This is a genomic window from Streptomyces sp. NPDC005574 (genome assembly GCF_040605435.1).
In the GTDB taxonomy this organism is placed as follows: domain Bacteria; phylum Actinomycetota; class Actinomycetes; order Streptomycetales; family Streptomycetaceae; genus Streptomyces.
Map to the genome: position 1 here is coordinate 113,833 of NZ_JBEXCW010000008.1, position 56,773 is coordinate 170,605.

The window sequence follows — 56,773 nt, forward strand, 5'->3', positions numbered from 1 at the left end:
CAGGGCCCGGCAGGGCCGGCTGCGGCTGGTCGCCGACAGCGACCGCTTCCTCCGGATGCTGTGCTGTACCGGCCTGGCCGACGTGTTCGACGTTCTCCCCGGCCGACCGGAGGACGCCCCCGCCGCACCGGTCGCGCAGCCCGGATCCGCCGCCGGCTGATCCGGTGCGACGGCACGCCGCACACCCGTCCCGGCAGGGCCCGCGACCGTGTTGAACGGGCCTCATCGGCCGCGGTGTCGGACCCGGACGGACCCGCCGCGGCACCTACTCGGCCCACGCCGTGCCACGGCCGCTCCCGTCACCTTCGAACGTGTCACCACGAGGACGAGAGGGAGGCGCGGACCGATGCCCGGAGGCAGGTGTACGAGGAAGCGGTTGTGGCGGTGGCGGAACAATCCGCTGCGGCGACGGGCCGACATCGTCGAGGCGTGGATCGTGCTGGCCGTGTGGACGGTCGTGGCCGTGGGCGGCGCCGCCGTCGGGCTGCTGACGTCCCGTGCCGCGGGTGAGGTCTTCGCGGACCAGCGGGCACAGCGCCGGTCCGTCCGGGCCGTGCTCCTCGACGACGTCCCCGGCGGCGCCCCCACCGCCGGCGGGACCACCGGTCACCGGATGGCATCGGTGCGCTGGACGGCGCCCGACGCCTCGATCCGCACCGGCCGGACCCTGGTGCCCGACAGCCTCGACGCCGGCTCGACGGTGACCGTCTGGCAGGACGTCGGGGGCCGGCTCACGCCCGAGCCGCCGAGCTCCACGGAGGCGGCGATCGAGTCGGACATCCTGGGAACCACGGCCGCGGCCGCACTCGCCGGCCTCGCGTTCGGCGCCGGAGGGCTCGCCCGCCTGCGCCTCGACAGGCGCCGAGTCGACGCCTGGGGCCGAGAATGGGATCAGACGGGGCCCCGATGGGGGCACAGGACCGGATAGAACCGTGCGCGGACAGGGCTCGGCTCCGGGCCCGGGACCGTCCCGTGGCCCCGGCGCACACGGGTCGGCGGTGGTGCCGGGCGTCCGGCGGCGGGAGCCGTTCGGCCCCTGACCGGGTCACGGGAACCGCGACAGTCTGGGCCGTGACGACATGCGTTTCGATCAGGGGAAGGACGGACCACGATGGACGGAGCGATCCTCGCCTGCACGGACCCGTCGGTGCCCGGCGGTTCCGCGGCCGACTGGGCCGCCAGCGAGGCGCGGCTGCACGGCCTGCCACTGCGCGTGACCGCCGGCTCACCACCGGACGCGGGCCGGGCGAAAATGATCGTGTACGACATCTCCCGGGACATGCCCACCACCGGCTCGCCACTCGGCCCCGGCCCCCTGGTGGCTGCCGAGGCGATGGGCCGCCCCCTGGTGTTCGTCCCCGACCGGCACACGTCCACGTACCGCGCCGGACAGATCGTGCTCGGCGTGGACGCTCGCGACCCCGGCGGCCCGGCCGTCGAGTTCGCCTTCGACGAAGCGCGGGTACGGAAGGCGCGCCTGCACGCCGTCCACGCCTGGACGTTGCCCCCCGAGGCCCGTGAGTGGCCCTTCGGCCCGCCGGAGCAGGACCGCGCGAGTTGGGAGGACCACGAGGTACAGCTCCTGGCCGACGCCCTGCGTCCGTGGCGCGAGAAGTTTCCGGAGGTACCCGTACTCGAGGACGTCACTCTCCTCACGCCGGCCCGGGCGCTCCTGCACCACTCCGCGACGGCCACGCTGCTCGTGGTGGGCCGGAGACCGGCGGCGGGACGGGACGGCGTCGTACGGGCGATCGTGGGCGAGGCCCTGTGCCCCGTGGCCGTGGTGACCGGTAGCGACGCCGCCGGCCGGCCCCGGTGACCCCTTGTGAACGGGTCACCGGGGCCGGCCGGGCGGCCACCCCCTCCTGTGGTCACTCCATGTGCGACAGCTCGTCGGCGACGCCCTTCGCCCACGCCTCGATCGCACCGAAGTCCCGGAAGTCGCCGCCCTTCCCGGAGCGGAGGATCATCCCGGCCACGCGTCCCCTGGCGCCCTCTTCCAGGCACCCCCCGAAGGTGACGTGCCCCTGGACATCCAGCCGCACCATGGCCCGCCGCACACCGCGCACGGGCGGAATGTCACGCTGGGAGGCCGAGGCGTCGAGCGGTCCGCTGCTGAAGAACCACACGGGACGCTCGGCGAGCGCCTCGCGGTGCCGGCGGACGAACCGCCGCGCGTCCTTGTGCCACCGCCCCGCGTAGAGTGCGCCGCCGACCACCACGGCGCCGTACGGCGTGACGCTCCGTACGGTCCGGGCCGGCAGCGACTCGACGACCAGCCCGTTCTCGCGCAGGACGTCGGCGACGGCGCCGGCGATCCGTGCGGTGGATCCGTTCGTCGTGCCGTAGGTGACCAATACGGTGCCGTTCATGAGGTCCGCCTCCTTTCACACATGGCCTCGCACCCTTCGATCGTCCCGGCGGACGCGCGGTTGCGCAGGTGCTGTCCGGGGCCGGTCCGGGGGCCGACCGGCCCTGCGCGCCGCCGATGGTCCCCTCCGCTCACGGCCGGCGCGGGACGGGCGCCCGGACGCGGCCCCGGGGACGCGTCAGTCGTCCGCCACCAGGGCCGTCAGGTCCAGGAGCCGGTTGGTGTAGCCCCACTCGTTGTCGTACCAGCCGAACACCTTGGCCAGGGTGCCGTTGGCCTGGGTCAGGGCGGGGTCGAAGATGCAGGAGGCCGGGTCGCCGATGACGTCCCGGGACACGATCGGCGCCCTGGAGACCCGCAGGATGCCGTGCAGCGCTCCCTCGGCCGCCCCCTGGAACGCGGCGTTGATCTCGTCCGCGGTCACCTCCTGGGTGAGGACGACGGCGAGGTCGGTGAGCGAGCCGTCCTCCACCGGCACCCGGACCGCGATCCCGTCCAGGGCCCCGGCCAGCTCCGGCAGCACCAGGCCCACCGCGCGGGCGGCCCCGGTGCTGGTGGGAATGATGCTGAGGGCGGCGGACCGGGCACGGCGCAGGTCCTTGTGCGGGCCGTCGAGCAGGGACTGGTCGTTGGTGTAGCCGTGGATGGTGGTCATGACACCGCGTTCGATGCCGAAGGCGTCGTGGAGCACCTTCACCATCGGGGCGACGCAGTTGGTGGTGCACGAGGCGGCGGAGACGATCCGGTCGCGGTGCCGGTCGTAGGTACGGTCGTTGACGCCCATGACGATGGTGGCGTCCGCGTTCCTGCCGGGCGCCGACAGCAGCACGGTGTGGGCTCCGCCCTTCAGATGCAGCGCCGCGGAGTCCCGGTCGCGGAAGCGGCCGGTGGACTCGATGACGATGTCGGCCCCGTGGTCCGACCAGTGCAGGGCCGCGGGGTCGCGTTCGGCGGTGACCTCGATGCGCCGCCCGTCGACCGTGATGGAGGTGTCGTCGTGCCGGACGTCCCGGCCGATGCGCCCGAACGTCGAGTCGTACTCGAGGAGGTGGGCCAGCGTGGCGGGTGAGGTGATGTCGTTGACGGCGACGACCTCCACGTCCTGGGTGCCTTCTTCGGCCCGGTCGAGAGCGGCGCGCAGGTAGGTACGGCCGATCCGGCCGAAGCCGTTGATCCCGACACGTACGGTCATGGCGGTGGGTCCTTCCGGTGCTGAGGGACGGTCAGGCGTTCCAGGTCCAGTCGGCGACCTCGGGCAGGTCGGTGCCGTGCTCGCGGATCCACGCCTGGTGGCGCGTGCGGACGTCGGCCATCTGCTGGCGTACGGCGGCGGCGCGCACCGCGAGGCCGGGGACGCGGTCGATGACGTCCATGACGAGGCGGTAGCGGTCGAGGTCGTTGCGGACGACCATGTCGAACGGTGTCGTGGTGGTGCCGGACTCCTTGTAGCCGCGCACGTGCAGGTTCTTGTGGCCGGTGCGGCGGTAGGCGAGGCGGTGGATCAGCCAGGGGTAGCCGTGGTAGGCGAAGATCACCGGCTTGTCGGTGGTGAACAGGCCGTCGTACTCGAAGTCGCTCATGCCGTGCGGGTGTTCCTCGCGCGGCATGAGGCGGGTCATGTCGACGACGTTGACGACCCGGACGGCGAGGTCGGGCAGATGGCGGCGCAACAGCTGGGCTGCGGCGAGCACTTCCTGGGTGGGCACGTCTCCGGCGCAGGCCAGGACCGCGTCCGGTTCGCCGCCGTTCTCCGTGCCGGCCCACTCCCAGATGCCGGCGCCGCGGGCGCAGTGGGCGCGGGCGGCGTCGATGGACAGCCAGTCGAAGCACGGCTGCTTGCCCGCGACGACGACGTTGACGTAGTCCCGGCTGCGCAGGACGTGGTCGGCCACCGACAGCAGGGTGTTGGCGTCCGGCGGCAGGTAGACCCGTACGACCTCGGGGGACTTGTTGAGGACGTGGTCGACGAAGCCCGGGTCCTGGTGGGAGAAGCCGTTGTGGTCCTGGCGCCACACGTGCGAGGTGAGCAGGTAGTTGAGGGAGGCGATGGGGGCGCGCCAGGCCAACTGCCGGGAGGTCTTCAGCCACTTGATGTGCTGGTTGACCATGGAGTCGACGATGTGCACGAACGCCTCGTAGCAGGAGAACAGTCCGTGCCGGCCGGTCAGCAGGTAGCCCTCCAGCCAGCCCTGGCAGGTGTGTTCGGAGAGGATCTCCATCACCCGGCCGTGGTGTTCGAGGTGTTCGTCCACCGGCAGCATCTGGGCCTGCCATGCCTTCCCGCTGACGTCGAAGACGGCCTGGAGCCGGTTGGAGGCCGTCTCGTCGGGCCCGACCAGCCGGAAGTCCCGGCGGCCCGCGGTGTCCTTCATGACCGTGGCGAGGAGGTCGCCGAGGATCCGGGTCGGCTCGTGCAGGGTGGTGCCCGGCTTCTCGACGGGCACGGCGAACGCGTCGAGGGACGGGACCGGCAGATCCCGCAGGAGCAGCCCGCCGTTGGCGTGCGGGCCGGCGCCGAGCCGCCGGGCGCCGTCGGGCACGCAGGCGAGCACGTCGGCCAGGGGGCTGCCGTCGGGGCCGAAGAGTTCCCGCGGGCGGTAGGAGCGCAGCCATGCCTCCAGCTGGCGCAGGTGCTCGGGGTTCTCGCGGACCCCGGCGAGCGGGACCTGGTGGGCGCGCCAGGTGCCCTCGACGGGCTCGCCGTCCACCTCCGCAGGTCCGGTCCAGCCCTTGGGGGTGCGCAGCACGATCACGGGCCAGTGCACGCGCTCGGTGACGCCGTCCTCGCGGGCGGACTGCTGCATGACGGCGATGCGGTCCAGGGCGTCGTCGAACGCCCGGGCCATCGCCCGGTGCACGGTGAGCGGGTCGTCACCGCTCACGTGGATCGGTTCGTGGCCGTATCCCCGCAGCAGGGCGTCGAGTTCGGCCTCCGGGAGGCGGGACAGCACCGTCGGGTTGGCGATCTTGTAGCCGTTGAGGTGCAGGATCGGCAGGACAGCGCCGTCGTGGACCGGGTCGAGGAACTTGTTGGAGTGCCAGGACGCGGCCAGCGGCCCGGTCTCCGCCTCGCCGTCGCCGATCACACACGCGACCAGCAGGTCCGGGTTGTCGAACGCGGCGCCGTAGGCGTGCGCCAGCGAGTAGCCGAGCTCGCCGCCCTCGTGGATCGAGCCGGGCGTCTCCGGGGCGACGTGGCTGGGCACACCGCCGGGGAAGGAGAACTGCCTGAAGAGCCGCTCCATGCCGGTCGCGTCGCGCGGCACGTCCGGATAGGTGCTGCTGTAGCTGCCCTCAAGCCAGGAGTTGGCGAGCACGGCCGGCCCGCCGTGCCCGGGGCCCCACACGCACAGGGCGTCGAGCCCGCGCGTCCTGATCACCCGGTTGAGGTGGGTGTACACGAGGTTGAGGCCCGGTGAGGTGCCCCAGTGGCCGAGCAGCCGGGGCTTGATGTGGTCCGGCGTCAGGGGCTCGGTCAGCAGCGGGTTGGCCAGCAGGTAGATCTGTCCGGCGGTCAGGTAGTTGGCGGCCCGCCAGTGGGCGTCCAGGGTGCGCAGTTCGTCGTCGGTCAGTACGGTGGCGTCCTGGTGTTCGACCGTGGGCATGGGTGACTCCGGATGTCATCGGTGCGGTCATCGGGCGGTGGAGGCGGCATGGCCGGCAAGAAGGCAGTGAACCTGCCGCGCAAGACGTACGAGAAGGAACTGCTGCGGCTCCAGACGGAGCTGGTGCGGCTGCAGGAGTGGGTGCGGGCGGAGGGCGCCCGGCTGGTCGTGGTCTTCGAGGGGCGGGACGCGGCGGGCAAGGGCGGCACCATCAAGCGGGTCGCGGAGCACCTCAACCCGCGCGTGGCACGCATCGCCGCACTGCCGAAGCCGACCGAGCGCGAGCGCACCCAGTGGTACTTCCAGCGGTACGTCGAGCACCTGCCGGCGGCCGGGGAGATCGTGCTGTTCGACCGGTCCTGGTACAACCGGGCCGGCGTCGAGCACGTCATGGGTTTCTGTACCCGGGAGGAGTACCAGCTCTTCCTCCGGCAGTGCCCGATCTTCGAGCGCATGCTGGTCGAGGACGGTGTCCTGCTGCGCAAGTACTGGTTCTCGGTGAGCGACACCGAGCAGCAGGAGCGGTTCCGGCGCCGGCTGGAGGACCCGCTGCGGCGCTGGAAGCTGTCGCCCATGGACCTGGAGTCCCTCAGCCGGTGGGAGGCGTACTCCCGGGCGAAGGACGCGATGCTGGTGCACACCGACATCGCGGAAGCGCCCTGGTACGTGGTCGAGAGCGACGACAAGCGCCGGGCACGGCTGAACATGATCGCCCACCTGCTGAGCACCGTGCCTTACCACGACGTGCCGCCGCCGGTGCTGAAGCTGCCGAAGCGGCCCGAGTCGACCGGCTACGAACGTCCGCCGCGCGATCTGCAGACCTACGTCCCCGACCACGCGGCGGCTCTCTGAGCGGCCGGCCACCTCCTCAGCCCCGCTCGGGTACGACCGCGACGGGGCAGGACGCGTGGTGCAGCACGGCGTGGGCGACGCGCCCCAGCTGAAGCCCGTGGTGTCCAGGGGTGCGCCGGGCGCCGACCACCAGCAGGCCGGCGTCGTGCGAGGCGGCGAGGAGCACCTTGCGGGCGGGGCCCTCCACCGCCTTGCGGCTCAGTTCGAGATCGTCGCCCACGCCCTTCAGCGCCTCCTCCAGCACGTCGGCCGCCTGCTGTTCGTGGAGCCGGGCCGGTTCGCCGGAGAGCAGGGGGTGGTCGGTGCTCTCGTGGGCGGGGCACCGCCAGGCCCGTACGGCGCCCAGGGGTGCGTGGCGCAGTCCGGCCTCCTGGACGGCGAAGCGCAGGGCGGCCGAGTCCGTGCCCCTCTCCCCGACGCCCAGCACCACGCGGCGGCCTGTCGTGGACTGCCCGTCGTCGTCGCGGTCGCGCAGTACGATCACCGGGCAGTCCGCCTGCGCGGCGACGGTGAGGCTGACCGATCCCAGCAGCATCTCGGCAAGACCGCCGCGGCCCCGGGCGCCGAGCACCAGCGCGGCGGCCCCACGCCCCTCGCGCACCAGCGCGTACTCGGGTTCCTCGGACAGCACCTCGGTGGTGATCTTGACCTCCGCCCGGCGCCGCCCGGCCCGCTCCGCGGCGCCCCCCACGACGTCCGCGGCCAGGACCTTCCGTGAAGGTTTCCCCAGGAACTGCGTCGGCGAGGAACCCTCGTACCGCTCCCAGAGGTAGGCGTACACCAGCCGCAGCGGTACCCCGCGCAGGGCGGCTTCGTCGGCGGCCCAGTCGACGGCCCGCAGGCTCGCCGCGGAGCCGTCCACGCCGGCCACGATCGGAAGGTCCATCGCTCTCACCGTCCCGCGTGCAGGTCGAAGACGATCCGGGCCCTGACCTCGCCGCGCAGCACCTCGTCGACGCACTCGTTGACGGAGGCGAGCGGGCGGGCCTCGTAGATCACCTTGGTGCGTCCGGCCGCGTGGAGCTGGAAGACCTCGGCGAGGTCCTGCCGGGTGCCGACGATCGAACCGATCACCGAGGTGCCGTTGAGCACGGTGTCGAAGATCGGCAGGCGTACCGTGCCGCGCGCCGGTAGAGCCACCATAACGAGCTTGCCGCCGCGCCGCAGTCCGGAGTTGACGGCCTCGAAGGCCGCGTCGTCCACCGCGAGCGCGATGGCCGCGTGGGCTCCGCCGTACCGCTTGAGCACCTCGCCGACGTCGTCCTTGCGGGCGTCGATGACGAGGTCGGCGCCCAGTTCGGCGGCGAGTTCCAGCTTTTCGTCGGTGACGTCGATCGCCGCGACGGTGGCGCCGGCGATCTTCGCGTACTGCACGGCGAGGTGGCCGAGGCCGCCGATGCCGGAGATCGCGACGAGCTGAGCGGGTTTGACGCCCGCCACCTTCAGGGCTTTGTAGGTCGTCACGCCCGCGCAGGTCAGTGGTGCCGCGTCCAGGGCGGTGACGCCGTCCGGCACCGGCTGGGCGAAGTCGGCCCAGGCCAGCATCTTCTCGGCGTACCCGCCGTCGCAGCCGTAGCCGGTGTTGACCTGCTGCTCGCACAGCGTCTCCCAGCCGGACAGGCAGTGCTCGCACCGCCCGCACGCCCTGCCGAGCCAGGGCACGGCGACCCGCTGTCCCAGGGCCAGATGGGTGACGCCCGCGCCGAGCGCCTCCACCAGGCCCACGCCCTCGTGGCCGGGGACGAACGGCGGGGTGGGCCGGACCGGCCAGTCGCCGTGCGCCGCGTGGATGTCCGTGTGGCACAGTCCCGACGCCTCCACCCGGACGCGGACCTGCCCGGGGCCCGGCTCGGGGTCGGGGCGCTCCTCGATGACCAGGGGCTCACCGAATGCTCGTACGACCGCTGCCTTCATGGAACTGTTCTCCTCAAGGGGTCAGGGACCGTCAGACGTGCGGGACGACGACCACGGGGGCGGTGGAGTGGTGCACCACCGCGTGCGTGACGTGGCCGATATGGGCCCCGAAGGGGCTGTGGCGCACGCGTCGGCCGACGACCACGAGGGATGCCTCGCGGGCGGCCTCCACGACGTGGACGGCGGCGCTGCCGTAGCGGGACATCTCGGTGACCTCGACGTCCGGGAACTTCTGCCGCCAGGGCCGCAGCAGGTCGCTCAGTTCCCCGGCCGCGCGCAGCGCCAGGCTCTCGTGCAGCGCGGGGTCGGCGGGGGTCCCGAACGCGTAGTACGGCGGCGGGTTCCAGCCGTGCACGACCCGCAGGGAGGTGGCGCGGCGCACGGCGGTGTCGAAGGCGAACTCGATCAGCGTCGTGTCGGGGTGTTCGGTGTCGAGCCCGAGCACCACGGGCCTGAACGGGGTCGCCGCGGACGGTACGCCCGCCGGGTCCGTCTCGTGCTCGTCGGCGGCGGCCTCCAGCGCACGGACCAGCACCACCGGGCGCTCCGTGTGGGCGAGGACGGACAGGCCGACCGAGCCGACCATGAACCCGCCGGGGCCGCCGAGCCCGCGGGAGCCCAGCACGAGCAGTTCGGCACTCTTCGCGGCCTCCGCGAGCCTGTCCGCCGGGCGGCCGGTGACCTGCTCGCTGCTCACCTCGACGCCGGGATGGCGCAGGGCGATGCCCTCGGCGGCTTCGCGGGGTATCCTCCCCCGGCCTTCGGCCGGGGGGACCCCCATCTCGCTCCGCTCGGTCCAGTGCTGCTGGGTCTCCGCCCCCAGGAGGGGAGCCTGCGCGAGGGGCTCCGGCACGGGCTCCCAGACGTGGACGATCTTCAGTGGCAGTGTGCGGAGGGCGGCTTCGCGGGCCGCCCATTCCGCGGCGGCCCGGCTCTCGGGCGAACCGTCGAGGCCGACGGTGATGGTGCGGAGCATGATCTCCACCTCCTGGGGCGAGGGATCCGATTCCAGCGTCGGGGCGGGGGCGTTCGGCGGGCAGGGGCCACTGGTCCCGGAACGGGGCCGACCGACCCCGCTAGCGGCCGGGCGCGGCGGGCCGGAGGAGCGACCCGCCGCGCGGTCGGTGGTCAGCGCAGCCAGCGGTGGTCGCGGACGAACGGCAGCCTGGCCCAGAGCCCGCCGGCGCCCAGGATGTCGCCGGCGGCGAGCGCGGCCACCACGATCAGGGCGACGGCGTAGATGACGTGGTAGTCGACGAAGGGATTGGTCGACATGCTCGCCGAGCCGTCCGAGAGGTGCTTGGCGGGCGGCCATTCGGCGATCCACATCAGCGCCATCATCGCGCTGCCGGCCACCGCGGCGAACCGCAGCGCGACCCCCGCGACCAGGGCGAGACCGATCCCGAGCAGGCCGAGCATGAACAGCCAGTCCGCCCAGGGGTCGCCGGCCCAGGAGTGGAAGGCCGACTCCATCGGCCCGGCGGCGACGGAGCCCAGGAAGCCCTTCGTCGGCGATCCGCCGTCGATCCACCCCTTGTCGGACGGGGTGGCGTATCCAAGACCGAAGGTCTTGTCGAGGAAGGCCCACAGGAACACGAACCCGGTGAGCAGACGCAGGGACGCCAGGGCGTAGGCACCCGCGGTGCGGGTGCCTACGCCTGCCGACACGCCCGGCTCGGCGGCGGACGCGGTCGTGTGCCTGCGGAACGACGGCAGGTGGAACCCGGAGCTCCGGTGCGGGTGCTCGTGCACGGCCATGGTCGTGATCCCTTCGGGGGCGTTTGGATCGCTGCTTGACGGGACTCACTCTCGCCCCCGGCCCCGGTTCGCGCCGGATGCCGAAAGTCCGTGTCCACTGGGCCGAACGGCCCTGCGTGCAAAGGCTGTTGGACTTCACGCGTACACCGTCCGTGCGGGGTCGCACCGCAGGCCCCGACGCAGACCTCGCGTCCGGTCGTCCGCCGGTGGACCATGAGGGCAGACGACGGGAGGGAGCGGATGACCACGCGTTCCACCGAACGGGTGACGGGGTGGCGGCTGCTGCTGCCCGGACTCGCCGCGCTGCTGGGCTACCGCCGCTCCTGGCTCACGGGTGACCTGCTCGCCGGTGTGACCGTGGCCGCCTACCTCGTACCGCAGGTGATGGCCTACGGCGGCGTGGCGGGGCTGCCCCCGGTCGCAGGTCTGTGGGCGATCCTGCCCGCCCTCGGCCTGTACGCGCTGTTCGGTTCCTCACGCCTGCTGTCGGTCGGCCCCGAGTCCACGACGGCTCTCATGACGGCCACGGTGGTGGCGCCGCTCGCCGCGGGGGATCCCCGGCGCTACGCCTCCCTGGCGGCGGCCCTCGCGGTCACCGTCGGACTGCTGTGCCTGGTCGCCCGCGTGGTGCGGCTGGGCTTCTTCGCGGACCTGCTGTCCCGGCCGGTCCTGATCGGCTATCTCGCCGGCGTGGCACTGATCATGATGGTGGACCAGCTGCCCAAACTCACCGGGGTACCCGTCTCCGGTGAGGAGTTCCTCGCGCAACTGTGGTCCTTCCTGAGCCACTTGGCGGACGCACACCTCGCCACCGTCGTCTTCTCGGCGGCCGCCCTCGCGTTCCTCTTCCTGATGAACCGGTTCGTCCCGGTGGTGCCCGGCCCGCTGGTCACCGTCGTCCTCGCGACCGCCTCCGTGGTCGTCTTCGACCTCGACGGCCGGTACGGGCTCAAGGTGATCGGCACGGTCCCCTCCGGGCTGCCGGACGTGGCCGTCCCGGATCTGGGCGAGCTGCCCCACCTCGTCCTGCCCGCACTCGGTGTGCTGCTGGTCGCCTACACCGACTTCATCCTCACCGCGCGGGCCTTCACCGGCGAGGACGACGACGAGGGCCCGGGGCTCGACGCCAACCAGGAGTTCCTCGCCCTGGGCGCGGCCAACCTGGGCGCCGGGGTGCTGCACGGTTTCCCGGTCAGCAGCAGCGCCAGCCGCACCGCCCTCGCCTCCTCGGCGGGCGCCCGCAGCCAGGGCTACGCGCTGGTCGCCGGCGCGATGGTGCTGGCCGTACTGCTCTTCCTCAGCCCCCTGCTGACCCGCATGCCCTCCGCCGTGCTCGGCGCGCTCGTCGTCTACGCCGCGGTCCGCATGATCGACCTCGCGGGCTTCCGCCGGCTGGCGTCCTTCCGCCGCCGGGAACTGCTGCTCGCGCTCGGCTGTCTCGCCGGGGTGCTCGCCCTGGACATCCTGTACGGGGTGATCGTGGCCGTCGGCCTGTCGGTGGCCGAGCTGCTGACCCGGGTGGCCCGCCCGCACGACGCCGTCGAGGGCCTGGTCCCCGGGGTGGCCGGCATGCACGACGTCGACGACTACCCGCTGGCCCGCACGATTCCCGGTCTGCTCGTCTACCGCTACGACTCGCCGCTGTTCTTCGCCAACGCCGAGGACTTCCGGCGCCGCGCCCTGGCCGCCGTCGACGAACAGACCGACCCGGTGCGGTGGTTCGTGCTGAACACCGAGGCGAACGTGGAGGTGGACATCACCGCACTGGACGCGGTCGACGAGGTGCGCCGCGAACTCCTCGGGCGCGGCGTGGAATTCGCCCTCGCCCGGGTCAAGCACGAGCTGCTGGTCGACCTGGAGGCGTACGGCCTGGCGGACTCGGTCGGCCGGGAGCGGATCTTCCCGACGCTCCCGACGGCCGTGACCGCCTACCGGGCGTGGCTCGACCGGTAGTGGTCCGGCACGCCCTGCTCCCGCGTTCTCCGCGGAGCGGCACCCGTGCGCTGTGCACCCGTGCGCCCGTGCTCATGCGTCAGTAGGCCGGAAGCCGTGCTCCCGGAAGTGGTCGCGGACGCTGTCGGTCAGGGCGAACTCCTTGAACCCCGCGGGCAGCAGGGGCGACCCCAGCACGGTGGGGTTGGGTTCCGGGGCGGGACCGAGGTCGCCCCCGGTACCTCAGCCGGCCGTGAGGTCGGGGCGGACCAGGGTGCCCGACCTGCCGTGCACGATCTCGTAGGCCGCGTCCAGGGCTCCGATCGCGGCCAGTCCGCCCGTGCGTTCCACGAACCGGGCGGCGGCTTCGGTCTTGGGCCCCATCGAGCCGGCCGGACAGCGTCCGCGGCGCAGCTCGGCCGGGGTGGCGTCGAGAACGGGCTGCTGGGCGGAGGTCCCGTAGTGCTCGTACACGCACGGCACGTCGGTGAGGATGAGCAGGAAGTCGGCCTTGAGGTCCTCGGCCAGCAACGCGGCGGTGAAGTCCTTGTCGACGACGGCCTCCACCCCGGTCAGCGCGCCGGTGTCCCGGTCGGCGGTGACGGGGACTCCCCCGCCGCCCGCGCAGATCACCACGGTGCCGCTGTTCAGCAACTCGTGGACGGTGTCGGTCTCCAGGACGCGTTGCGGCGCCGGGGAGGGGACGACGCGACGCCAGCCACCGGTGTCCTGCGCGATGTGCCAGCCGCGCTTGCGGGCGAGACATCGGGCCACGTCACGGGGGTAGAGCTGCCCGACGAACTTGGTGGGCCGTGCGAACGCCGGGTCGTCGGCGCGCACCAGGGTGTGCGTGACGAGGGTGGCGACGTGGTGGCCCGGCAGGACGTCGTGCAGCGTGCAGGCCAGCAGAGAGCCGATCATGCCCTGGGTCTGCGCGCCGAGCAGATGCAGCGGATACGGGGCGCTGAGAGCGGGATCGGCGGCAGTCTCCACCGCGAGCAGCCCGATCTGGGGGCCGTTGCCGTGGGTGAGGACGAGCTCGTGTTCGAGAGCGAGGGCGGCCAGCGCGGTGGCGACCCGGTCGATGTTGGCCTGCTGGACAGCGGCGTCGGGACGCTCACCCCGGTGCAGCAGGGCGTTGCCGCCGAGAGCGACGACGATACGCATGACGTGATTCCTCCGGGTGCGGCACGTGGGGCCTCGATGCGGGGTGCGGCCGGCGCGGTGCTTCCTGAGCGGGTCTCGCCGCGGACGCGTCGGTCCGCGTACGACGCTTCCACGCCCGGCCGGGCCCGGACAGCGGCCACACGGCCCGCACCGGTCCCGATGGTCCCCGGAAGCGGACTCGCCGGTACCGAACGGGCCGATCGGTGGACCGGGTGGCCCATGGGACGCGGCGAGGACCGGGCACACGCTGGCCTGGAAGCCCGCGTCCGCCAGGGAGGCATGTCATGAACGTCTCTTCCACCCCCAGCATGCTGCGCGCACTGTCCGCCGAACACCGCGGACGGCTCATGCGCTTCGCCCGGGAGGTGTCCATCGCCCAGGGGACACGCCTGTTCAACGAAGGGGGAAGGGCCGACCGCTTCTGGATCATCCGCACCGGCAGGATCGAGCTCGACATGCGGGTTCCCGGCTGCCGGCCGGCCGTCATCGAGAGCCTCGGTCACAACGAACTGGTCGGCTGGTCCTGGCTGTTCGCCCCGCACGTCTGGCACCTGGGCGCCGAGGCGACCACACCGGTGCGGGCCTACGAGTTCGATGCCGCGGCCATCCGGTCGATGTGCCGGGACGATCCGGCTCTGGGCAACGACGTCGCCCAGTGGGCCGGTCAGGTACTGGCCCATCGGCTCCGCTCGGCCCGGACGCGCCTTCTGGACCTGTACGCCCCGAACGGCGCCGGCAGCACCGTCTGATCCGCCCCGCAGCGCATCCGACCGAGGCCGGGGACACGCGACCCGACGGCGCCCGGAGCCCGGAGGCGGCATGAGCACGCACACCTGAGACCCCGTGTGACGGCACCAGTCACCTTCCGCCCGCGAACGACGGGCCTCCGGGCCGCTGTCACGGAGCGGACGGGTGTCACGGAGCGGGTGGGGCCGGTCGGCCCTAGTGACACCGGGCCCCGACGCGTCATGATCGGTCTGATGGACGGCCGCGGTCCGTCCTCCGCCGGAACGAGGGGTCACCATGCCAGAGACGCGCACCTTCACCGAGCAGGATCCCATTCGCGTGTTCCTGCTGGACGACCACGAGGTCGTCCGCCGCGGTCTGGCCGACCTGCTCGACACCGAGCCGGACATCTCGGTGGTCGGCGACGCCGGCACCGTCGACCACGCGCTCGCCCGGGGCCCCGCGCTGCGCCCGGACGTCGCCGTCCTCGACGTACGGCTGCCGGACGGCGACGGCATCTCCGTCTGCCGGGAGCTGCGCAGCCAGATGCCGGAGCTGGCCTGTCTGATGCTGACGTCCTTCGACGACGAGGAAGCCCTGCTCGACGCGATCATGGCGGGTGCCTCCGGTTACGTCCTCAAGCAGATCAAGGGGTCCGACCTCGTCTCGGCGGTGCGCACGGTCGCCTCGGGCCAGTCGATGCTGGATCCCGCGACCACCGCCCGGCTGATGCGGTCGCTGCGCGCCGACCCGGCGGACAGTCCGGCCGTACCGTCCGAGCTGGCGAGTCTGTCACCGCGCGAGCGGGACATCCTGGCCCTGATCGGTGACGGCCTCACCAACCGCGAGATCGGCAAGAAGCTGTACCTGTCGGAGAAGACCGTCAAGAACCACATCTCCCGCCTGCTGGCCAAGCTGGGCGTGCAACGGCGCGTACAGGCAGCCGTGCTGGCCTCGCACCTGGAGCAGGCGGACTCGGGCGACCGTCCGGCCAGGTGACGCCGGCCGGGTCCCGCCGGCGGCCGTCACTCCGACCCAGGGCGGTCCGGTGACCGGCGTCACATCCGGCTCCTGTCAGCAATCGGGGCGCCGTCTCGTTCAAGGGGCACGCGAACGAGACAGGAGCAACGCCATGAAGCACCGCATCGTCGTACTCGGCGCCGGATACGCCGGAGCCTTCGCGGCCGGAAACCTGGCCCGCCGGCTCTCCCCCGCCGACACCGAGATCACCGTCGTCAACGCCGTGCCCGACTTCGTCGAACGGATGCGGCTCCACCAGCTCGCGATCGGCCAGGACCTCACCTTCCCGCAGCTCACCGACGTGTTCGCCGGTACCAGGGTACGCCTGCGCCTGGCGCGCGTCACCGGCATCGAACCGGAGCGCGGGACCGTGGTCGTCACCGGCGAGGACGGCGAGGACGAACTCGCCTACGACACGCTTCTCCACGCCCTCGGCAGCTCCGTCGACAACCGCGGCGTCCCCGGCGTGGCCGAGTACGCCTTCGACGTCACCGGCCGGGCTTCGGCGCTGCGTCTGCGGGAGCGCCTGGCCGGGCTGGGCGAGGGCGGCACGGTGCTGGTCGTCGGGGAGGGGCTGACCGGCATCGAGACGGCCACCGAGTTCGCCGAGTCCCGCCCCGACCTCTCGGTCGCCCTCGCCGCCCGGGGCGAACTCGGCGCCTGGCTCTCCCCGAAGGCCCGCCGCCACCTGCGCCGCGCCTTCGACCGGCTCGGCGTCACCGTCCACGAGCACACCGGGATCGCCGCCGTGGAACCGACCCGGGCGATCGCCGCCGACGGTACGTCCGTCCCGGCCGACGTGACCGTGTGGACGGCCGGGTTCGCCGTGCACCCCCTCGCGGCCGCCGCCGGCCTGGAGGTCACCGAGACCGGGCGGATCGTCGTCGACCGCAGCATGCGCTCGGTCTCGCACCCGGACGTCTACGCCGTCGGTGACTGCGCCCACGCCGTCGGCGACAACGGCCGGCCGCTGCCGATGTCCTGCGCCTCGGCCGGCTTCACCAGCATGCAGGCGAGCGCCGCGATCATCGCGCGCCTGAAGGGCGAGGCGGTCCCCACCACCGGGCTGACGTACTACGGCAACCACATCAGCCTCGGCCGGCGGGACGCGATCTTCCAGATGGTGGACGGGGACGTCCGCTCCAAGTCCTGGTACCTGGGCGGCAGGGCGGCCGCACGCCTCAAGGCGGGCATCCTCAAGGGCAGCGTCTGGAACGTGTCCCACCCGACCTTCGGTCTGCCGGCACGCCAGCACCGCGCGGCCACCACCCGGGACGAGACCCGCGTGACGGCCGCCGCCTAGGCTGCCCCGAATGGACAGCGCGGACATCGATCGGTTCGAGGCCGGCCGGGGCCGGCTGGCCTCGCTCGCGTACCGCCTGCTCGGCTCGGCCGCCGACGCCGAGGACGCCGTGCAGGACACCTTTCTGCGCTGGCAGGCCGCTGACCGCGCCCAGGTCGAGGTCCCGGAGGCGTGGCTGACCAAGGTGGCCACCAACCTCTGCCTCGACCGGCTCCGCTCGGCGCAGGCGCGCCACGAGCGCGCCGCCGGTGCCTGGCTGCCCGAGCCGCTCCTCGAAGGCGACCCGATGCTCGGGCCGGCCGACACCTTCGAGCAGCGCGAATCCGTGTCCCTGGCCGTACTGACCCTCCTGGAGCGCCTCTCGCCGGTCGAACGGGCCGTCCACGTCCTGCGGGAGGTCTTCTCGTACCCGCACGCGGAGATCGCCGCGATCCTCGACATCACCGAGTCCGCGAGCCAGCAACACGCCCACCGGGCGCGGCGCCGGGTCGTCGCCGAGCGTCGCGGCGGCACCGACGTCGACCCCGCCTCCGCGCGCAGAATCGTCGAGGAGTTCCTCAGCGCGGCGACCTCGGGTCGTACCGAGCGCCTGGTGGCGATGCTCACCGCCGACGCGACGTTGGTCTCCGACGGTGCCGGACTGGCCAAGCGGCTGCTGCGGTACGACACGCCCGAGCGCGTCGCCGCCGTCCTGCGGGCCGGCTTCCGGCCCACGCCGGCGAAGCGGCGGCTGGCCGGCGGCTCGCCCGCGCTCCATACGGCCCTGGTCAACGGCTCCCCGGCCGTCGTCGCCGTCGTCGAGGGCCGGGTCGTGGGCACCGTGGTGTTCGAGGTCAGCGACGGAAAGGTCGCGTCCCTTCGGGGCATCGCCGCCCCGGCCCGGCTCACACGCCTCGACGAGACCTGGCGCCGCCACGAACCCGACGCGCCGGTCGTCCCCGCATGGTGACCGGCGCCGCGCACGATCCGACGGGGATCTTCCTCAACCCCCTTACAGTCGCGGTCAGTTCTTGACGAGGACCTTCAGGCTCCTGCCGTCGGCCACGTCCTGGTAGCCGGCCGGGACACCGCTCAGGTCGGTGGTCATGTCGAAGACTCCGCCCGGCTCCCGACCCCAGGATCGTGGGTGCGGCGGCGGGTCTCCTGGAGGCATCGGCGCGCCGCCGGCGGGAGGCGGCGCGCGGCCAGCGGCTGACGGCTGACGGCTGACGGCTGAGCCTGCGGAAGGGGCGATGTCTGCCGCGTGGGACGGCGGCAGAGGGCGGGCGGACTCGCCGGCTCTCTGCCGCCGCCGTTCGCCCGGTCGGGCGCCGGCTACCGGCTCGTGTAGGGCGGCGCGGGCCGGGTCGGCTGACGGTCGGAGAAGACGTTCACGGAGTCGTCCGGCGCGGGCGCCGCACGGTCCCAGTCGTCGTCGCTGAGCATCATGTCCGGGTCGAACATGACGATCACGGCGGCGACCAGCAGGACGACGAGCGGGCCGGCGAGCATCACCAGGAGGAAGGACAGCAGGTTGGTGGACGACTGTGAGGACTCGGCCTGCCCGGTGAGGTGGACGGAGACGGCGGCCATGCCGGTGTAGTGCATGCCGGTCACGGCCACCCCCATGACCAGACTCGCTCCCAGGCTCGCCCACAGCCGGTGAACGGAGACCGCAGCCCACAGCGCCGCCGTCGCCGCCACTACGGCGATCACGACCGACAGCGCCACCGTCCCCGTGTCGTAGCGGAGCCCGCCGTTGGTGTGGATGGCGGCCATGCCGAGGTAGTGCATGGCCGCGACCCCGAGCCCGGTGACCGTGCCCGCGATGCCCAGGTTCAGGGGCGAGCTGCCCCGGTAGCCGACCAGGAACACGCCGACGGCGACGAAGGCTATGGCGACCGCGAGGCTGAGGACGGTCTTCGTGGGGTCGTAACCGACCAGGGCCCCCTGCACGCTGAAGCCGATCATGGCGATGAAGTGCATGGTCCAGATGCCGCAGCCGATGCAGACGGCGCCCAGCGCCAGCCAGCCGGCTTTGCGTTGCGGGCGGCGCAGCGACCGGGTGGTGCACCGCAGCCCCAGTGCCGCGCCGAGACAGGCCATGAGATAGGCGGACACGGGCGTCACGGCGCCGTAGTAGAAGTTGGAGACGGTGGCGGTCATGGAGGATCCCTTCACGTGCGTGACGGCAAGGGCACCTGCGACCCGGTGGGGCGCACGCGCCGGCCCGGCCGTGAAAAGGCCGTGCCGGGCGTGCTCCGGCGCGGGGCCTCAGGCCGGGGAGGGCCTGGCCGGAACACCTGCGGTGCGTCGCGGCGGAGGCGAGGGCGGATCTCCCGCCCGTCCACCGCCGCACAGGTGCGGAGCGGCTCGGTCCGGCGAACGTGACCGGGATGTACGGCAGTTCTGCCGGGGCAGCAGAGCACGGGGAGCCGGGTATCAGATCGAGCCACCTGGCCGAGTTGTGCAGGATTCAATCACACACTGCACACCGTTTCTCCACATTGCGCGCAATCATTCGCCGAATTGACACGTCGCCCTCTCGGCCACAGAAGGGAACGCACCCGGGGCCGCCGGGCCACCGCGGTGCCGGACGACACGCACAGCGCTCGTGCCGCCCTCGAAACGGCGGCCTCTGGGGAGCACGTCCAATTGATACGTCGCCCTCTCGGCCACAGAACGGAACGCACCCGGGGCCGCCGGGCCACCGCGGTGCCGGACGACACGCACAGCGCTCGTGCCGCCCTCGAAACGGCGGCCTCTGGGGAGCACGTCCACGACGCGCCGCGGGGAGGCCGCCGCGCGGCCCGCCGCAACCGCCCTCTCGGCCCTCAACGCCCTTTTCCAGCCGGCCCGTTCACTGAACGGTCGAACCCGCACTTCGCCGAGGTCAAGGGTGACTCCGCCCCCGGCCGGCTGGACTGCGTCCGGGCTCCTGAGCCGCGTCCGGTGCCGGTCGGCGGGCTGTCACGCGTCCGAGGGCGACGTCTCGTCGCCGGGTCCGGCCGGGACCGACGGCGACGTGGGCGCCGCAGGACGGGCGGGCGACGGTGTGGGCAGCCGGGCGGCGAGCCGCCAGCTTGCCCCGGAGGAACCGGCGTGCAGGTGGCCGCCCAGTGCCGTGACCCGCTCCGTCAGACCGACGAGGCCGTAGCCGCCGGGCCCCGCGCCGGCCGCGGCCCCGAACGAGCCTTCACCCGTCGGGAAGCTCCCGGCACTCCCGGCGTCCGCGGCGGGCCCGTTGACGACCTCCACCGTGGTGGCCGGCGGACCGTAGTGCACGCGCACCGCGACGGGCGCCTCACGAGCGTGCTTACGGGCGTTGGTGAGGGCCTCGCGCACGAGCCGGTGCACGGCCAGCCGGTGACTGGTCGGGGCGCTCCCCTCGTCACCGGAGACCACCGCGTCGATCACCTGACCGGCGGCCCGTGCCTCGGCGAGCAGCTCGGTCAGGTCCTGCAGGGCCGGCGCCTCGGCAGCCGTCGCGCCGACCGCAGGGGAGCCGCCCGCGCCGACCGCGGGCGAACCGCCCGCCCTGGAGAGCGTGTCGGCGCGGGAGAGCGTGTCGGGGCGGGAGGGCGTTTCGGGGCGGGAGAGCGTGTCGGCGCGGAGAACGCCCAGCACCTCACGCAGGTCGTCCAGGGCGCGTGCGGCCGTGTCCCTCAACAGGCCGACGCGCTCCGCCGCCGCCGGCGGCATCCCCTCGGCTCGCCGTTGCAGCACCCCGGCGTGCAGCACCAGCAGGCTGAGCCGGTGGGCCAGGACGTCGTGCATCTCGCGGGCGATCCGGGCCCGCTCCGCCAACCGCTCCTGCCCGGCGCGCAGTTCGCGCTCCACGCGCAGCTGTGCCACCTGCTCCGTCAGCGCGTGCAGCAGTCTGCGCCGGCTGCCCGCCCACATGCCGAGGGCCAGGGCCAGACCGACCAGCACGACATTGACGACACCGCCGCTGGTCCAGGTGCTCAGCCGTCCCCCGTGGAGGGGGCGGCCGAGAGCCGCCGCGACGGCGAACCAGGGCAACCCCGCGCCCAGGGCGATGCCCAGGCACACCCACACCGCGCGCAGCCGGTCCCGCGAGGAGTAGTGATACAGCGTGACCAGCAGCGGGAACAGCGAGCCCAGGGCGACCGCGGCGAGCGCCAGGCCCGCCACCGCCCGCGGGAAGCGGGGCCGCCCGACGACCGCGGCCGCGGCGGCCACCGCCAGCCACGGGGCGGGGTCGGCCAGGGTGTCACCGGCCGACCGCAACCCCTCCAGCAGGGACAGCGACGCCAGAACCACCACCGCCGCCGCCTCGATCCACCACGGCACACCGCGTCCCGGTCCCGAATCCACCGTCCCATCGTAGGGAGGCGGGACGAGCCCCCGCCCGCGACGAACGGCCACCGGCACCCCCGACGTTCGTCGGACATCCTCGCCCCGGACCTGTCGGTCAGCGACCGGCGATGCCGGAAGTGCCGCCCGCCATCCTGTCCGCAGGGCATGATCGATACCTTCGTGCCGGAGGCGACCGTGCCGGAGGCGACCAGAAAGGCGGCGGGGCCGTGAGCGAGGGAGCGGACATCACGACGGCCAAGGAGGCGGCGGATCACCGGCTGATCCTGGCCTTCGGCCGGCTGCAGGGCGCCGCCAACCGGCTGGAGTACATCCTGGGGCGGGCGCTGGAGGAGGAGTGCGGGATCAGCCACCTCACGTTCGAGGTGCTGCTGATCCTCGGGCGGGCCGGTGAGCCGGGGCTGCCGATGCGGGCGATCGCCCAGGAGCAGGTTCTGACGACCGGGGGTGCGACACGGCTCGTGGACCGGATGGAGGCGGCCGGCCTGGTCGAGCGCACCGAGGCGCCCGGCGACCGGCGCGGGCGGCTCGTACGGCTCACGCCGCTGGGGGCCGAGACCGCGGTGCGCGCCTCCGGAGTGCATCTGGAGAACATCAGGCGCTACTTCTTGGACCCGCTGCCCGCCGAGGATCGCGAGCGCTTCGCGGAGGACCTGCGCATCCTCAGCCACGCGGCTCGGGACGTCCTGCCCCGCCTGCCGTGAGCGGGCGCGCCCCGGCCTCGTGAGCGGCCCGGGGCGGCACAGGTGAGACACGGGTGAGACGCACGGTGCACGACTGGATAATCATCTGACTGGTCAGATACTGTGCAGTCAGGTAAAGCGTTCGCGCCGGGGTCGCCCCACGGGCCCGGCCGGCGTCCGCACACTCCTTTCGTCCCCCTCAAGGAGCACTCCATGAGCACCCTCTCCTTCAAGGTTCTCGACCTCGACTTCCCCGCAGGCAGCAAGAACAAGACGGCCACCCTCGTCACCGGCGAGAGCGAGGCGCTGCTGGTCGACGCCGCCTTCACCCGCGCCGACGGCCACCGCCTGGTCGCCGAGATCCTCGACTCCGGCAAGCGGCTGACCACCGTGTTCGTCAGCCACGCCGACCCCGACTTCTACTTCGGTGCCGAAGTCGTCGCCGACGCCTTCCCCGACGCGCGTTTCGTCGCCACCCCCCTGGTCATCGAGCACGTCAAGCACTCCTACGAGGGCAAGCTGAAGGCCTGGCAGGCCCTCGGCCCGAACCTGCCCACCCGCCTCGTCGACCTCGAACCGCTGACCGGCGACCTCACCCTGGAAGGCCACCGCTTCGAGCTCCGGGGCGGCCCGGCCGGACTGCCCGACCGTCACTACCTCTGGCAGGCGGAGCAGCGCGCCATCCTCGGCGGCGTCCTGGTGTTCCAGCAGGAACACGTCTGGGTCGCCGACACCCCCGCCCCGGGCGACCGCGCCTCCTGGATCGACCTGCTGGACGAGATGGCCGCCCTCGACCCGCTTCTGGTGGTCCCCGGACACCGTCTTCCGGGCGCGCCGGCGGACGCCGGAGCCATCGGCAACACCCGTGCGTACCTGGTCGCCTTCGAGGAGGAGCTGGCCAAGGCCGCCGACGGTGCCGCGCTCACCGAAGCGCTCGTCGCGCGGTATCCCGACCACGGCATGCTGATCGCCGCCCAGATCGGCGCCAAGGTCGCCAAGGGCGAGATGACGTGGGGCTGACCATGACGCACGAAGGCACCGACTTCGCGGTCTCCACCGCCCCCGCCGACGTCGTACGGCGCCAGTACCTCGCCTCCGCGGCCGGAGATCTGGCGGCGCTCAGGGCCACTCTGGCTCCGGACGTCGAATGGACGGAGATGGCCGGCTTCCCGCTGACCGGCACCTACCGCACCCCCGAGGGCGTCACCTCCCACGTGATGGAGAGGCTGGGCGCGGACTGGGAGGACTGGACCGCGCACGACGACACGTACGTGGTCGACGGTGAGAACGTCGTCGTCCTCGCGCGCTACACCGCCGTCAACGCGGCGACCGGGAAGCCGATCGACGTCCGCGTCGCCCACCACTTCGTCGTACGCGGCGGACCCATCGCCCGCTTCGAGCAGTTCGTCGACACCGCGCTCGTCCGCGACGCCATGACCGGCTGACGGAACGGCCACGAGACCGGTGGACGTCCCGGGGAGCCCGGGTGCCGCCGGCCCGGGATCAGACCGCCGGCGCCGGGGCGGAGGGGTCGGACCGTTCGGTCAGAGCGGCTCGTAGGCGAACCAGTCGAAGTGCGCCGAGCCGGATGCCGCGTACATGCCGATGACACGGCCGGTGAAGCCGCCCGCGACCTCCGTGGACAGGTACCGGCCGTCGAGCGAGGCGAGCGCGACGAAGGTCCCGTCGGGTTCCTCGAAGCCGACGGTGACGGTGTCCGGGCCGGAGCGCGGGTCGTTCACGCCCTGCACGGCTGCCACCTCGACGCGGAGCACCACGGGACCTGGTGGCGTCGGCCGGGACGCGACGACCGTGCTCAGCGGGCCGATGCGGGCCCGCACGCGCACCTCGCCGGACGACGCCTCGACGTCGTAGTGGTGCTGCTCGTCGAGGCGGACGGCCAGGCCCCCGGACCCTTCCGACACGTCGATCAGCGCGCGCACCCGGCAGGAGAGGTGCTGCTGGCGCCGGCCGGCGAACGTCACGTCGGCGTCGTCGAGGGACCGGCCGCGGGCGCGCAGGGTCAGCCAGCCGGCGCGCTCCTTCGTGGTGCAGTCCTCCGCCGGCCGCCGCCGCACGGAGACCCAGTGCGGGGCCAGTTCACCGAGGTCGAAGTCGTCCCGGCCCGGAACGGACGGGCCGGGGTGCAGGGGCCAGGAAGGCGCCGGGAGGTCGGTGGAGAGGTCGCCGACGACCGGCCAGCCGTCGACCCAGTCGACCGGTACGAGGAACGTCTCCCGGCCGATGACGTGCCACCCCGGGGAGCCGCCGCCGGGCCGCACGCCGAGCAGCACCATCCACCACGAACCGTCGGGCCCCTGGACCAGGTCCGCGTGGCCGGTGTTCTGGATCGGACGGTCGGTGCCGCGGTGGGTGAGGACCGGGTTGTCCGGGCACGGCTCGAAGGGGCCGTCGGGTGTGCGGGCGCGGGCGACGGAGACGCCGTGGCAGCGCTCGGTGCCGCCCTCGGCGATGAGCAGGTACCAGTGGTCGCCGATCCGGTAAAGGTGCGGGGCTTCCGGGGCCTTGGCGCCGGGGGTGCCGGACCAGAGCCGGCGGGAGGGGCCCAGGGTCTCCCCGGTGCGGGGATCGATGGCCACCTGCGCCACCCCGGCGACGGTGCACCAGCAGGTGCCGTCCTCGTCCCAGGCGATGTCGGGGTCGATGCCGTGCACGCCGGGCAGCCGGACGGGATCGGACCAGGGGCCCGCCGGATCGGTGGCCGTGAACAGCAGGTTGCCGTCGGCGCTGACGTTGGTGACGATCAGCCAGAAGCGGCCGTCGTGGTGGCGCAGGGTGGGTGCGTAGATCCCTCCCGAAGACGGCGCGTCCAGCGGGAGTCGCAACTGGCTCGGCCGGTCGAGCGCGTTGCCGATCTGCGTCCAGTGCACCAGGTCCCGGCTGTGGAAGAGGGGGATGCCGGGGAAGTACTCGAAGCTGGAGCAGGCGGCGTAGTAGTCCTCGCCGACCCGGCAGACACTCGGGTCGGGGTGGAAGCCGGGGATCACGGGGTTGCTGACGGTGGCGCCCGTCTCGGGCATGCTCGACACCCTGGTGTCGTCCTTTCGCTGACTGGCGTGCACGGGTGGGGCGTGGACGGATGCGGGGCGTGGACGGAGGGGTCCGCCGGCCGCCGGCTCGCCGGGCGGCCGTCTGATCATTCTGACCGTCCGGCGCCGCCCGGTACAGGAGTCGTACGCGGCGGTCCCAGGCAGTGGTCCTACGCAGTGGTCCTACGCACGACCGCCGCGCGTCAGTGGCGTGGTCGGGTCCTGGCGGGCGGCGGTCGACGCGCCGGTTCCCTCGCCGCGCCCCCGTACCGCGTCGCGGAAGTCGATCGGTGACCGTCCGGTCCGGTGCGTGAAGTACTTGCCGAACTGCGAGGGATGGGCGAAGCCGAGCTGGTCGGCGATCTGGGCCGCGGTCCGGTCGCCGTGCGCCAGCAGCCGCTTGGCCTCCAGGACCACACGGCGGTCGACGAACTCCTTGGCGCTGAGCCCCGCGGTGGCGAGCGTCGCCCGGGCGAGGGTGCGGGCGGAGTAGCCGAGCATGCCGGCGTAGTCCTCGACGCGCCGCGTGCGGGTGAAGTGCCGTTCCAGCGCGTCCCGGAACCGCAGATACGTCTCGTCCGGCGCCGGCGCGGGGCCGACGGGGGCCGTGAGGTGGGCCAGGCGCAGCACGAGGACGGCCAGCAGGTGCCGCAGCGCCATCAGGTGTACGTCCAGGGGCAGTTGGCCCAGTGCCTGGAACTCGCGGCTCAGGTGCCGCGCGGCCAGGTCCAGTGCCTCGGCGTCGTCGCGGTCGGGCGTGCCGGCGACGGGGGCGTACGGGTCGTCGAGACGGGCGGCCGTGGCGGTGGCCGCGTCCAGGACGTCCTGCTGGAAGAGGATCAGCGTGCCCTCGGCCCCCGTGAGGTCGCCCCACTGGTGCACCTGCCCCGGGCGCACCCACAGCCAGGAACCGGGCGCGAGGGTGTGTCCGGTGAAGTCGACGGTGTGCCGGAGGCCGCCCGCGGTGAGGCCGATCAGGTGGTGGAAGTCGGGGCGCTGCGGACGGTCGGGGGTGCGGCCGTGGAAACGCTCGCGCAGGTCGGCCAGCGACATCACCTCGATGCCGGCGGGGGTGCCCGCCGGCGCGGCGAAAAGAACCTCGGGGATCTCCGGCGACGAGGCGTGTCGGTTTTTGACCATCATCAGTCGGAACTGTATCCGGCTCCCCTGTCGTCCGCCTCGTACGTTGGTGGTGGCGCCGGCGAGCACAAGGCGCCGTGACGGCGGAAACCGGAGAGGACGAGCGCGTGGTGAGCCCGACGAGCGACATCCGTGACACCGGCGGCGCCCGCGGCCTCGGCGGCCCAGGCGACACCTTGGCAGGCAGCCGCGAGACGTTCCGGGCGTGGCTGCGCGACGCGGACCGCGTACTCGTCGCCGCCGGCGCGGGCCTGAGCGCGGCGGCCGGCTACGACTACGGCGACACCGAGCGCTTCAGGCAACTGTTGCCGGCGTTGCACCGACTGGGCCTGCGCTCCCGGTACCTGCTCGGCGTCCCCCTGCCCGAGGACATGATGTGGGGCTACTGGGCCGTCCACATCGACGACATCCGCCACGGCCCCGGCCCGAACGCCCTCTACCAGCACCTGCGGGCCGTCGTGGGCGACCGCGACCACTGGGTGATGACGTCCAACGTCGACGCCCTCTTCGTCCGCGGCGGCTTCGCGGCGGACCGTGTCTTCACCCCGCAGGGCGACTACGGCCGCCTCCAGTGCACCGTGCCGTGCACCCGCGGGACGTGGGACAGCAAGCCGTTCCTCGACCGGGTCCTCGCCGCCTACGACCGCGAGAGCGGCCGCGTCACCGACCCCGCCGCCCTGCCGCGCTGCCCCCGCTGCGGCGCCGACGTGTTCCCCAACGTCCGGGTCGGCCCGGAGTTCGTGGACGACGCCTACCTGCCGGCCGGGCACCGGCTGGCCGGGTGGCTCGACGGCGCGCCCGAGGACAGCATGGTGCTCGTCCTCGAAATCGGCGCCGGGTTCAATACTCCGGGTGTGATCCGCCGGCCCATGGAGAACCTGGTGCGCCACACGCCGCGGGCCCGCCTGGTCCGCGTCAACCCGGACCACCCCGAGGTTCCCGCGGACCTCGGCGACCGGGCCCTGTCCGTGCCCTTCGGGGCGGACCGGTTCCTGAGCGGGCTCACCCCCTGACGGGCAGCCACGGAACGCGGCCCTCCCCACCACAGGAAGCGATGCACATCATGTCCGACGCACCCGCCCCCACGATCGCGGTCACCGGCTCCACCGGACGTCTCGGCGCCCGTGTCGCCCAGCGCCTCGCCGAGCGGGACATCCCGCAGAAGCTGGTGGTCCGCCGCCCCGAACGTGCCCCGCACCTGAAGGGGGCGACCGCTGTCCGCGGTGACTACGGCGACCGTGCCGCCTCGACCGACGCCCTCACCGGTGTCGACACCCTCCTCATGGTGTCCGCCTCCGAGAGCGCCGACCGGCTCACCCTGCACAAGCGGTTCGTGGACGCCGCCGCCGCGGCCGGCGTACGGCACCTCGTGTACATCTCCTTCTTCGGCGCGGCCCCCGACGCCACGTTCACCCTGGCGCGCGACCACTTCCACACCGAGGAGCACATCCGGGCGAGCGGCCTGGCGTACACGTTCCTCCGGGACAACATGTACGCGGAGTTCGTGCCCGATCTCGCCGGCGAGGACGGCGTCATCCGCGGTCCCGCCGGGCAGCGCCGCGTTCGTCGGCCAGGAGGACATCGCCGACGCCGCCACCGCGGTCCTGACCCACCCCGCCGACCACGCGGGCGCAATCTACGACCTGACCGGGCCGGAGTCCCTGACGCTGGACGAGGCGGCCGCGATCGTGTCCGAGGAACTGGGCCGCACCGTCACCTACCGGCCCGAGACGGTCGAGGAGGCGTACGCCTCCCGCGCCTCCTACGGCGCGCCGCAGTGGCAGCTCGACGCCTGGGTGTCCACCTACACGGCCATCGCGGCCGGTGCGCTCGACGGGGTCAGCGACGCCGTACCCCGCCTCACGGGCCACCCCGCCACCTCCCTCGCCGACGTCGTCCGCGCCACCCGGCAGCCCGGCCGGGGCTGAAGGCCCGCACCGCCCCCGTACGGTCCTCGGGGGCACCCCGCCCCTACGGCCGCCCCGCCCCCGAGCCCCGGACCACCGCCACCTCCCCGCCACCGACCGCCCCCTCCTGGAGCCGACATGACCTCTTCGCGGGCACAGACCAGCGACCTCACCGTGCGGGAGGCGGCGCGGCGACCGGGGCTGCCGCTGAGCGCGTACCGGGCCGCGATCGCTCTCGACGACCCGTTCGAGGCGTCGGCGCCTCCTGCCGCACCCGACCGGATCGACCGGCAGGTGCGGTCGGCCCTGGCACTGCTCAGTGACGACCGGGCAGTGGACCGACTCGGTCTGCGGGCCGCATCCCTGCGGGACCTGACCGGCACCGACGCGGTGACCGCCCGGCGGACACTGCGCGCACTGCTGAACGTCCGCGAACCCGGCCCGCTGCCCGAGGGGGTGCGGGAGGCACTGGACGGCGTACTCGGCGCGGAACGGCGATCCCGACCGTCCTTCACGGCGGCCCGGCTCCCCACGATCGAGGACGAGTTCCCGCGCTCCGCCTACCCGGCGGCCGGCCGGACCACGCTGTGGCGGGGAGACCTCACCACCCTGGCCTCGGACGCCGTCGTCAACGCCGCGAACAGCGCGCTGCTCGGCTGCTTCCGCCCCCGGCACCCGTGCGTCGACAACGCGCTCCACAGCGCGGCCGGGCCCCGGCTGCGCGACGACTGCGCCACGGTCATCGCCCTGCAAGACACCCCCGAGCCGACCGGCACCGCCAAGATCACCCGGGGTTACCACCTGCCGGCCCGGTACGTCCTGCACACCGTCGGCCCGGTCGTCGACGGCCGTCCCCGCACGAACGACGCCCGGGCGCTGGCCTCCGCCTACCGGTCCTGCCTGGACCTGGCCGCCGAGGTGGACACGATCCGCACGCTCGCGTTCAGCGCCGTGAGCACCGGCGTCTTCGGCTACCCCAAGGACGAGGCCGCGACCGTGGCCCTTTCCACCGTCGCCGACTGGCTCGAAGCGCACCCCGGCCGGTTCGACCGCGTCGTGTTCACCGTGTTCGGGGACGACGACGAACGCGCCCACCGCCACGCCCTCGAGGAGTGGACCGAGCGGCGAGACGATCGTGAAGGGCCGCTCCGCAGGCGGTAGTTCGGCCGGGCGGTGTCAACACGTGAGCAGCGGTGAGGACATGGCCGTGGGCCCGGCGCCCGAGCCCCGCCCTGTCGGATGTCAGGGCACTGAGGGGAATGGCGAATCCCCGCGCAGGGCAACGAGATTCCGGACGAGTCACCTCTTAAGGGATCCCGCCTTCGACCTGGCCGGGGGATGCCCGATGATGGGCAGGCCATGACCACGCCCAGCACCTCCCGTACGCCGACACGCCACGCCCCGCTGCCCGTTGTGCGGGCGGCGGTGTTCGCGCTCGTCGGGACGGTCCTCGGGGTGAGCGCCCACCACGTGGTCACCGAGGCGTCGATGCCGTGGCGGCACGGCGCGGCGGCAGCCGCGGTGCTCTTCGCCGTGGGGCTCGTGGGCGCCAGGCGCCGGCGTTCGACGGCGACCGTCGTGGCGGTGTGCGGCGCCGCCCAGCTGGGACTGCACGCGCTGCTCTCGACCACGCACGCACACGATTCGCACGCCGTGAGGTCCGGGGGCCTGGGCGAGCCCATGCCGGCGCACACGCACCACGCCATGAACACGCATCCGGTGTGGCACGGACGGCTCCACGACTCCCTGACGATGTCGGCCGTCCACGTCGCCGCGGCCGTGCTCGTCGCGGTGCTGCTGCACCGCGCGGACACCGCGTGCTGGTCACTGGCGCGTGGTCTCACACATGCCGTCGACGTGGTGGACGCGGCGCGCGCACGCATCGCCACGGCCTGGGCACTGCTGACGTGGCGCGCCGCGCCCGCGTCCTCCGGGGTGCCGGCGCTCGTCCCGGCCTGGCTCGACCGGCCGCCCTTCCGGGTGGCGGTGTGCGCGGACGTGGTCGTACGGCGGGGCCCTCCCTGGGCGGGGCTCACCCCCGCCATCTGACCTCGCCGGGCCGGTCGTAGAGCCGACCCCGGCTCCCCCATGCCTGGAGACACCCATGTCACCCGCTCCGCACACGCACCGCGTCGCCCACCGCCTGGCCCTGGTGACGGCGGCGACCGCCACCGCGGTCCTCCTTGTCGCCGGGCCGGCCTCCGCCCACGTCGAGGTCGAGTCCGACAAGCCCCAGGCCCTCGCCGAGAACGCCGAGATCAGCTTCGACGCCGAGTCGGAGTCCGACAGCGCCGGAGTCGTCAAGGTGCGCGTGGTCCTGCCCGAGGGCATCGCACCCGCCGACGTGACCTACGGCGAGGGGCCCAAGGGCTGGAAGTTCACCGCCGGTGACGACGGCTACACCGTCGGAGGTCCGGAGCTCGACGCGGGCGAGAACGCCACGTACTCCATCGTCGTCAAGCAGCTTCCCGACGCGAAGGAGCTGACGTTCAAGACGCTGCAGACCTACAGCGACGACCGCGTGGACCGCTGGATCGGCCTCGACGAGAACAGCGAAAACCCGGCGCCGGTCCTCAAGTTGAGGGCCGCCGCACCCGGCGCGAAGCCGGTCGGCCCCTCCCCCACGGCCGGCGAGTCGGCAGCCGTGCCGCCCACGCCCGAGGCGACCGAGCCCTCGGCCTCACCCACGGCCCAGGCCGAGGAGGAGGACGAGGACGGCGGCCTGTCCGCCGGCGCCTGGATCGGGATCGGCGCCGCGGTGGTCGTCGTGGCGGGCGCCGCCCTCTGTCTCGTACGCCGCCGAGTCACCGCCCGGCAGTAGCCCCGAGGCTCTCCCCACCGCCACCCCTCGGCCGGGGGGCGGCGGGACGGAGCGCGCCGCCGTCCGCCGCCTTCTCCGGGCCTCCGCCCTCCCGCGACCGCGCGAGCGGGTCACTCGGGCCGTCGCGGCCGAGGAGACGGGGCAACTGACCCCACACCAGCGCTACTGGCGAATTCGGGACGGCCATCTCGCCCACCGGGACGCAGCGTGAGCCGCGGGCGCGCGGGCGCAACGCGTCAACTCGGGGCAACGGGCGTGGGAGTGGGTTGGGGGACGTCGCGGAGGTGGCGGAGCGGGGAGAAGAAGACGAACCAGCCGGCCGCCCACGTACCGACGGCGGCTAGCCACAGTGTGGGCCGCACCCCGATCAGCGTGCCGAGTGCCCCGCCGAGGACGCCGCCGAGCGGCAGCGTGCCCCACACGACCCAGCGGACGGCCGCGTTCATACGGCCCATCAGCTCGGGCGGAGTCACCGACTGCCGGTAGCTGAGCTGGGCGACGTTGTAGACCATCCCGGAGAAGTAGGCGACGGCCCAGCCCAGCGGGAACAGCAGCACGCCCCATCCTCGCCAGGCCGCCACCGCGACGACCTGCGGAGCGCTGAACACCAGCATGGACACCCAGATGATCCGCGCCGAGCCGATCCACCTGGCGAGCCGGCCGGCGAACACTCCTCCGGCGATCCCGCCCAGCGCCGAGGCCGCCATGATCAGCCCGGTCAGCGCGGGAGCCACGTGCAGCACCCGGACGAGGAAGACCATGGCCAGCGCCGACGTCATGCCGGAGAACAGGTTGGCGGTGGCCGTGCACGCCACGACCATCCGCAGGATCCTGTGCCCGGCGACGAATCGCAGTCCCTCGGCGATCCGGCTCCGCAACGTCTCGCCCTCGCGCCGCGCGGGCGGCGGCACCTCGCGTGTCCTGATCCCGGACAGGGAGAGGACCGACACCGCGTAGGAGAGCGCGTCGGCCGTCATCGCGCCGGCGGCGCCGAACGCCGCGAACAGTCCACCGCCGAGACCGGGTCCCCCGAGTTGTGCGAACGCCTGGGTGGTCCCCAGCTTGCCGTTGGCGTCCATCCGGAGATCGGGACGGACGAGCGAGGGCACGTAACTCTGGTACGAGACGTCGAAGAACACCGTGCACACGCCGGCCGCGACAGCGACGACGTAGAGCTGCGCCATCGTCAGGGCGCCGAAGGCGGCCGCCAGCGGCACCGAACCGATGATCAGCAGCCGGAGGACGTCACAGACGATCATGATGGAGCGTTTGGAGCCACGGTCCACGAGCGCGCCCGCGGGCAGCGCGATCAGGGCGAACGCCAGCGTGGCCGCGGCGGTCAGAAGCCCGACCTGGAACGTGCTGGCCTCCAGTACGACAACCGCGACGAGCGGCAGAGCGACCTGGGTGACAGCCGAGCCCATCTCACTGACCGTCTGACCGCTCCACAACAACACGAAGTCCCGCTGCCCCCACAACCCGGAACCACCAGCCCCCACCCCGGCACCTTCCAGCTCCCCCGCAACGTCCGTCACCGCCCACCAACTCCCCTGTCGGATCCCCGGCCGGGACTGTATCGCCGAACAACTGGGCGTCGACGCGGAGTGGATGACCTCGTGGCGCATGGTCATTGGCGCTGCCCTGGAACACCGACTCACCAAGGCCCCTGGCGCACGATCCGGTGCGCACGATTCACGGGCACCAGGTCATCGACGGACCGGCCACCGCCCAACCCGGCGCCGCCTACGCCGACTTGCCGCACGTGTCCGCCGTAGCGGCTTCGCTTGCCGTGCCCGCTCCCGGTGCGGTGGTCAGGGTAGATCGTGACACTCGCGGGCCGCGGGCTCGGCGTTGGAGGGGGCCTCGATGACGGCGTAGGACAAGAGGGCCATGGCGGTGGCCGGTACGACCGTGGCCGACAGGCGGGCGTCCCGCACGCCGAAGGAGGCCGGCAGGCGCACGATCGGGTAGTGCCACAAGTACATGCCGTAGCTGAGGCTGCGGCCCGTCCAGGTGAGCGGAGACAGGGACAAAAGCCGTGCGGGGCCTCCGTCGCGGCAGAGTTCGAGCCCGTGACGAGCGTCGCGGAGACCGCCGCGACCGCGAGGAAGCCGACGGTGTACCAGGCGGCGGTCCAGCCGCCCTCGTCGCCGGTGACGGGTACCTTCCAGGCGACCAGGCACAGCACCGCGAGCGGGCCCGGCTCCGCCGCAGGCGCCTGTCGGCCGGCGCGGAAACCCAGTCGGCCCCAGCGCACCCCCCGGATAAAGTGGGGCGGTGCCCGAGCTGAAGCGGCTGCATGCCGGCCATGCCCCGGCGGTCCTGGCCTTCGAGCTGGCGAACCGCGGCTACTTCGCCGCCTCCGTCTCCGACCGCGGCGACGAGTTCTTCGACCAGTTCACCGACCGGTTCGGCGCCCTGCTGGCCGAGCAGGAGGCCGGCGTCTGCGCCTTCCACGTGCTCGTCGCCGGGGACGGCTCGGTGCTGGGCCGGTTCAATCTGTACGACCTCGAGGACGGCACCGCCGTACTCGGTTACCGGGTCGCGCAGCACGTCGCCGGTCGTGGCGTGGCGACCGCGACCGTGCGGGAACTGTGCCGGCTGGCGGCGGCGCAGCACGGGTTGCGCACGCTGCGGGCGGCCACCGCCCGCGACAATGTCGCGTCCCGAAAAGTGCTGGTCAAGGCCGAGTTCGTCCCGGTCGGTCCCGCAGAGCCGGCCGACCTCGGCGGTAAGCAGGGCACCTGGTATCAGCGCGATCTCGCGCTCCGGCCGTAGGCCCGGCCCGTCGCAGAGCACCGGAAAACACCTCGGTCCGGTCCCGCACGGGGTGTGCCGGGCCGGACCACGGTGTCCGCCTCGGCGGAGGATGCCTCAGTGCGGTACGCGAGCGGCTCGCGTTCCCGTGCCCTCGGCCGCGGGGACCGTGGCCCCGGGCGACAGGACGCGTTCCGCGAGTACGCCGAAGAGCAGCCCGAAGGCGGTCCACAGGGTCAGCTGGATGGCGAGTGCCGCGAGACGGAACTGCCACAGCAACGTCGCCGAGAAGTCGTTGGGGACTTCGTTGACCGCCGGCAGGAACGCGTACGCGAGTCCGACGGCGAGGCCGAAGAACGCGCCCGCGGACAGGGTCGCGTTCCAGGTGCCGAGGCGTGGTGCGAGCCGCTTGCCGAGGATGACGGTGGCGACGGCCAGCAGCACACTGAGCAGCATCATCAGGAAGTACAGCGTGGTGCGCTTCCCGATGGTGTCCGGGTCGCCGACGGACGGCGGGTTGGCCGGGTACTTGAGGAACGGTACGACGTAGACCGCGACCAGCCCCGCGGCGGCCAGGAGCAGCGCGCTCGCGCGCGGCCCGAAGCGGCCGATCCGGCCGAGCGCGAAGCAGTACGCGAGGGCGGCGATGCCGCCGAACGCGACGCCGTAGAGCAGTACTCCGGTGCTCAGGCCGCCGGTGGACTGCATGGAACGGCTGACGGCTTCCATGCCGTGCTCGTGGGAGTGCGCCTCCTCGTAGGCGATGGCCGAGTCCACGCGGGGCTCGCCCAGGAAGTAGGCGACGACGAGGGCGAGCAGGCCGGCGGCGAGGCCCGCCAGCATGCCGCGGACCAGGAGGTTTCTGACGGTTGCCGAGTTCATGGGCTGATGCGCTCCGGCTCGGCCGTCAGTGGCAGGGGAAGCCGAGGAGGTGGCGGGCGTCGTGCACCCACTCGTGGACGTTCTCACCGCTCACCACGGAGGTGGCGCCCTGCTCGGCGCCGACGAAGTAGAGGAGCACCAGCATGAGGACGCCGAAGAAGACCGCCCAGGGCGCGATCGCGCCGATCGGCAGTTTGGCGGGGAGGGTGGTGGGGGCAGCGCTGGGCTGGACGGTGGACTGCGCCATGGCAGGACCTCCTGGGGAACTCGCGTCCCGGCTCGGTGGTGCACAGGACGACGGCCACGGGTCTGACTCGCCCGGCGTCCGCCACCCCGTGTCGGGGCGGCCGGTACCGGACTCACAGTGGCGCGACCGTGCCGGATTCCCACCGGCTTCCGCAGTACCGTCGTCGATATCTTCGAGAACGTACCGCGTCGCGGGGGTGCGGCCAAGGGCGCGTGGCGCCACCGGGGGCGTGCCGGCCGCGTTCGGGGGCCGGCAATTCCGTGCGGCGAACGCTTTGTTGACCATGAGAGCAGGCACATGACAAGCCGAGTGACGTTGATCTCACCCGCCGTCAGCCGGTCGCTGCGCGAGGCGCGTTTCGACGACGGCTGCCCGCTCGACGAGGCCGGGGCGGCCCGGGCCCGCTCGGCCGAGGGCGCCTTCCGCCGCCCAGACCGCGCGGTGGCCTCCCCCACCGTGCGCTGCGCGCAGACGGCGTCGGCCCTCGGCCTGGACGCCTCTGCCGTGCCGGATCTGGCCGGGCTCCGCGTGGGCCGCTGGCAGGGCCGCACCCTCGGCGAGGTCGGCGCGCAGGAGCCGGAGGCGCTGGTGAGCTGGATGACCGACCCGTCCGCCGCCCCGCACGGCGGTGAGTCGGTACGGGAGTTGTGCGACCGCGTGACGGCGTGGCTGGGGTCCGCCGCGGAGGCCGCGGGCCGCACGGTGGCGGTGGTGGAGCCGGAGATCGTACGAGCCGTCGTGGTACGGATCCTCGGGGCGCCCGAGCCGGCGTTCTGGCGCGTCGACGTACCGCCGTTGACCGCGGTCACGGTCAGCGGGCGTGCGGGACGCTGGAACGTGCGGATCGGGGAGCCCCTGGGCGCGCCGGGGGTGGGCGAGGCCCGGCGGGCGGACGCGATGCAGCCGCCCGAGCCGACCCCCTGTCGGCGGCGGAAGCCCCCGCGAGAGGGACCGGGCGCCTGATGTCAGGGCCGAGCGGCCTCGCCGGGTGGGCCGCGGTGTGCTGCCGCGATTGACCTCAACCGGGCTTGAGTTCGTAGCGTGCCCGCAGTGCCGCGGGAGCAGACCGGCGGTCCGAGCAGGGAGGTTCGTCATGGCCGAGGACTCAGTGCGCGCCGACATCCCCGACCGCTACCGCTACTCCGTCGTCCCGCACATCATGGTCGACGACGCGGCCTCGGCGATCGACTTCTACCGGCGGGCGTTCGGCGCCCGCGAGGACTTCAGGCTCGATGCTCCCGGCGGCGGGATCCTGCACGCCGAGGTCACCGTCGGGCGGTCGGTCCTGATGCTGGGCGACGCCGGCCCGGACGGGCCGGAGGCGTCCCCCTTCGCCCCACCGACCGCCCTCGGCGGCAGCACGTCCGTCGCGCTGCACGTCTTCGTGCCGGACGTCGACGGCCTCGCGGAGCGCGCCGCCGCCGCGGGTGCCGAGATCCTCCAGCCGCCGCAGGACATGTTCCACGGCGACCGCACCGCCGTCCTCAAGGACCCCTCGGGGCACGTGTGGGTGTTCCTGACCCACAAGGAGGAGGTCGCGGAGGACGAACTCCGCCGCCGCCTCGCGACGCCCGCGCCGTGAGGAACCTCCCGCCGCGCCGAACGAGGATCTTCGTCCTAGGCTGAATGGGCCGAACGGGGGGCATCCGGGTCGCCGGCGACCGAGAGGGGCTCGCCCGATGCAGGACTACCCGCTGATCGAGAACCACGGCCTGCTCGGTGACCTGCAGACCGCCGCACTGGTCACGACGGACGGGACCGTCGACTGGCTGTGCCTCCCCCGCTTCGACTCGCCCCGCGTGTTCGGCGCGCTGCTGGACAAGGACAAGGGCGGGCACTGCACCGTCCGGCCGAGGAGCGGATCGTACGCGACGAAGCAGATGTACCTCCCGGACACGGCGATCCTGGTCACCCGGTTCATGACCGAGGCGGGCGCCGGGGAGGTCCTCGACTTCATGCCCGTGACGGGCACGACGGCCACGCCCCGGCACCGGCTGGTGCGCATGGTCCGCTGTGTGCGGGGGACCATGACCTTCGACATCGAGGTGGCCCCCCGGTTCGACTACGGCCGCCATGACCACCGGCTGCATCTCAGCGAGCACGGCGCGGTGTTCGCGGCGGACGACGGTACGCGGCTGACCGTGCACCCGGTGCGCGAGCCGGAGGACGACCGGCTGCTGGACCTGCTCCTGGACCGGCAGCAGGACCTGCACTTCACCCTGACCCTCCAGGCGGGACAACAGCGCGGTCTGGTCCTGGAGTGGGGGGCCGAGGGGCCGCCCCGCGAGGTCCGTCTCAGCGAGTACCAGGGCATGTTCGAGCAGAGCGTCGGCTTCTGGCGCGCGTGGCTCGCGCAGTCGCAGTACTCGGGGCGCTGGCGCGAGACGGTGGAACGGTCCGCGATCACGCTGAAGCTGATGACCTACGCCCCGAGCGGTGCCCTGGTGGCCGCGCCGACGGCGGCGCTGCCCGAGCAGTTGGGCGGGGAGCGCAACTGGGACTACCGCTTCACCTGGATCCGCGACGCCTCCTTCTCCGTGTACGCGCTGCTGGGGCTCGGCTTCACCGAGGAGGCCAAGCGGTTCCTCGTGTGGCTGGCGGCGCGGGTGAAGGAACGGGCGGGCAGCGACGGCGACTCCGGACCGCTGAACATCATGTACAGGGTCGACGGCTCCTCGGATTTGGAGGAGCAACTCCTCGACCACTGGGAGGGCTACGCGGGTTCGTCGCCGGTACGGATCGGCAACGGCGCCGCCACGCAACTCCAGTTGGACATCTACGGCGAGGCGCTGGACAGCATGTACTTCGCGCACCGGCACGGAATCCGGCTGGGGCACCACGGCTGGACGTCGCTGCTGACCGACCTGGACTGGCTGGCCGACCACTGGGACCAGGCCGGGGAAGGACTGTGGGAGACCCGCGGCGGCCGCAAGCACTTCACCTACGGCCGTGTCATGTCCTGGGTGGCCTTCGACCGCGCGCTGCGGCTCGCCGAGGCGAACGGGCGGCCCGCAGCGGCCGCGCGCTGGCTCGCCGCACGCGACGACATCTACCGCCAGGTCCTCAGCAGGGGATGGAGCGGAAACCGTCAGGCGTTCGTCCAGCACTACGGCAGTGACGTGCTCGACTCGTCGCTGCTGCGGATGGCGACGGTCGGCTTCGTCACGCCCGACGATCCGATGTGGATCTCGACGCTCGACGCCATGGAGGAGGAACTCGTCAGCGACAGCCTGGTCTACCGCTACGACCCCGGGGCCTCCCCCGACGGCCTTCGCGGCTCGGAGGGCACGTTCTCGCTGTGCACCTTCATGTACGTCGACGCGCTGGCCCGCGCGGGACGCACCGACAAGGCGCGCCTGGTGTTCGAGAAGATGATGGGGTACGCCAACCATCTGGGCCTGTACTCCGAGGAGATCGACCCCACAGGACGCCAACTGGGCAACTTTCCGCAGGCGTTCACGCATCTCGCGCTGATCGACGCGGCCATCACCCTGGATACGGCCATCGACGGGCGATGAGGACGGATCCGAGGAAGCAGGCCCCACTCGAAGGAGCTAGTCGCGGACGACGCACAGGGCCCAGATCACGAACGCGGACATCGCGATCATGATGACGGACCACACCGGGTAGTACGGGAGGGAGAGGAAGTTCGCGATGATGACGAACGCGGCGATGGCCACACCCGCGACGCGCGCCCACATCGCCTCCCGGAACAGTCCCACGCTGACGCCCAGGGCGACCACGCCGAGCGCGAGATGGATCCAGCCCCAGCCGGTGAGGTCGAACTGGAAGACGTAGTTGGGGGTGCTGACGAACACGTCGTCGTTCGCGATCGCCATGATGCCGCGGAAGACCGCGAGCACGCCGGCGAGTGACAGCATGACGGCGGCGAACGCCGTCAGGCCCGTAGCCCACGCCTGCGACGCGGACCTACGAGACGGATGTATGGCAGTCATCTGCCTGCCTCGCTTCCCATGTTCTTCACTCGGTTGCCGATCGGTCGCTGCTCAGCGCGGGAAGGCCGCGATGACCGGGTCGGCGACGTCCGATGAGGTGCGCCTGTCTCGCGATGTCCAATCCGAACGTCCAATCCGACGCTACGCCTCCACGGTCGAAGCGGCATCTCACTCATTGCCCGCACGGGCACCGGTCGCCGGTCGGCGGTCGGCGGTCGGCGGTCGGCGGTCGGCGGCGGGACTGTTCGGCGGCGAGCCGGCGGGCCCGGTCGGTCGGCGAGGGCGCCGGCGGGCGGTCCGGGTCAGGCCGCCGGGCGGGCGTCGCGGTGGGCCCGGGCCGCGGCCATCAGGGCGGCGACGCGGGATGTCCGACCTACCCCACCCACCAGTACGCCGCCTGACCGGCGGGCGGGGGGACCGCCCCTGCTCCCCCTCCCCCGTTGACAGCCGGGCGGACCCGGCGTGACGCACCCGACGGAATGCGGATGATCTCCGCGTGGAAGGATGCGGAGGAGGCTGTCGGCGCGTGAATCGGGGATGAACTCAATGATCGGGACGGTGTTCCGAACAGCGGACATACCTGCGGAGCACCGGTTCGACTCCTGGTGGGAAGTGATCGGCCAGACCCGCTCCAGTGACATCGCCAGCGCGCACGCCGCCGACTTCTGGGCGGAGTACCGGCTGATGGAGCTGGGGCCGGTGGCGGTGTGGTCGGCGTCGTTCCTGCCGTCGCGGTACAGGCGGAACACACGCATGGTGCGCCAGTCCGATCCCGAGACGTATCACCTGACGCTGCTGCTCGAAGGACGGCTGGCTCTCGACCACGCCGGCCGGACCGACACGTTCGGCCCGCGTGACCTGCACCTGGCCGAGAGCTCACAGCCGTACGACCTGCGCTCGACGGACGACCGTGAACGCCGTCCGGTGAAGGGGGTGGCGGTCGACTTCCCCAAGGCGCTGCTGCCCCTGCCGCCGCACCGGGTGCGGGAGTTGCTGGGCCGGCGGCTGCCGGGCCGGGACGGCGTCGGCGCGCTGCTGACGGACTTCCTCGTCGGCCTGGACCGGCAGGCCGACACCCTCACGCCCTCCGACGCGCCCCGCCTGGGCACGGTCGTCCTCGACCTGCTGTCCGCCTGGTTCGGCCGGCTGCTCGACGCGGAGACCGCGCTGCCCCAGGAGACGCGCCGGGTGGTCACGGTGGAGGGTGTGCGGACGTTCATCCGGCGCCATCTGCACGATCGGGAGCTGTCGCCGCCCATGATCGCCGCGGCCCACCACATCTCCGTCAGCTACCTGCACCGCATCTTCCAGCAGGAGTCGCCCGGCGAGACGGTCGCGGCCTGCATCCGGGGTCAGCGCCTGGCGGGCGCCTGCCGCGACCTGGCCGACCCCTCGCTGCGCACCACGCCCATCCACGCCGTGGCGGCACGCTGGGGTTTCGTCCACGCCTCCGACTTCACCCGCGCCTTCCGCACGGCCTACGGGGTCTCGCCCAAGGAGTACCGAGGCGAGGCGTTGCCGGAGCGAGGGTAGACGCCGGCCGGCCCCCGGTGTCGGCCGCCGCACCGCCGGTCGCAGGGGCGGACAGCGCCCCCACCGGGCCTCAGGATCAACGGCCCGGTGAGGACATCCGTCCCTCCCCCGCGCTCCCCGCCACCAGGGCGGAGGGGAGCAGTCGCGCGGCCGAAGCCGCCCCCCGTGTACGCAAGATCGAGAATGCCCGACCGGCGTCCGGCTGTCGTTGACGGTCGATGCACAGTTTCTTGACGTTGCGTCCACACCGGCGCCGGAAGCCGCTCGCGCGCCGCGCGGTCGGCGTGGGGGGGCCCGCGCGCCGCGCGGTCGGCGTGCGGGTTGCTCACCGCGCTGCGAAGTCGGCGTCTCGGGGTGATCACGCGCTGCGCGGGCGGCGCCCCGAGGACTTCTTCGCTGCGGTCTTCTTGGCCGGCTGCTTCTTCGCCGCCGCCGTCTTCTTCGCCGCGGTCGTCTTCTTGGCCGCCGTCGGCTTCTTCGCCGCGGCCGTCTTCTTCGCCGTCGTCTTCTTGGCCGCCGACTTCTTCTTCGGCAGCTCGTGCACGTCGGCGTGCTTGCCCTCGGCGTGCCCGCTCTCGCCGCGGGAGGACCTGGCCTTCTCCACGGACTGCGTGAGGGCGGCCATGAGGTCCAGGACCTGGCCCGGCTTCTCCGGCTCCGCCACCGCGGGCAGCTCACGGTCCTCCCGCTTCGCCTCGATGATCTTCGCGACGGCCTCTGTGTACGCGTCCTGGAACTCGGGCCCGTCCAGATCCTCACGGCTCATGCTGTCCATGAGCGCGAGGGCGCCGTCGATCTCCTCCTCGCTCAGCTCCACCGGTGGCGGCAGCAGCTCCGAGGGGTCCCGGATCTCGTCCGGCCAGCGCATCGCGTGCAGCACGATGGCGTCCTCACGCACCCGCAGCAGTCCCAGCCGCTCGCGGCCCGACCAGGCGTACTTCGCGATGGCCACCTTCGAGGAGCGCGCCAGCGCCTGGCGCAGCAGCTTGTACGGCTTCGCGGCGACCTGCCCGTCCGGCGCGAGGTAGTAGCCCTCCCCGATCCGGAGCGGGTCGATGGACCGCAGCGGCACGAACGCCTCGATCTCGATCGCCTTCGCCGTCGGCAGCGGCAGGTTGCTGAGGTCCTCGTCGCTGATGGGGATGACCAGGTCCTTGGAGTACTCGTACCCCTTGCCGATCTCCGCGTTCGACAGCTCACGGTCCTCCACCTCGCACACCTTCCGGGTGCGGACCCGGCCCATGTCGGCCAGGTGGTACTGGTGGAACCGGATCGAGTGGTCCTCCCGTGCCGACTGCACGTGGATCGGCACCGTGACCAGGCCGAAGCTGATGGCGCCGGACCAGACGGTTCGGGGCATGGCAGACCTCCGCGATAGCCCCGAGCAGCACCAGACTAAGAGCGGCACAGGGATCCCGCACGCCACTCGCGCCGCCCGGGTGGTCCGCCCGTGCTGTCGCCGTCGCAAGCCATCGTCACGGCTGTCACTCACGGACCAGGCGCAACCCCACCACCACCGAAGTGCGGCCCCCACACTCCGGTGGTGGAATTGCCCTACAGGGGGTGCCCAGGGGAGCCGCGAGCACCAGAGGTGACGCCGTGAGCGACGAACTGCAAGAAGTGGGCCCGATCGACTATCTCGTCGTCGAGTTCCCCGGTAACCGGATGACGGGCGAGGGGTTCCCCCTGCTGGTCGATCTCGTGGACCGGGGCCTGATCAGAATCCTCGACCTGCTCTTCGTCAGGAAAGAGGAGGACGGCTCCGTGACCGGCATGGAGATCGCCGACCTCACGGGGGACGGCGAGCTCGACCTCGCGGTATTCGAGGGCGCGTCCTCCGGCCTCCTCGACCAGGACGACATCGCCGAGGCGGGCACCGCGCTGCAGCCCGGCAGCTCCGCCGGCATCCTCGTCTACGAGAACCTGTGGGCCGCGCCGTTCGCCACCGCCCTGCGCCGCGGCGGCGCCCGGATGGTCGCCTCCGGGCGGATCCCCGTGCCCGCCCTGCTCGACACGCTCGAGTCCCTCGACGCGACCGAAGCCGCTCACTGAGCGGCGCCCGGACCCGACGTCCCGACGTCCGCGCAGCAGAAGGGAAACAGCAATGCCAGGTCTACTCCGCGGCGTCGCGCGTACCGCCGTCGTCGCCGGCACGGCGACCGCCGTCTCCAACCGTGTGTCACGCCGCCAGCAGGGACGCTGGGCGGCTCAGCAGGGCGGCTACGACGAGCCCGCACCGCAGCCGGCGGCCCCGGCCGAACCGGCCGCACCCGACATGAGCGACAAGATCGATCAGTTGAAGCAGCTCGGCGAACTCAAGACGCAGGGCGTGCTCACCGATGCCGAGTTCGAGGAGCAGAAGCACCGCATCCTCTACGGGTGACGGACGGCGCGCGGCGCGAGCCCGCCCGTCAACGCTCCGGCCGCTGACCTCCACCACCGTCAGCGGCCGTCGGTGCTGCCCGCGCGCCGGCGCCGCGGGCAGGCTCACTTCCACAGGGAGATGAACCACGCCCAGGGTCAGCGCGCGACCGGAGTGCCGGCCAGGGCCTGCCCACCAGTGCGTACTGCCGCGCTGTCGGCGCCGACAGCGCGCAGGTGTCGCGCTCAGACCCGGATCACGGGGGCCTGTAGTTCCGTCACCCAGTCCTCCCGGTTCTCCGGGCACTCCAGGTTGATCTCGCGGGGGTAGCCCGTGGACCGGTGGCCGGTGGCGTCGATCCAGCGGGCCAGGGTCTGGGCGGTGGGCAGCACGCTGTCCATCGGGCCGCGGTGGACGACGGTCGCCGCCAGGTCGAGGGACGGCAGGTCGAGGATGCGCAGGCCGCCGTCGCGGAGCGGGGCGGAAACCTGCACGGCGGCGTGAACGGTGATCCGGCCGTCTCCCTCCGGGGCGTCCTCGTAGGAGGCGATGCCAGGTCCGGTGGGTGTGATGCCCGCCTCGCCCAGACGCCGGAACAGCTCGTCGTAGAGCGGTCCGATGACGGGGCCGACATCCTCCGGCTGGAAGCTCGCGGCGGTCGCGGTCACCTCCGCGACCCGCACGGCCGGGACGGTTTTGAGGACGACATCGTTGCTGGGCATGTGCCCCTCGCTCTCGATCGCTCGGAGTCTCGCCTCGACCTGCGCCAGGCGGCCGGCCGTGGCCTCCATCGCCGCCTCCAGGTCGGCCCGTCGCAGCCGCAGCATGGCGCGTAGTTCGCCGGTGGTGATCCTCTCGTCGAGGATCTCCCGGACCTGCTGGAGGGTGAGGCCGAGGTCCTTCAGCGCGACGACGCGGTTGAGGCGGGCCAGTTGGGCGGCGGTGTAGTGGCGGTAGCCGGTGGCGGGGTCGACGTGGGCCGGGCGCAGCAGCCCGATCGCGTCGTAGTGACGCAGCATGCGGACCGAGACGCGGCCGTGCCGGGCGAAGTCTCCGATGGTGAACATGATGTCTCCGAGTCGACCGCCTGACACGGTGTGAGGGTCAAGGAAGTGTCCCGTGGCGGTGCCCGCGCGTCGTGGCGGGGTGGGGGGACCTTAGGGTTGTCGGGGGACAGAGGTCGATCAAAGCGGGCAAGTCGTAGGCGGGGGCGCGGGCGTGACGGAACTGGTGGGCAGAGCGGCGGAACTCGTGCGGCTGGATGCCCTGCTCGCCGGACTCGGAGGACCCGGGGTGCCGTCGGTCGTCGACATCGCCGGTGAACCCGGTATCGGGAAGAGCCGGTTGGTCGGCGAGGTGTGTGCCCGTGCCCGCCTGGCCGGGTTCACGGTGCTGCGTGGGCGGGCCACGGAGTACGAACAGCATGTCCCTCTGCAGGCTTTCACCGACGCGCTCGCCGACGCCGATCCCCGCTCCCCGGCGGCGGATCCGGTGCTCGCCGAGGCGGAGTCGGTGCTGCACGGTGTCGGGCACGCGCCGGACGACGACACGTCCGGGGCGGGGGCCGCGGCCCGCTTCGGACTGCACCGTGCGATCGCAGCGTTCTTCGCGCGCCTGGGCGAACGCGGCCTGGTGCTCGCCATCGACGACCTGCACTGGGCGGATCCCGCGTCACGGGAACTCCTGGACCACCTGATCCGGCATCCCCCGCGCGGCCGGGTCCTGCTGGTCGTGGCACGGCGGGCCCGGCAGACCCCGACGCCGCTGACCGCGGCGCTGGCACGCGGCGCCGACGACGGGGTCGTACTGCACCTCGACCTGGGGCCGTTGCCCGAGGGCGAGTCGCTCCGTGCGCTGGCCGCCGACGTCCCCGAGGACCAGGCGAGGCGGCTGTTCGCCGCCAGCGAGGGCAACCCCCTCTATCTGCTCGCCCTGTTGCACGCCCACCGGGGCGGAGCGCCCGTGCCGAGCATCACGGCGCACGCCGGCACGACGGATGCGGTCGGTGTGCCCGGCGGGCTCGCGGCGCTGCTGCTCGACGAGTTGACCACGCTGACCGAACCCCAGCGCCGCGTCGCCGAGGCGGTGGCGGTCCTCGGCGACCATGCCACGCCCGTCATGCTGGGCGCGGCGACCGGTCTTTCGGCCGGGGCCGTGGAGGAGCGGACGCACGCCCTGGTGGCGCGGGACGTACTGCGCGCCGGGCCCGGCGGCCGGTGGGTGCTGCGCCATCCCCTCGTGCGGGCCCTCGTCCACGAGAACACGGCGCCCGGACGGCGAGCCGAACTGCATCGCCGGGTGGCGCGGGAGTTGGCCGCCGGTGGCGCTCCCGCCACCGAGCGGGCCCACCACATCGAGCGGTCGATGACCGGCTGGGACGCGAAGGCTGCGGCCGTACTGGGCGAGGCGGCCGCCCAGTACGCCTCGACCGCGCCGGCCACCTCCGCCCACCTGCTGGGTGTCGTCCTCGGGCACATGCCGACCACGTCCGAGTACGTACGGCGGCGCGGCGAACTCGTCCTGGCGCGGGCCCGCGCCCTCGGCGTCAGCGGGAACCTGCGCGAGAGCCGGGACCTGCTGCACACGCTGATCGAGGCGTCGGGCAAGGACCATCCGGACCTGCGTACGGAGGCCGTCGCCCAGTGCGCCGTGATGGAGCGGCACCTCGGGCACTCCCCCGAGGCCACCGCGCTGCTGCGCCGGGAGCTGTCCCGGCATCCGGGCCCGCACCCCGGGCAGGCGGTGTCGCTGCGGCTCGCCCTCGGCATGTCCGCCCTGTTGACCGCGACCTATCCCGAGGTCCGCGCGGAGGTCGCGGAGGCCGTCTCCATCGCGCGCGGTGACGACGACCCCGCGGGTGAGGCGGCGGCCCTGGCACTGGCGGCCCTCGGCGAGGCGTACGAGGGCGAGACGGCGGCGGCCTCCGCGTTCGCCGACGAGGCGGCCCGGCTGGTGGACGCGCTGACCGACCCCGGCCTCACCGACCTGTGCGAGTCGCTGGGCTGGCTGGCCTGGGCGGAAGCACTGCTGGAGCGCTACGCCGAAGCCGAACGGCACTTCACCAGGGGCCTGGACATCGCCCGCCGTGGTGGCCGGCTGCACGTCCTGCCGCATCTGCTGACGAGCAAGGCGTTCGTCCACCTCAGCACCTGCCGGCTGCCGTCCGCGCTGGAGGCCGCCGAGGAGGCGGAGTCCCTCGCGCGGGCCGCGGGCAGCCGGGACCTTCTGGCCTTCGCCCTCGCCATCAAGACGCTGGTGCTGCTGCTGGCCCGGCCGTTCGGGGACGACAGCGCCCTGCGAACCGGGGAGGAGGCCGTCGCGGCGACGAGCGGAACCACCGGCTGGTGGTCCGCCCTGGCCTGGTGCATGCTCGGGCACGCGACGTACGTGAGCGGCGACCCGCACCGCGCCCAGGAGTCCCTCATGACGGCCGGCGGGGGACGCGAACTCCCGTTGCTGCAACCGTCGATCCGTCCCGGACAGCTGGACACCCTGGTGGGGTCCGCGCTCGCCGCCGGTGACCTGGACCAGGCGGGACGCTGGGCCGCTCAGGCGGCGCGCGAGGCGAGGCGGCTCGGCCTCGGCGGTCAGCGGGCGGCCGCCCTGCGGGCCGAGGCCTCGCTGGCCGAGCAGCGCGGCGACATCGACAAGGCCGTCCGTCTCCTCGACGCGGCCGTCGAGGAGTACGCCCGCTGCGGCCAGACCCTGTGGGAGGCGTACTCCCTGCTGCGCGTGGCGCCCCTCGTGCGGCGCGCCGGGCAGGGTCGGCGCGCCGCCGCCGCGTGGCATCGCGCCCACCGGATCGCCGAGGGCGGCGGCGCACGCCTGCTGGTGGACCTGGCCGAGCTGGTCCGCCCGCAGGTGATGGAGCAAACCCCCTCGGTCCCGCCGGAGTTGGCGGAACTGACGGCCCGTGAGCTGGAGGTGGCGGGGCTGCTGGCGCAGGGTCTGAGCAACCAGGACATCGCCGGCCGACTGCACCTGAGCCGCCGTACGGTGGAGACGCATCTGTCGTCGGTGTACCGCAAGCTGGCGCTGCCGTCCCGCTCGGCGCTGACCGGTCTGATGACCCGCATCGGGCTCGGCGCCGGGGCGTGAGTGACCGGCACGAGGTGAGCGCCCCGCGCTGTGGGCCCCGGACGGCCGGACGGCTCTCGCGGGTCGGAGGACTCCGGCCGGCGGGGTGAGCGCGGGCGGGCGGACAACCCGCGAGGCACGCTCGCCGGTCACCGGTCGCACAGGACTCCCCTTCGTGGTCCGCGGGGCCCGAGCGTGCGCCGTGCCGCCCGGGCGGACCTCCCCAGTCTGCCGTGGCGTGGGGCCGGGCGCATCCGTGAAACCACGTAACCCGTACCGCCGGGATGCGGGAATGCGTGCCCGGTTACGTGTTTCCACCGAGGCCGCTTCACCCGCGGCCGTCTACGTTCGGGAGCCGGACGACACGAGCAGCTCTGAGGGGACCGGGTGAAAAGCAACACCGGAGGTGTGGTGGGAAGTTGTGTGTCCCTCGTGGTGGCGGGAGGTCTGCTGGCAGGCTGTGCGGGCGGTGCCCGTCACCCGGCCGAGGCGACGCACGACGGGGGCTCCCGGCAGAGCGGCTCGCCCTCTCCCGGTGCCTCACCGGGAACCACGGGCACACCCTCGGGTGGCTCGGACGCCGCCGCCTTCACCCCCGCCGCCGACCTCGTCCCCCGGACGGCCGGGGCCGCACGGAGACTCGCCGACTCCGTCGTGCTCGCTCCCACCGACTGGGGCCGCGGCTTCACGGCACAGAATCCGGCCGCGAGCACACCCGGAACCTGGCCGGTGCTGGACGCCGGCTGCCGCTGGGAACGCGAGAAGCTCCCGCGCGGTGTCCTGGCCAGCACGTCCCGGTACAGCCGTCTGCCGGCCGACGGCGGCAAGGGCACCGTGGACGTCACGGCCGCCGTCACCACGCACGCCTCGGTCCTCGGTGCCGACGACCAGCTGGGCACCACCCTGGAGAACGTGCTGCGCTGCGCCCGCCAGCAGTTGCGGGCCGACGAACGGATCACGGGGCTGATGTCCCTCGGCACCCCCTTCGGCGCCCGCGAGCAGCAGTACGCCGACGCCTCCGTCCTCGAAGCCGGCACGTACACCGGCGCGTCCGGCGGCGCCCAGCCGTACCGGTGGATGGTCGCCCGCGTCGGCACGGTCGTCGCGGCCGTCTCCGTGACGGGCGCGAAGGGGTGGACACAGCCGGAACTCGACCGACTGGGCACCACGGCCCTCGCGCAGATGCTGACCCGCGTCCAGCAGCAGTTGAAGGAGAAGTGATGGAGCCGCTGCGCACGTCCGACCCGGCCAGACTGGCGGACTACCGCCTGCTCGGGCGCCTCGGCGCGGGCGGCATGGGCGTGGTGTACCTGGCCCGCTCGGCCGGCGGCTCGCTCGTCGCGCTGAAGGTGATCCGCGAGGAGTACGCCGAGGACGCCGACTTCCGCGAGCGGTTCAGGCGGGAGGCGGACACCGCCCGCCGGATGACCAGCCCGTGGGTGGCCGCCCTCGTGGACGCCGACCCGGAGGCAACGGCGCCCTGGCTGGCCACCGTCTTCGTGCCCGGGCCCTCGCTCGGTGAGGCCGTCACCGCCCACGGGGCGTTGCCCGTGCGGACCGTCCGGACCCTGGGAGCCCGGCTCGCCCAGGCACTCGGCGACCTGCACGCCGCGGGACTCGTGCACCGGGACGTCAAGCCGGGCAACGTGCTGCTGGCACTCGACGGACCCCGGCTGATCGACTTCGGTGTCACCCGCGATCCGCGGGACACCGCGCTCACGTCGACCGGCGTGGTGGTCGGCACCCCCGGCTTCCTCGCCCCCGAACAGGCGCAGGGCGGAGGGGAGTTGGGACCGGCCGGCGACATCTTCTCGCTGGGCTGCGTGCTGGCCCACGCCGCCACCGGCCGGCCTCCGTTCGGCACGGGCCGGCTCGACGCGCTGCTGTTCCGGGCGGTGCACGACGAACCGGACCTGGAGGGCGTTCCGCCCGAGCTCGCCGAGGTGGTCAGCGGCTGCCTGGCGAAGGACCCACGGCTGCGGCCGACAGCCGGGGCGCTGGCGGAGTCTCTGTCGGGGGCGCCGGCCCCCGTGACGGGCGATCCGGCCGCCCGTCCAGCTTCCGCCTCGACTGCCTCCGCCGCCCCCGGTGCCCCCGCCGCCTCCGGTGCCCCCGGTGCCTCCGCCGCCTCCGGTGCCTCCGGTGCCTCTGGTGGCTCCGGTGGCTCCCGTCGGGAAAGCGTCGAGGAGGCCGGCTCGGGGCAGGACCGCACTCCGCGGGACGGCGTACCGGAGGCCGATCCGGCCACCATCCCCCTGCGCCCCGGCCCGAACGACGTACCGCCCGACCCCCGGGAGGCCCTCCGGGCGCCCGCGGACGCCCCGGACGGGCACGGCGTGCCGCGCACGGCGCCCGCGGACGCGCCCGGCCAGGGAGCCGAGGAGCAGGTCCCCGACAACGACTCCGGTGACGCGTACGCCTGGTTGCCCGAACCGTTGATCCGGTTGATCGCCGAACGATCGGCCGCCGGACTCGCGCTGCCCGGCATCGAGGACACCGAGGTCGACTCCCCGGCGGACGGCCGCACCCCGGCCGACACATCAGCGCCCGCGCCCGCTCCGGAGCCCGCCGCCCCGCAGAGCCGTACGCCCGGCCGACGCCGTCTGCTGCTGATGGCCGGCGGCGCGGTGGCCGTGACGGCCGGCGGCGGTGTGGCCGCGTGGGCCGCGCTCTCCGGCGGAGGCGGGAGCGGGGGCAAGCGTTCCGCCTCGGCCTCGACGGCCGCCCGGCCCGTGCGCACCCTCGGACTGCACGCCGACCTGACAGGTGACCAGAAGGCGGTCGGCCGGGCGCAGGAGAAGGGGCTGCGGCTCGCCGTCGCCGAGTTCAACTCCCGTACGGACAGGCCCTTCACCCTCGCCCTGAAGACGGTGGACGACGGCGGCGACCCGGCCAAGTCACCGTCGGCGGCTCAGCAGTTGGTGGCCGACCGTTCCGTCCTGGCCGTGGTCGGTCCCACCACGGACGCCACCGGGCAGGCCGCGCTCGCGACGTACGACGCGGCGCTGCTGCCCGTCATCCCGGTGTCACCCGGAGCCACCGTGCTGACGGTGATGGGCAGTCGGACCATTCTGCACGCCCGCGCGAAGGACACGATCCTGCCGTTCTACCTCGACGCCTATCTGCGCGGCACCGCCCGAGCCCGCACGGTCGGCATCGTCGACGACCGGGCGGCGGACGCCTACGCCTGGGAGCTCAGCAGCACGCTCAGCCAGGTCCTGCGCAACAACAGACAGCCGGCCGTGCCCAAGGTGGTCAGCGCGCTGCGGACCGACTTCGGACCAACCCTCGACGCGCTTCTCGACGGCGGCGCGGACTCCGTGGTCTTCGCCGGCTACCACGACCGGGCGGCACTGCTGGCCAGGGCGCTCAAGGCCCGCGGCTTCCCAGGAGCCCGGACCGCCGCCCAGGCGGTGCTCGACGACCGGTTCCTGTCCGCCGCCCGGGACGCCGCCGAGGGCTGGGTAATCGTCGCGCCCGTCATGGACGCCTCGGCGGCTCCCCTGGCCACGGCGTTCGCGGCCGCCTACCGCAAACACTTCGGCGCGGAACCGGAGCGGTACTCCGTCGAGTCCTACGACGTGGCGAACCTGGTGGCTGCGACCCTGAAGACCCCGTCCACCTCGCACGTCACCCGCCAGGCGCTCACGACCGCCCTGCGCTCGACGACGTACAAGGGCATCACGAAGAACTTCGCGTTCGACAAGAACGGTGCTCTGGTCATCGACGGCGGCGGGGTCTTCCTGTGGAAGGTGACCGGCGGGCGCTTCCGCTACCAGGGCGCGGCACCCTTCCAGGTGTCCACCTGAGCGATCCGTCCGAAGAGTCCACTTGGGCGTGACCGTCCGAAGAGACTGGGCGGACGCTGACGAGACATCGATGCGGCACCGCGGCGGTGACCGGTGGTCGCGGTGCGGCGCCGACCGGGCGTCGGTCACCACTCACGGAGCGATGGTGGAGCGTTGATGGAACCCTTGCGCGGCTCGGACCCGGCGCGGATCGGGGGGTACCGGCTGTTGCGCCGGCTGGGCGCGGGCGGCATGGGTGTCGTGTATCTGGCCCGCTCCACCGGTGGCTCGCTCGCCGCGGTCAAGGTGATTCGTGGCGGCTACGCGGACGAGACCGGCTTCCGTGCGCGCTTCCGGCGCGAGGTGGAGACCGGGGGCCGGGTCTCCAGCCCCTGGGTGGTGCCGCTGCTCGACGCGGACCCGGACGCCGAATCACCGTGGCTGGTCACGGAGTTCGTGCCGGGCCCCTCGCTGGCGGAGGCGGTCGAGGAGTGCGGACCGCTGCCCCACGCCTCGGTGCGGTTCCTCGGAGCCCGGCTGGCGGAGGCGCTGGCCGCCGTGCACGGAGCGGGTCTGGTGCACCGGGACGTCAAGCCGGGCAACGTGCTCCTGGCGGTCGACGGTCCGCGGATGATCGACTTCGGGATCGCCCGGATGCCGGAGGACACGGCCCTCACGGCCAGCGGGATGGTGGTCGGCTCCCCCGGGTTCCTCTCCCCGGAGCAGGCCCAGGGAAGGGGCCGGGAGATCGGACCGGCCAGTGACGTCTTCTCGCTCGGCTGTCTCCTGGTGTACGCCGTGACGGGCGAACGCCCCTTCGGCCGGGGCGCGGTGGCCGAGGTGCTGATGCGTACGGTCCGGGCCGAGCCGTACCTCGACGGCGTACCGGTGGCGTTGCTGCCCCTGGTGCGGGACTGCCTGGAGAAGGATCCCGCCGCCCGCCCCGGCGTGACCGAGGTGCGGCGGACCCTGGACGGGGCGAGAGGCACGGGCGGGGAGGGGAACGGGAGTTGGTCGCCGGAGACGCTCACCCGGCTGATCGCACGCCGCTCGGCCGCCGTCCTCGCGCTGCCCGCCGTGGACGCGACGGAGATCTCCGCGGCCTCCGGCGTCGCCGCGGCCTCCGAGGTGTCCGCGCCGGTGGCCGGCGGACCCTTCCCCGCCCTGCCCCGCCCGGAGGAGCTCGCGCCCGCTTCCACGCGGCGCCGCTTCCTGGTGCTCGGCTCGGGGGCCGGCGTGGTGGCCGCGGGGGGAACGGCCGCCTGGTGGTCCGCGAGGCGCCCGGGGCACGCCTCACCCCGGGCATCCGGCACGGGGGTTCCCCGGCTCGTCATCGCCCTCCACGCCGATCTGAGCGGGCGCGACAGGGCGGCGGGCAGGGCACAGGAGAACGGCGTACGACTCGCCGTCGACGACGCCAACTCCCGCTCTGGCCGCGCCTTCGAGCTCGCGCTGGAGGTCAACGACGACGCGGGCGGTACCGCCCGGGCGGAGGCGATCGCGCGACGGCTGGCCGACGACGACCGGGTCCGGGCGGTGATCGGGCCCACCACCGACGCGTGCGCGAGTGCCGCCCTCGACCGGTACCAGAAGGCTCTGCTTCCCCTGGTCTCGGTGTCCGTGGGACTCGACAGCGTGTCCGCGACCACCTACCGCGTGTACGCGGCCACCCGCCCCTCCGACTCCTACCTGGCGGCCCCGATCGTGGCGTACCTGACCCGCACCGCCCGGGCACAGGAGACCGTCCTGATCGACGACGCGGCGGAAGGCGACTTCGGCTGGAAGATCTGCACCCGCGTGAGCGAGGCGCTGCGCTCCGGGCCGGCCACCCGTCGGCGCACTCTGGCAGCCGGGGACGACACCGCCGGCGCCTTCAACGCCCTTGCCAGGGACGTGACTCGGTCGGGGGCGGACGCGGTGGTGTTCACCGGCGGGCCCGCGCGTGCGGCGAGGTTCGCCCGTGCCCTGCGGGCCGCCGGCTTCCGGGGGACGCGGCTGGCCACCCAGCGCGCTCTCGCCCCGGCCTTCCTCACCTCGGCCGGCGACGCCGCCGAAGGCTGGGTCTTCGCCAGCACCTTCGTCGACCCGACCCGGGTGAGCGCCGCGAAATCCTTCAACGCCGCCTACCGCGCCCGGTTCCAGGGGGCCGCGCCGCCCTGGTACGCCGCCGAGTCCTACGACGCGACCCTCTTCGTCGCCCGCGCGATGACGACCCTGGGCTCCCTGCGCACCGACCGGGGCGCACTCGTGGACCGGCTGCGCGACACCGACTACCGGGGCATCACCAGGCGGCTGAACTGGACTTCTGCGAGCGCCAGTTACTGCACGGACGGGTTGTACCTGTTCCGGGCGGCCGGTGACCGTTTCGGATACCTCGGTCAGTACCGGGCCGCCACCGGCTGAGCCGGGCGGCGCCGCCAAACCCGCGGTGCCGGCGGGCCCGGCGGCGCACAGGGGGCAGTCCGCCGATCACCTGACGTCGACGAAGTCCCCGGTGGCCTTGGCCGCGTCGGTCGCCTTGGTCCCCGCGTACACGAAGCGGTAGTAGCCGTCCTCCTTGGCCACGGTGGTGGCCGTCAGGACGCCGCCGGTGCCGCTGGTGACGCTCTTCAGGGTGCCGTAGACGCTGCTGCCCTTCTTGCGGAACTGCAGGTGCGCGGTCTGGCCCCTGTAGCCCTGGTAGGTGCCGGTGTCCCAGTTGGCCCGGGTCAACTTGCCCTTCACCGTGATGGTCTTGCCCTTCTTCACCGGCTCCGGCGAGGCGTCGGCGGTCAGCTTCGACGCGCGCTTGATCAGCGTCCTGGTCACGTCGTCATCAGTGCTGACGTTGGCGTAGAGGTCATAGACGCCGAGGAGCAGCTTCCAGGTACCGGCCACGCCGTTCCCCGCCAGATCGCGCCGCGGGTCCACGGTGAAGGTGGCCTCGCAGCTGTAGAAGCCGGTCCTGGTGGTCGACTCCGTGCAGTCGGCAGCGTCGTCCGCCTCCAGACCGCCGGTGATGCCGTTGACGTCGGAGCTGTCGGTGCCCTGCCACAGGAAGACCTGGGAGAGGACCACACCGTTCTCGTCGTAGACGTCGTACGTCACCTTGAAGCTCTTCTTGGCGGTCGCCCCGATGACGACGCTCTTGCCGCCGTTGACGACGGCGTTGCTGAACTTGGCGTTGCCGATCACCGTGCCGGGCTGCACGGCGAGGGCACGCAGTCCCGCCACCGCGCCGGGCTGCGGCTGCGCCTGGGCGGCGGTGGGAAGAGCGAGCGCGGCGAGAACGGCGGCGCCGGAAGCGAGGGCGGACACGGCGCGTAGGCGCATAGGAGTTCCCCACGTAGTACGAGACGGACCGGCCCGAATTCCCCCCGGGCCGGCCCTCCTTGACATGCCGCAGTGTGCCATCACGGAACCCGCACGTGCATCCGTGGAACTACGTAGCCGAGCATGGCGCCGGCCGCTGCGACCGAACGGCGCGATGGTGGGTTCGCCCGCGAGCCGGTGTCGGGGAGGGGCCACGCACACCTGGCAGCTGGTGATGCCGGAGAAGGACGAGGTGGGGGCGCCGGAAAGGGTGGTCTCGCAGATCGAGGGCGCGGACGGCGGTGAGGGCTCCGGCCATCGCCTCGCCGTGGTCTACGACGACGCGACCGACACGATCAAGCTGTATCTCGACGGAGTGACCAACGCGGAGGCGACGGCGAGCCTGCCCGACGGCTGGCACAGCGGCGGCGCCCTCCAGATCGGCCGCGCACATCTCGGCGACGGCTGGGGCGAGTACCTGCACGGTGACGTGGACGAGGTGCAGGCCTACTCCGGCGCGCTGAGGGACGGGGACGTCATCGGCCTCGGCTGGGGCACGGACCCGTGCCTGTGCTGAGCCGTCGCCGGTGACGGTCGCCGCCGTCACGGCGTCGTCGCCGCCGGCCTCCTGCCGGTGCCCGACGGGAGGCCGGCGGTCGTCGGCGGGCGGCGGGCGCCGGCCCGTCGGCGGGCGGTGCCCGCTCCCGCCGGAGGGAGCCCGTGCCGTACCGCGGGGCGGATGACCACCCGGAACGCGGGGGCGGCCGCGGTGAGGCGGTGCGACACGCGGACCTGACGCGGGGGAAGCGGAAGGTGTCGCGGCGTCCGGGTCCGCGCCGCCGGGCGGGCCCTCCCGCCCGGCGGCGCCACCACGTGGACCTGCGGGGTTTTCGCCGACGGGGCGGGGCTACTCGGCCCGTACGAGCGAGGCCCACGAGATACGCCGGGAGACGCGATGACACAGCAGGGTCCTGGACGTGTGCTGTCGGCGCTGGACCGCCTGGAGCGGTTCGACGGCGCCGATCGGTTGATCGACGTCCTTCAGCGAGCGGTGCGGTCCGTGCCCCTGGGCCGCGGCCGGGACGTCCTGCACGGGCGATGGCTCGGCCACCCCGTGCATCCGCTGCTGGTGCAGGTACCGGTCGGTACCTGGCTGTCGGCATCCGTGTGCGACCTGCTGCCGGGGACGGGCCGGCGCAGCGCGCGGGTGCTGATCGGTGTGGGCCTGGCGGCCGCCGCCCCGGCCGTCGCGTCGGGCTGGGCCGACTGGGCCGAGCTGCACCGTGAGCAGCAGCGGGTCGGGGTCGTGCACGCCGTCGCGAACACGGTGGCGGTGTCCTTCCTCACCGGTTCGCTCGTGGCACGCCTGCGCGGCCGGGAGGGCGTCGGCAAGGCTCTGACCCTGGCCGGTCTGTCGGCCGTGGGCGCGGGCGGCGCGCTGGGCGGCCACATGGCGTACCGCCAGGCGTCGGGTGCCAACCACGCCGAAGAGGTGCCGCACCTCGTCGGCGAGGGATGGCACCGGGTCGGCCCGGTGGACGAGTTCCCGGCCGGCCGGCCCGTGCGGCGCGGCGTGGACGACGTGCCGGTGCTGGTTCTGCGTGAACCGGGAGGGAGCGTTCACGCCCTGGCCGACCGGTGCAGTCATCTCGCGGGACCGCTGTCGCAGGGCACGGTCAGCGACGGCTGTGTCCGCTGCCCCTGGCACGGCAGCGTCTTCCGGCTCTCCGACGGCTGGAACGTACGCGGTCCGGCCACCGCGCCGCAGCCCGCCTTCGACACCCGGATCACGGACGGCCACATCGAGGTGCGCCTGCGCCGGCAGGGGGGCGAGGACCACCAGGGAGGCGACCAGCGAGCGGAGACACGGTCGGCCGGAGCGGGAACGGACACACGTCAGGGGCAGCGCAACACGGCCTGACCCACCGCCAGTAACCCGATGACCTGCACGCCGTCAGCAACCAGGGCGCTCCAGGGAACGTCAAATGACCTGCACAGCGCGCGCAAGGACCTCCATCCCTTCGACCGCATCCCCGCTTTCATCGGATGTCTGGCGCGATTTGTGGTGCACGAGGTCTTCCGGTCCGGTGGTCGCCCCCAGCAGTATGCGGAGGGCCACTCATTCAGGCGGCGGAACAGCTGCCATGCATGAGAACCACCGTCAGGCATCCGCCCGCCGCCGTGTCACCGGCGTGCCACCGACCGGAGGTCCTACGTGACCGAGCTGTCCCGCAGACGCTTCATCGGCACCACCGCGGCCACGGGGTCCACCGCCCTGTGGTCGGCCTCGTCCGCCACCGCGTGGGCCTCCCCGGAGGAGGCCGCCGGCACGTCCGGCCCGGCCGGCTGGGACCGGGACCCCTACGAGAGGACGACCCGAGCCGCCTCCCCGGTCTGGCGCCGGCTCCCGACCGGCTGGCAGGACGGTCCCTTCCTCGCCAACGGGTTCCTCGGCGCCCAGCTGTACGCCGGCGAGCGGACGAACTCGCTGAAGCTGATGCTGAGTCACAGCCAGGTGCAGGACCAGCGCGGGCAGTGGCGCGGCGGCATCGGCTACTCGCGGCTGCCCATCGGGTACTTCACCCTCACACTCGCCGGGGACGTCACCGCCGTCGACTGGACGCTGGACCTGTACGACGCGGAACTGCGGGGCACCGTCACGACCACGCGGGGAAGTCTCGCGTTCACGGCGCTGGTCCACAACGACAGCGGCGCACTGCTCGTCTCCACCAGGCCGAGCCCCGGCGAGGAGAGCGCCGCCTGGACGTTCACCTGGCTGCCCGCCGCGACCACCCGCACCTCGGGGAAACCCCCCGAATACACCCCCAACCCCGACCCGGTGACCTCCTCGACGGTGAGCGAGGGCCATGTGGCGCAGCCCCTGCTCGCCGGCGGCGGCTGGACCACGGCCTGGCGCGAACTGCGCCGGGGCACAGGCAGGTTGCTGGCCGCCCACCTCGTCTACCGCCACCCGGGCGACCTGGACGCCACGACCCGCGACGCCCGCCGCGCCGTCGACCGCACCCTCGCCACCGGCCTCGACGCCCTGGTCGCCCGCCACCGCGACTGGTGGCACCGCTACTACCGGCGCAGCCTCCTCTCCGTACCGGACAAGCGACTTCAGGCCTTCTACCTGATCCAGCTGTACAAACTGGCGTCCGCGACGCGTTCCGGCGGCCCGACCATCTCCGAGTGGGGACCCTGGTTCCCCGAGATCGGCAACAACTGGACCGCCGTGTGGTGGAACCTCAACGTACAGATCGGCATGGCCCCGGTCCTCGGCTCCAACCACCTCGAACTCGACTCCGTCACCA

General features: G+C 73.1%; 50 protein-coding genes, 2 pseudogenes and 1 riboswitch (2 of these 53 running past the window's edge). Of the genes and pseudogenes, 31 read left to right on the top strand and 21 right to left on the bottom strand.

All coding sequences use genetic code 11. The features are described from left to right. From ABZT03_RS08710 to ABZT03_RS08720, 3 genes are all read left to right on the top strand, one after another. Positions 1-160, top strand: partial view of an STAS domain-containing protein gene (locus ABZT03_RS08710; protein WP_356035412.1) — the 3' end only. It extends 230 nt beyond the left edge of the window; only the last 160 of its 390 coding nucleotides appear in the window; its start codon lies off the left edge, out of view; it ends in the stop codon at positions 158-160. 186 nt (positions 161-346) lie between these two features. Then, positions 347-928, top strand: coding sequence for a hypothetical protein (locus ABZT03_RS08715; protein ID WP_356035414.1), 582 nt, complete (start codon positions 347-349; stop codon positions 926-928). 183 nt (positions 929-1,111) lie between these two features. After that, complete coding sequence (locus ABZT03_RS08720) at positions 1,112-1,819, top strand: universal stress protein (RefSeq protein ID WP_356035417.1); 708 nt, start codon at positions 1,112-1,114, stop codon at positions 1,817-1,819. A 52-nt stretch (positions 1,820-1,871) separates the two neighbouring features. Here ABZT03_RS08720 and ABZT03_RS08725 read toward each other — a convergent pair whose 3' ends face one another. The 3 genes from ABZT03_RS08725 to ABZT03_RS08735 all read right to left on the bottom strand — a co-directional run bounded on the left by ABZT03_RS08725 (position 1,872) and on the right by ABZT03_RS08735 (position 5,976). Then, the gene (locus ABZT03_RS08725) at positions 1,872-2,372 is read right to left on the bottom strand and encodes a flavodoxin domain-containing protein (protein WP_356035420.1); all 501 of its coding nucleotides are present in this window, start codon (positions 2,370-2,372) and stop codon (positions 1,872-1,874) included. 177 nt (positions 2,373-2,549) lie between these two features. Further along, positions 2,550-3,563, bottom strand: a complete 1,014-nt coding sequence (gene gap, locus ABZT03_RS08730) for a type I glyceraldehyde-3-phosphate dehydrogenase (protein WP_356035423.1) — start codon at positions 3,561-3,563, stop codon at positions 2,550-2,552. A 31-nt stretch (positions 3,564-3,594) separates the two neighbouring features. Further along, complete coding sequence (locus tag ABZT03_RS08735) at positions 3,595-5,976, bottom strand: phosphoketolase family protein (protein WP_356035426.1); 2,382 nt, start codon at positions 5,974-5,976, stop codon at positions 3,595-3,597. A 48-nt stretch (positions 5,977-6,024) separates the two neighbouring features. Between ABZT03_RS08735 and ppk2 the strand changes: the two genes are divergently transcribed. Continuing rightward, positions 6,025-6,828 (top strand): polyphosphate kinase 2, encoded by an 804-nt coding sequence (ppk2, locus tag ABZT03_RS08740; protein ID WP_356035429.1) that lies wholly within the window; start codon positions 6,025-6,027, stop codon positions 6,826-6,828. Positions 6,829-6,844: 16 nt separating this feature from the next. Here the strand turns inward: ppk2 and ABZT03_RS08745 are convergent, their stop codons facing one another. The 4 genes from ABZT03_RS08745 to ABZT03_RS08760 all read right to left on the bottom strand — a co-directional run bounded on the left by ABZT03_RS08745 (position 6,845) and on the right by ABZT03_RS08760 (position 10,500). Then, entirely contained in the window at positions 6,845-7,714 is an 870-nt protein-coding gene (locus ABZT03_RS08745; protein ID WP_356035431.1) for a universal stress protein, read from the bottom strand. A gap of 5 nt (positions 7,715-7,719) precedes the next feature. After that, positions 7,720-8,742, bottom strand: coding sequence for a zinc-dependent alcohol dehydrogenase (locus tag ABZT03_RS08750; protein WP_356035433.1), 1,023 nt, complete (start codon positions 8,740-8,742; stop codon positions 7,720-7,722). A 31-nt stretch (positions 8,743-8,773) separates the two neighbouring features. Continuing rightward, positions 8,774-9,718: a universal stress protein gene (locus tag ABZT03_RS08755; protein ID WP_356035436.1), complete on the bottom strand. Its 945-nt coding sequence runs from the start codon at positions 9,716-9,718 to the stop codon at positions 8,774-8,776. A 152-nt stretch (positions 9,719-9,870) separates the two neighbouring features. Then, a complete protein-coding gene (locus ABZT03_RS08760; RefSeq protein WP_356035439.1) occupies positions 9,871-10,500 on the bottom strand; it encodes a hypothetical protein in 630 nt (209 codons plus the stop codon). Between the two features lie 240 nt (positions 10,501-10,740). On the opposite strand from ABZT03_RS08760, the gene sulP reads away from it, so the two are divergent. Next, a complete protein-coding gene (gene sulP / locus ABZT03_RS08765; RefSeq protein WP_356035441.1) occupies positions 10,741-12,453 on the top strand; it encodes a sulfate permease in 1,713 nt (570 codons plus the stop codon). Between the two features lie 222 nt (positions 12,454-12,675). Here sulP and ABZT03_RS08770 read toward each other — a convergent pair whose 3' ends face one another. Beyond that, positions 12,676-13,599: a carbamate kinase gene (locus ABZT03_RS08770; protein ID WP_356035444.1), complete on the bottom strand. Its 924-nt coding sequence runs from the start codon at positions 13,597-13,599 to the stop codon at positions 12,676-12,678. 284 nt (positions 13,600-13,883) lie between these two features. On the opposite strand from ABZT03_RS08770, the gene ABZT03_RS08775 reads away from it, so the two are divergent. The 4 genes from ABZT03_RS08775 (at position 13,884) to ABZT03_RS08790 (ending at position 17,597) form a co-directional block, all read left to right on the top strand. After that, positions 13,884-14,348: a cyclic nucleotide-binding domain-containing protein gene (locus ABZT03_RS08775; RefSeq protein WP_356035447.1), complete on the top strand. Its 465-nt coding sequence runs from the start codon at positions 13,884-13,886 to the stop codon at positions 14,346-14,348. A gap of 274 nt (positions 14,349-14,622) precedes the next feature. Continuing rightward, entirely contained in the window at positions 14,623-15,324 is a 702-nt protein-coding gene (locus tag ABZT03_RS08780) for a response regulator transcription factor (protein ID WP_356035449.1), read from the top strand. A 133-nt stretch (positions 15,325-15,457) separates the two neighbouring features. Beyond that, positions 15,458-16,648 carry an FAD-dependent oxidoreductase gene (locus ABZT03_RS08785; RefSeq protein ID WP_356035452.1) on the top strand — a complete coding sequence of 397 codons (1,191 nt, stop codon included), beginning with the start codon at positions 15,458-15,460 and terminating at the stop codon, positions 16,646-16,648. 10 nt (positions 16,649-16,658) lie between these two features. Beyond that, positions 16,659-17,597: a sigma-70 family RNA polymerase sigma factor gene (locus ABZT03_RS08790; protein ID WP_356035455.1), complete on the top strand. Its 939-nt coding sequence runs from the start codon at positions 16,659-16,661 to the stop codon at positions 17,595-17,597. 54 nt (positions 17,598-17,651) lie between these two features. Here ABZT03_RS08790 and ABZT03_RS08795 read toward each other — a convergent pair whose 3' ends face one another. From ABZT03_RS08795 to ABZT03_RS08805, 3 genes are all read right to left on the bottom strand, one after another. Further along, positions 17,652-17,801: a hypothetical protein gene (locus tag ABZT03_RS08795; RefSeq protein WP_356035458.1), complete on the bottom strand. Its 150-nt coding sequence runs from the start codon at positions 17,799-17,801 to the stop codon at positions 17,652-17,654. Between the two features lie 161 nt (positions 17,802-17,962). Further along, positions 17,963-18,793: an MHYT domain-containing protein gene (locus ABZT03_RS08800; protein ID WP_356035461.1), complete on the bottom strand. Its 831-nt coding sequence runs from the start codon at positions 18,791-18,793 to the stop codon at positions 17,963-17,965. 804 nt (positions 18,794-19,597) lie between these two features. After that, the gene (locus tag ABZT03_RS08805; protein WP_356035464.1) at positions 19,598-20,965 is read right to left on the bottom strand and encodes a histidine kinase; all 1,368 of its coding nucleotides are present in this window, start codon (positions 20,963-20,965) and stop codon (positions 19,598-19,600) included. Positions 20,966-21,174: 209 nt separating this feature from the next. Between ABZT03_RS08805 and ABZT03_RS08810 the strand changes: the two genes are divergently transcribed. From ABZT03_RS08810 to ABZT03_RS08820, 3 genes are all read left to right on the top strand, one after another. After that, positions 21,175-21,669, top strand: a complete 495-nt coding sequence (locus ABZT03_RS08810) for a MarR family transcriptional regulator (RefSeq protein WP_356035467.1) — start codon at positions 21,175-21,177, stop codon at positions 21,667-21,669. Positions 21,670-21,861: 192 nt separating this feature from the next. After that, positions 21,862-22,668 carry an MBL fold metallo-hydrolase gene (locus tag ABZT03_RS08815; protein ID WP_356035470.1) on the top strand — a complete coding sequence of 269 codons (807 nt, stop codon included), beginning with the start codon at positions 21,862-21,864 and terminating at the stop codon, positions 22,666-22,668. Continuing rightward, the gene (locus tag ABZT03_RS08820) at positions 22,659-23,093 is read left to right on the top strand and encodes a nuclear transport factor 2 family protein (RefSeq protein WP_356035472.1); all 435 of its coding nucleotides are present in this window, start codon (positions 22,659-22,661) and stop codon (positions 23,091-23,093) included. The genes ABZT03_RS08815 and ABZT03_RS08820 overlap by 10 nt, the downstream gene beginning before the upstream one ends. 99 nt (positions 23,094-23,192) lie before the next feature. On the opposite strand, the gene ABZT03_RS08825 is transcribed toward ABZT03_RS08820, so the two are convergent. Next, complete coding sequence (locus ABZT03_RS08825) at positions 23,193-24,689, bottom strand: glycoside hydrolase family 43 protein (protein WP_356035475.1); 1,497 nt, start codon at positions 24,687-24,689, stop codon at positions 23,193-23,195. A 192-nt stretch (positions 24,690-24,881) separates the two neighbouring features. After that, positions 24,882-25,841, bottom strand: a complete 960-nt coding sequence (locus ABZT03_RS08830) for an AraC family transcriptional regulator (RefSeq protein WP_356035478.1) — start codon at positions 25,839-25,841, stop codon at positions 24,882-24,884. Positions 25,842-25,945: 104 nt separating this feature from the next. Between ABZT03_RS08830 and ABZT03_RS08835 the strand changes: the two genes are divergently transcribed. From ABZT03_RS08835 to ABZT03_RS08855, 5 genes and pseudogenes are all read left to right on the top strand, one after another. After that, positions 25,946-26,851: an NAD-dependent protein deacetylase of SIR2 family gene (locus ABZT03_RS08835; protein ID WP_356035480.1), complete on the top strand. Its 906-nt coding sequence runs from the start codon at positions 25,946-25,948 to the stop codon at positions 26,849-26,851. 41 nt (positions 26,852-26,892) lie between these two features. Further along, positions 26,893-27,766 (top strand): annotated as a pseudogene (locus tag ABZT03_RS08840) (SDR family oxidoreductase). 117 nt (positions 27,767-27,883) lie between these two features. Next, on the top strand, positions 27,884-28,906 hold the full coding sequence (locus ABZT03_RS08845) for a macro domain-containing protein (protein WP_356035483.1): 1,023 nt from the start codon (positions 27,884-27,886) through the stop codon (positions 28,904-28,906). A gap of 198 nt (positions 28,907-29,104) precedes the next feature. After that, entirely contained in the window at positions 29,105-29,794 is a 690-nt protein-coding gene (locus ABZT03_RS08850; protein ID WP_356035487.1) for a hypothetical protein, read from the top strand. 55 nt (positions 29,795-29,849) lie between these two features. Next, positions 29,850-30,566, top strand: coding sequence for a DUF1775 domain-containing protein (locus tag ABZT03_RS08855; protein ID WP_356035489.1), 717 nt, complete (start codon positions 29,850-29,852; stop codon positions 30,564-30,566). Between the two features lie 236 nt (positions 30,567-30,802). Here ABZT03_RS08855 and ABZT03_RS08860 read toward each other — a convergent pair whose 3' ends face one another. Beyond that, a complete protein-coding gene (locus ABZT03_RS08860) occupies positions 30,803-32,101 on the bottom strand; it encodes an MFS transporter (RefSeq protein WP_356035491.1) in 1,299 nt (432 codons plus the stop codon). Between the two features lie 276 nt (positions 32,102-32,377). Beyond that, entirely contained in the window at positions 32,378-32,599 is a 222-nt protein-coding gene (locus ABZT03_RS08865; RefSeq protein ID WP_356035494.1) for a hypothetical protein, read from the bottom strand. A gap of 244 nt (positions 32,600-32,843) precedes the next feature. Between ABZT03_RS08865 and ABZT03_RS08870 the strand changes: the two genes are divergently transcribed. Then, positions 32,844-33,344: a GNAT family N-acetyltransferase gene (locus ABZT03_RS08870; protein WP_356035497.1), complete on the top strand. Its 501-nt coding sequence runs from the start codon at positions 32,844-32,846 to the stop codon at positions 33,342-33,344. A gap of 96 nt (positions 33,345-33,440) precedes the next feature. Here the strand turns inward: ABZT03_RS08870 and ABZT03_RS08875 are convergent, their stop codons facing one another. Both ABZT03_RS08875 and ABZT03_RS08880 read right to left on the bottom strand, forming a co-directional pair. Next, positions 33,441-34,205 carry a CbtA family protein gene (locus tag ABZT03_RS08875; protein ID WP_356035500.1) on the bottom strand — a complete coding sequence of 255 codons (765 nt, stop codon included), beginning with the start codon at positions 34,203-34,205 and terminating at the stop codon, positions 33,441-33,443. 25 nt (positions 34,206-34,230) lie between these two features. Beyond that, positions 34,231-34,452 (bottom strand): CbtB-domain containing protein, encoded by a 222-nt coding sequence (locus ABZT03_RS08880; RefSeq protein ID WP_356035503.1) that lies wholly within the window; start codon positions 34,450-34,452, stop codon positions 34,231-34,233. A 34-nt stretch (positions 34,453-34,486) separates the two neighbouring features. Beyond that, positions 34,487-34,629: riboswitch (cobalamin riboswitch) on the bottom strand. A 120-nt stretch (positions 34,630-34,749) separates the two neighbouring features. Here ABZT03_RS08880 and ABZT03_RS08885 point away from each other — a divergent pair. The 3 genes from ABZT03_RS08885 (at position 34,750) to ABZT03_RS08895 (ending at position 37,970) form a co-directional block, all read left to right on the top strand. Further along, a complete protein-coding gene (locus tag ABZT03_RS08885; protein ID WP_356035506.1) occupies positions 34,750-35,415 on the top strand; it encodes a histidine phosphatase family protein in 666 nt (221 codons plus the stop codon). A gap of 130 nt (positions 35,416-35,545) precedes the next feature. Beyond that, complete coding sequence (locus ABZT03_RS08890; RefSeq protein ID WP_356035508.1) at positions 35,546-36,034, top strand: VOC family protein; 489 nt, start codon at positions 35,546-35,548, stop codon at positions 36,032-36,034. Between the two features lie 97 nt (positions 36,035-36,131). Continuing rightward, the gene (locus ABZT03_RS08895; protein ID WP_356035512.1) at positions 36,132-37,970 is read left to right on the top strand and encodes a glycoside hydrolase family 15 protein; all 1,839 of its coding nucleotides are present in this window, start codon (positions 36,132-36,134) and stop codon (positions 37,968-37,970) included. A gap of 36 nt (positions 37,971-38,006) precedes the next feature. Here ABZT03_RS08895 and ABZT03_RS08900 read toward each other — a convergent pair whose 3' ends face one another. Next, positions 38,007-38,408 carry a hypothetical protein gene (locus ABZT03_RS08900; RefSeq protein WP_356035515.1) on the bottom strand — a complete coding sequence of 134 codons (402 nt, stop codon included), beginning with the start codon at positions 38,406-38,408 and terminating at the stop codon, positions 38,007-38,009. A gap of 546 nt (positions 38,409-38,954) precedes the next feature. On the opposite strand from ABZT03_RS08900, the gene ABZT03_RS08905 reads away from it, so the two are divergent. After that, positions 38,955-39,941: an AraC family transcriptional regulator gene (locus tag ABZT03_RS08905; RefSeq protein WP_356035518.1), complete on the top strand. Its 987-nt coding sequence runs from the start codon at positions 38,955-38,957 to the stop codon at positions 39,939-39,941. A gap of 358 nt (positions 39,942-40,299) precedes the next feature. Here the strand turns inward: ABZT03_RS08905 and ABZT03_RS08910 are convergent, their stop codons facing one another. Beyond that, positions 40,300-41,301 (bottom strand): Ku protein, encoded by a 1,002-nt coding sequence (locus ABZT03_RS08910; protein ID WP_356035520.1) that lies wholly within the window; start codon positions 41,299-41,301, stop codon positions 40,300-40,302. Positions 41,302-41,540: 239 nt separating this feature from the next. Here ABZT03_RS08910 and ABZT03_RS08915 point away from each other — a divergent pair, with 239 nt between their 5' ends. Continuing rightward, positions 41,541-41,993 carry a DUF6325 family protein gene (locus ABZT03_RS08915; RefSeq protein WP_356035523.1) on the top strand — a complete coding sequence of 151 codons (453 nt, stop codon included), beginning with the start codon at positions 41,541-41,543 and terminating at the stop codon, positions 41,991-41,993. A gap of 52 nt (positions 41,994-42,045) precedes the next feature. Then, positions 42,046-42,324: an SHOCT domain-containing protein gene (locus tag ABZT03_RS08920; protein ID WP_356035525.1), complete on the top strand. Its 279-nt coding sequence runs from the start codon at positions 42,046-42,048 to the stop codon at positions 42,322-42,324. A 224-nt stretch (positions 42,325-42,548) separates the two neighbouring features. On the opposite strand, the gene ABZT03_RS08925 is transcribed toward ABZT03_RS08920, so the two are convergent. Continuing rightward, a complete protein-coding gene (locus ABZT03_RS08925) occupies positions 42,549-43,370 on the bottom strand; it encodes a MerR family transcriptional regulator (protein WP_356035528.1) in 822 nt (273 codons plus the stop codon). A 151-nt stretch (positions 43,371-43,521) separates the two neighbouring features. Between ABZT03_RS08925 and ABZT03_RS08930 the strand changes: the two genes are divergently transcribed. The 4 genes from ABZT03_RS08930 to ABZT03_RS08945 all read left to right on the top strand — a co-directional run bounded on the left by ABZT03_RS08930 (position 43,522) and on the right by ABZT03_RS08945 (position 52,571). Continuing rightward, positions 43,522-46,401, top strand: a complete 2,880-nt coding sequence (locus tag ABZT03_RS08930) for an AAA family ATPase (RefSeq protein ID WP_356035530.1) — start codon at positions 43,522-43,524, stop codon at positions 46,399-46,401. Between the two features lie 402 nt (positions 46,402-46,803). Then, positions 46,804-47,601: a hypothetical protein gene (locus ABZT03_RS08935; RefSeq protein ID WP_356035533.1), complete on the top strand. Its 798-nt coding sequence runs from the start codon at positions 46,804-46,806 to the stop codon at positions 47,599-47,601. Beyond that, a complete protein-coding gene (locus ABZT03_RS08940) occupies positions 47,601-50,189 on the top strand; it encodes a bifunctional serine/threonine-protein kinase/ABC transporter substrate-binding protein (RefSeq protein ID WP_356035536.1) in 2,589 nt (862 codons plus the stop codon). Before ABZT03_RS08935 ends, ABZT03_RS08940 begins: the two co-directional genes overlap by 1 nt. A 156-nt stretch (positions 50,190-50,345) precedes the next feature. Further along, positions 50,346-52,571: a bifunctional serine/threonine-protein kinase/ABC transporter substrate-binding protein gene (locus ABZT03_RS08945; protein WP_356035538.1), complete on the top strand. Its 2,226-nt coding sequence runs from the start codon at positions 50,346-50,348 to the stop codon at positions 52,569-52,571. Positions 52,572-52,637: 66 nt separating this feature from the next. Here ABZT03_RS08945 and ABZT03_RS08950 read toward each other — a convergent pair whose 3' ends face one another. Next, complete coding sequence (locus ABZT03_RS08950; RefSeq protein ID WP_356035541.1) at positions 52,638-53,480, bottom strand: hypothetical protein; 843 nt, start codon at positions 53,478-53,480, stop codon at positions 52,638-52,640. A gap of 190 nt (positions 53,481-53,670) precedes the next feature. Here ABZT03_RS08950 and ABZT03_RS08955 point away from each other — a divergent pair. From ABZT03_RS08955 to ABZT03_RS08965, 3 genes and pseudogenes are all read left to right on the top strand, one after another. Next, a pseudogene (locus ABZT03_RS08955) lies at positions 53,671-54,036 on the top strand (LamG-like jellyroll fold domain-containing protein); the annotation flags it as partial. A gap of 378 nt (positions 54,037-54,414) precedes the next feature. After that, entirely contained in the window at positions 54,415-55,380 is a 966-nt protein-coding gene (locus ABZT03_RS08960) for a Rieske (2Fe-2S) protein (protein ID WP_356035543.1), read from the top strand. A gap of 294 nt (positions 55,381-55,674) precedes the next feature. Beyond that, positions 55,675-56,773: the start of a hypothetical protein gene (locus ABZT03_RS08965; protein ID WP_356035545.1), read on the top strand. 1,241 nt of this gene lie beyond the right edge of the window; only the first 1,099 of its 2,340 coding nucleotides appear in the window; it begins with the start codon at positions 55,675-55,677; the stop codon falls past the right edge of the window.

Coding starts and splice junctions, on each gene's coding strand:
- ABZT03_RS08715 (WP_356035414.1), top strand. CDS start 347: ATGCCCGGAGGCAGGTGTACGAGGAAGCGGTTGTGGCGGTGGCGGAAC.
- ABZT03_RS08720 (WP_356035417.1), top strand. CDS start 1,112: ATGGACGGAGCGATCCTCGCCTGCACGGACCCGTCGGTGCCCGGCGGT.
- ABZT03_RS08725 (WP_356035420.1), bottom strand. CDS start 2,372: ATGAACGGCACCGTATTGGTCACCTACGGCACGACGAACGGATCCACC.
- gap (WP_356035423.1), bottom strand. CDS start 3,563: ATGACCGTACGTGTCGGGATCAACGGCTTCGGCCGGATCGGCCGTACC.
- ABZT03_RS08735 (WP_356035426.1), bottom strand. CDS start 5,976: ATGCCCACGGTCGAACACCAGGACGCCACCGTACTGACCGACGACGAA.
- ppk2 (WP_356035429.1), top strand. CDS start 6,025: ATGGCCGGCAAGAAGGCAGTGAACCTGCCGCGCAAGACGTACGAGAAG.
- ABZT03_RS08745 (WP_356035431.1), bottom strand. CDS start 7,714: ATGGACCTTCCGATCGTGGCCGGCGTGGACGGCTCCGCGGCGAGCCTG.
- ABZT03_RS08750 (WP_356035433.1), bottom strand. CDS start 8,742: ATGAAGGCAGCGGTCGTACGAGCATTCGGTGAGCCCCTGGTCATCGAG.
- ABZT03_RS08755 (WP_356035436.1), bottom strand. CDS start 9,718: ATGCTCCGCACCATCACCGTCGGCCTCGACGGTTCGCCCGAGAGCCGG.
- ABZT03_RS08760 (WP_356035439.1), bottom strand. CDS start 10,500: ATGGCCGTGCACGAGCACCCGCACCGGAGCTCCGGGTTCCACCTGCCG.
- sulP (WP_356035441.1), top strand. CDS start 10,741: ATGACCACGCGTTCCACCGAACGGGTGACGGGGTGGCGGCTGCTGCTG.
- ABZT03_RS08770 (WP_356035444.1), bottom strand. CDS start 13,599: ATGCGTATCGTCGTCGCTCTCGGCGGCAACGCCCTGCTGCACCGGGGT.
- ABZT03_RS08775 (WP_356035447.1), top strand. CDS start 13,884: ATGAACGTCTCTTCCACCCCCAGCATGCTGCGCGCACTGTCCGCCGAA.
- ABZT03_RS08780 (WP_356035449.1), top strand. CDS start 14,623: ATGCCAGAGACGCGCACCTTCACCGAGCAGGATCCCATTCGCGTGTTC.
- ABZT03_RS08785 (WP_356035452.1), top strand. CDS start 15,458: ATGAAGCACCGCATCGTCGTACTCGGCGCCGGATACGCCGGAGCCTTC.
- ABZT03_RS08790 (WP_356035455.1), top strand. CDS start 16,659: ATGGACAGCGCGGACATCGATCGGTTCGAGGCCGGCCGGGGCCGGCTG.
- ABZT03_RS08795 (WP_356035458.1), bottom strand. CDS start 17,801: ATGCCTCCAGGAGACCCGCCGCCGCACCCACGATCCTGGGGTCGGGAG.
- ABZT03_RS08800 (WP_356035461.1), bottom strand. CDS start 18,793: ATGACCGCCACCGTCTCCAACTTCTACTACGGCGCCGTGACGCCCGTG.
- ABZT03_RS08815 (WP_356035470.1), top strand. CDS start 21,862: ATGAGCACCCTCTCCTTCAAGGTTCTCGACCTCGACTTCCCCGCAGGC.
- ABZT03_RS08825 (WP_356035475.1), bottom strand. CDS start 24,689: ATGCCCGAGACGGGCGCCACCGTCAGCAACCCCGTGATCCCCGGCTTC.
- ABZT03_RS08830 (WP_356035478.1), bottom strand. CDS start 25,841: ATGATGGTCAAAAACCGACACGCCTCGTCGCCGGAGATCCCCGAGGTT.
- ABZT03_RS08845 (WP_356035483.1), top strand. CDS start 27,884: ATGACCTCTTCGCGGGCACAGACCAGCGACCTCACCGTGCGGGAGGCG.
- ABZT03_RS08850 (WP_356035487.1), top strand. CDS start 29,105: ATGACCACGCCCAGCACCTCCCGTACGCCGACACGCCACGCCCCGCTG.
- ABZT03_RS08855 (WP_356035489.1), top strand. CDS start 29,850: ATGTCACCCGCTCCGCACACGCACCGCGTCGCCCACCGCCTGGCCCTG.
- ABZT03_RS08875 (WP_356035500.1), bottom strand. CDS start 34,205: ATGAACTCGGCAACCGTCAGAAACCTCCTGGTCCGCGGCATGCTGGCG.
- ABZT03_RS08880 (WP_356035503.1), bottom strand. CDS start 34,452: ATGGCGCAGTCCACCGTCCAGCCCAGCGCTGCCCCCACCACCCTCCCC.
- ABZT03_RS08885 (WP_356035506.1), top strand. CDS start 34,750: ATGACAAGCCGAGTGACGTTGATCTCACCCGCCGTCAGCCGGTCGCTG.
- ABZT03_RS08890 (WP_356035508.1), top strand. CDS start 35,546: ATGGCCGAGGACTCAGTGCGCGCCGACATCCCCGACCGCTACCGCTAC.
- ABZT03_RS08895 (WP_356035512.1), top strand. CDS start 36,132: ATGCAGGACTACCCGCTGATCGAGAACCACGGCCTGCTCGGTGACCTG.
- ABZT03_RS08900 (WP_356035515.1), bottom strand. CDS start 38,408: ATGACTGCCATACATCCGTCTCGTAGGTCCGCGTCGCAGGCGTGGGCT.
- ABZT03_RS08905 (WP_356035518.1), top strand. CDS start 38,955: ATGATCGGGACGGTGTTCCGAACAGCGGACATACCTGCGGAGCACCGG.
- ABZT03_RS08910 (WP_356035520.1), bottom strand. CDS start 41,301: ATGCCCCGAACCGTCTGGTCCGGCGCCATCAGCTTCGGCCTGGTCACG.
- ABZT03_RS08920 (WP_356035525.1), top strand. CDS start 42,046: ATGCCAGGTCTACTCCGCGGCGTCGCGCGTACCGCCGTCGTCGCCGGC.
- ABZT03_RS08925 (WP_356035528.1), bottom strand. CDS start 43,370: ATGTTCACCATCGGAGACTTCGCCCGGCACGGCCGCGTCTCGGTCCGC.
- ABZT03_RS08940 (WP_356035536.1), top strand. CDS start 47,601: ATGGAGCCGCTGCGCACGTCCGACCCGGCCAGACTGGCGGACTACCGC.
- ABZT03_RS08945 (WP_356035538.1), top strand. CDS start 50,346: ATGGAACCCTTGCGCGGCTCGGACCCGGCGCGGATCGGGGGGTACCGG.
- ABZT03_RS08950 (WP_356035541.1), bottom strand. CDS start 53,480: ATGCGCCTACGCGCCGTGTCCGCCCTCGCTTCCGGCGCCGCCGTTCTC.
- ABZT03_RS08960 (WP_356035543.1), top strand. CDS start 54,415: ATGACACAGCAGGGTCCTGGACGTGTGCTGTCGGCGCTGGACCGCCTG.